Below are 57,330 nucleotides of genomic sequence, written 5' to 3' on the forward strand. Positions count from 1 at the left end.
CGTGCCGATGTTGCAGTGCGGCTTGTTCCGCTCAAATTTCGCCTTCGCCATCGCTCTTTCTGTCCCCGCGGCTTATGCCGACATCCATCCGAAGATCAAAAACACAAGTACCGGAGCCGGCATCCGTCGTCCCTCGGGACAAAGCCCAGGACTGGGCCCAAGGAACCAGGCAGGCAGGAATGGAGCGGGTGAAGGGAATCGAACCCTCGTCACCAGTTTGGAAGACTGGAGCTCTACCATTGAGCTACACCCGCCCGAACCATTTCCTGACGGCGCCATCGACACCGGTCTGCCGATCCAGACCGGCTCATCCGGTCGTGATGGCAGAGATGGTGGAAGGGGCTGGATTCGAACCAGCGTACGCTATCGCGGGCAGATTTACAGTCTGCTGCCTTTAACCACTCGGCCACCCTTCCAACCGTCCCGGTCGCCCGGAACGGAGAAGCGCACTATGGTAATTTCGCTTCCATTGTCAACGCCTAAAGATGATCGAACTCCGCGCTGGCATCGTAATTACAAGTAAGCCAAAGTCCCCTCCATCATGACCAGACACAAGCATCCCCGCTCCGCCCAGCCCGCCACCTCCCCGGCCACGCCCGCCGCGGCGCAGCCCGCGCGCCGGCACAAGCCCGGCCCCTCGCAGTCCAGCGGAAACAAAGCCGGAAAGCCCGGGCTGCTGTTCGGCCTTCACCCGGTCGCGGCGGCGTGGACCAACCCCGACCGGCGCTGTACGCGCCTGCTCGCGACCGAGGGCGCGTTGGCCAGCTTGGCCGACGCCATCGAGCGGGCCAAGGCGGCGGGCCTGGAGCGGCCAAAGCCGACCGTGGTGGAGCGTACGGAGCTGGATCGCCTGCTGCCGCCCGGCGCCGTCCACCAGGGGCTGGTGCTGGACGCCTCCCCCCTGCCGGAGGTCGACCTGGACGACATCGTTCGCCAGGGCTCCCTGAAGGACGAGGACATCATCGTCGTGCTGGATCAGGTGACGGACCCGCACAATGTCGGCGCCATCCTGCGCTCCGCCGCCGCGTTCGGCGCCAGCGCGGTGGTCCTGCCCGACCGCAACGCGCCGGAGATGACCGGCACGCTGGCGAAGAGCGCGTCGGGAGCGGCCGAGGTCGTGCCGCTGGTTCGGATCGTCAACCTCGCCCGCTCCCTGACGGAGCTGCGCGAGGCCGGCTACTGGTGCGTCGGTCTGGACGAATCGGGCGGCAAGACACTGGCCCAGCTTGGCCTCAAGGGCAAGGTCGCCCTCGTGATGGGAGCGGAGGGCAGCGGGCTGCGCCGGCTGACCATGGAGCGGTGCGACGAAATCGCCCGCCTGCCGACCGGTGGCCCGATCGGCAGCCTCAACGTCTCCAACGCCGCCGCGGTGTCTCTCTACGAGCTGGCGCGGTTGCGCTGAACCGGCCTCGGAAGCGGTGGGGGCTCAGTTCGACAGGTCGATCCGATACTTGGCGAAGCCATTGTCGGCGTCACCCAGCGCGCTGATCCTGCCGCCCGCCGGCAAGGCGTCCTTCGCCTTGGGGGAGGACACGAAGGTCACCTCCGCCTTGCCGCCGATGGGGACCAGGGACCAGTTGCCATCGGAGGCCGGATCGATCGTCTTGCGCTCGAAGATGTAGTTGACCAGCGCCGTCCTGTTCTCGTCCGGCGCCTCGACGATGACGTTGGAGCCATCCAGGCCGGGGAACTTGCCGCCGCCACCGGCGCGGTAGTTGTTGGTCACCACCACGAAGCGCCGCTGATCGTCGATCGGCTTGCCCTCTAACGCCAAATCCCGGATCCGGTGCGACTCCGGGGCCACCACCTTGCCGTCGCCGTCGTAACGCGCGGGCTTCGAGACGTCGATCCCGTAGGTCACGCCGTCGATCACGTCGAAGTTATAGCTGGGAAACGCCGTGTTCAGCAGCGGCTGCTCGCCGGCCTTGGTGGGGTCGATCCGGTTGAAGGCGCCGGCGGACATCTCCAGCCATTCCCGCACCTGGGCGCCGGTCATCACGACCGCCCGCAGGGTGTTGGGATAGAGGTACAGGTCCGCGGCGTTCTTGATCGCGATCCGCCCCGCCGGAATGTCGGTGAAGTAATCCGGCCCGCCACGGCCGCCGGCCTTGAACGGCGCTCCGGCGGATAGCACCGGCAAGCCCTCGTACTCCGTGCCCTTCAGCAGGTGCTGGACATACCAAGCCTGGGCGTTGGTCACGATCTGGATGGAGGGATCGTCCTGGACCAGCGCGAAGTAGCTGTTGATCGGTGCCGTCGTCTCGCCGATCGGCTGCCGGACATAGCCCAGCGTCGCCTCGTGGTCGGCCTTCAGGGCCTCGACGATCGCCGGGTCCGAGTCGACCAGCGCCACCTTCTGTTTGTCCTTCGTCTCCCAAATTGGGCGCACGGAGGATGTGGCGTCGGCCACCGACCATCTGCCGCCCTCCTCCTTCAGCGTCAGGTCGATCAGGCCCAGATGGCTGCCCCAGAACCCGGGCATGACCACAGGCACCCCATGGATCGTTCCCTTTCCCATGTCCGCACCGGGCAGACCCGAGAAATCGGGTCCGGGGAAGACCTTGTGCTGATGACCGGACAAAACGGCGTCGATGCCCTCGACCTCGGTCAGGTACGCGGCGGCGTTCTCCTCGCCGCCGACGCGCGGTTCGCCCGACAGCCCGCTGTGGCAGAGCGCCACGACGATGTCGGCGCCCTTGGCTCGCAGTTCGGGGACGTATTTCCGAGCGGCCTCGACGATGTCGATGGTCGAGACCTTGCCGTCCAGCGCCGCCTTGTCCCAGGTGGTGACCTGCGGCGGCACGAAGCCGATGACGCCGATCCTCAGCGCGTGGACCCGCCCGGCCTCGTCGGTCACCTGCCGGGTAAGGATCTCGTAGGGCTTGAAGTAGGGCTGGCCGTCCGAGACCCGCGTCACGTTGGCGGCCACGATCGGAAAGGTGGCGCTGGCCTGGGCGTTGGCCAGAAAGTCCAGGCCATAGTTGAACTCGTGGTTGCCGACCGTGCTGGCATCGTATTTCAGCAGGTTCATCGCCTTGTAAACGGGATGGACTTCGCCCCGCCCCAGCCCCCGCTCCCGAGCCACGAAGTCGCCCAGGGGATTGCCCTGGATCGCGTCGGCGTTGTCGAGCAGCAGGCTGTTCCTCGACTCGGCGCGGGCCTTGGCGATCAAGGTGGCGGTTCGCGCCAGTCCGACGGTGATGTCCTCCTTGTCGGCATAGTAGTTGTACGGCAGCAGGTTGACATGGATGTCGGTGGTGCCGAGCAGCCGAAGCTGGACGGTGGCATCGGCCCTGACTCCCGTACCGGCCAAGCATGTCGTGGCGCCCAGGGCCAGCGCCACCAAGAAGCTTCTGCGGTCCATCTCGTCTCCCGGAAGGGCGGATAAGCGGAGGCCACCCTCCGCCAATACCCCTGGGTTAGCGGCACTGGGGCGGGGGCGTCAACCGGCCTGACCCCGCGGCACCCATCCCAGAGGAAATCTTCACCTCGGACTTGTCCCGGACATCCCGCGGCGCTAGTCTGCCGTCCGTCGAGAGACGCGTCGAACGGTGGGCCGGCTTAGCACAGTGGTAGTGCAGCGGTTTTGTAAACCGAAGGTCGGGGGTTCAAATCCCTCAGCCGGCACCAGTTCGAAGCCCCGACAACCCCTGGCGACATCTTGTTATTGGGTTCGGTGGAGACGCCGCAACCTGAGCCGGACCGTTGCATCCGTGCCGTCTTTCGCGCGCGGCGAACAGGCGGGCCGATGCCGAACGCCATCAAACACCCATTTCGACATCTTCATTTACCGGCTTGGCATCGGTCATGAGGTGATTGACCGCCACGAGGAGATTATTGGCGTTCACCGGCTTGTTGAGGACAGGTGCGCCGGGATGCCGACGTGCGGAGGATCCCCCAGCGTGATAGCCGGTACAGAACAGAAACGGCACGCCCATGTTCTCGAGGGCGGCGGCGACCGGATCGATGGTCGAGCCGAACAGGTTGACATCGAGCACGGCGGCATCGGGAGGGCCGGCCCGGAGAAGCTCGAGCGCGTCCTCGACACGGCCGACCGGCCCAAGGACGGCGAAGCCATGGCGCTCCAGAAGTTGCTGCAGCGCCAGCGCGGTCAGCGCCTCGTCCTCGACAATCATCACCCTCCTCCCCATTCCCACCACCGGCGTACCGCTCCAGTGCCGGCTGACTGGCTCGGGCGCGTCCAAGCCGCTGGCTTGCCAAGTGTCAGCCGGTAAGGTGATCTGGCATGCCAGTCCAGGACTATCTAGGTGGAGTTGCATCTCGCCACCGAGTTGCGACTCGATCACCTGTCGCAACAACTCGGTACCGAAACCCTGGCGTGGCGGCGCTCCATCACCAATTGGGCCGCCACTCTCCTGCCACAGCAGGCAAAGCGCGTCCCCGGCCTCCTGTGCCGACCAGAAAACCTCTATCCGACCCTGGGCGCTGGTCAGCGATCCATGCTTGGCGGCATTGGTGGCGAGTTCGTGCAGGGCCAGGGAAACCGCTTGAGTGGCTTCCGGACGCAGCGACACCGCTGGGCCGGTCAGCGTGATCCTGCCTTCGCCGCCATAGGCCAGCAACTCCTCGAACAGGAGTTGCCGCAAATCCGCCCCTGACCACTGGCCAATCGCCAAGAGGGAGTGCGCCCGCGCCATGGCCTGGATACGACCTTCGACCGCCCTGAAGAACTCGCCCGGATCATCGGACCTGGAGAGTTGCACGATCGACTGGACGACCATCAGGGCGTTCTTGGCCCTGTGGTCCACCTCCCGCATCAGAAGCTTGAGCCTCTCCTCGCCGTCGCGGCGATCCGTGACGTCGATGGCCACGCTGACCACCAGCCTTTGTCCCGACGCCGCGCGGCCGATCGGCGCCGACCTGAAGGCCCAGACCCGCTTGGCTCCGGTCGCCGTGCGAATCACGTACTCGCCCTCGTCGATGGGACGGTCGAGGGCATAGAGGCGATCTATGTCCGCTCGGACGGCGTTTCCCACCCCCATTCCGCCGGACCGGCCATATGCCCGCTCCGTCCAATCCGCGATCGTCGCGAGCTCGCCGCGATCGTATCCGCTGATCTCGAGCCATGCTCGGCTGATATGGAGGATTTTCCCGCTTTCAGCGCGGACCATCATGGGAAATGGAGCTCCCTCGATCACCCGGCGCAGCCGATCGCGCTCCTCCTCCGCCTGCCGCTCCGCCAGTCTCCGGGCCGATATGTCGCGCATGATGCCCGTGAAGAATCGCTGCCCCTCGCTGTCGCGCCACCAGGCGATCGAGAGTTCCAGAGGAAACAACGTGCCATCGCTGCGGCGCCCCTCCACCTGCCGGCCAATGCCGATGATCCGGGCTATCCCGGTCTTGAGATAGCTGTCGATGTAACCTCCGTGCCGTCGCCGATGCTCGTCCCCCATCAACATCGATACGTCGCGGCCCAACAGGTCCGCGACATCATATCCGAAGACGCGCGCGGCCGCGGGGTTGGCCGCCCTCATGGTCCCGCCCTCGTCGATGACGACGAGGGCGTCGACGGCCGTGTCGAACACGGCCCGGTGTCGCTCCTCGCTGGTCTGCAGCGCACGCTGACGACCATCCAGGGTGTCGGCCATGGCGTTGAAGTCGGCGGCCAAGCTGGCGAACTCGACGGCGCTGGGAGAAACGGTGGCGCGCGCGTCGAGCTGGCCGCCCCGCCAGCGTCGGGCGACCGCCGCCAGATGTCCCGCTGGAGTTTGGATATGGCGATGTCCCAGCCAGATGACGAGCACGGTGGCTCCGACGGCGACCACCATCAGGAGCCAAAGCGTTCGTGTTCGACTGTCTCGGATACCGGCCAAGGCTCCAGCCTCGTCAAGACCGATGGACAGGAACAAGTCGTCGCCGCCATGGGGAACCGGCGAGAAGGCGATGAGCCGCTCCACCCCATCGAGATCCGAAAGCAGCATGGCTCCTGGATCCGCGAGAAACGCGAGTTCCATGAAACGGTCGGGCAACGTCGTTCCCGTCATTCCAGCCGTGTGAGGCGATCGATACAGGATCAAGCCGGCACGGTCGGCGACAGTAAGCGTCGAGTTGGGTGGCAGCGGCTTGCCACCAAGTCCGGCGCCCAGCCAGTCGATCTCGATCAGTGCCACCGCGACGCCGATGACGTTCCGGACCACGGGATCGGTCACCGGAACCGCCAACGGCAGGACCGTCCTGCCGGTCAAGCGGGTGGTGATCCTCGCACCCGTGCGGGCGGAACCAGCCAGCGCCACCGCCACATGGTCACGGTCGGAGACATCCAGCCCGATCGCCCGCACCTCGGTGGCGCAACGAATGATGCCGCGCTCGTCGGTCACATGGAAGCTCAAGTGGCTTGGATACTCGGCGCGCAGACGTTCGACAAGGTTTTGACACTGGGGCCAGTCCCCCTCCAGGACGACCCTCGTCTGGCGCAGCATCGACAATAGTTGTCGAACGCCAGAAAGGATCGCGGATTGCTGCGCCTCGATCATTTGCAGCAGACGCATCGCCTCGGCGTGCGTTGATTTGACCTGCTGTTGTTCGAGTTGGAAGGTTGAATGGATCTGCATGGCGCTGATTGGAAGCAGCGCCGCACCCATGACCGCGAGCAGGCGGTGAACAAGCTTCAAGGGCATGACGCTTGTCCCATCGCTCCGGAATGCCGTCGAGAGCGGGAAAATCGTCCCGTCTCGTCAGTGCTCATGATCCGACGGCATCCTACAACCGGAAACGGATGTCCAAGGACGATAAGGGGACGATCCACTATCATGATAGCCTTCACCCCTACCGGATCCTCTCAGCGGTACCGAGATCCATTTCCTGTCGCCAGAGTGATCCACCCGACCGCAAAATTCTCATTATGGAAAATATGTTACAGACGACCCGCAGTATGTGCAACCTATAATAAAAATATTAAATTGATGTGCTTGTTAAAGTTGCTTAGGAAACTGATGACCATTGACGCCCAAGGGGCAGGAAGCGTTGAATACTGTCACTCTTGATTGCATCATAACCAAATAAGTCTGTGCCCATCCTGTCAATCCTCTTTATCCGTGTTGAAAAAACCTACCCATGCATCAACTGATCCAAATACATCGTCCGGTGGACTATCCTCCGATATTTTCAAGACCTACTAGACAATAGGGATTTCATTGACACGGATAAAGAGGATCCACAGGATGGACACAGATATCAAGTCTTTATGAATCCTGGACCAAACATTTATATTTTCAGCGATTGGACTTTCATTGGCTTGCCAAGAATTTGCCCATCACACTCACACGGGCTCGCGCAAGCTTTCATCAAGCGCTCGGATCAGCGGGTATAGGAAATAGGTGATCACACGCCGATCACCGACCAGGATCTCGCCCCGCACGCCCATGCCCGGCAGCAGACGGTTGTGTTCGGGCACGTTGCGCAGTTGGGTCGTGGTGAGTTCGACGCGGGCGCGGTAGTAGTTGGCCGGGCCCTCGCCGCGGGCCTCGTCGGGCCGGCGGACGAAGGCGTCCTCGCTTAGGGTCCGCAGCCGCCCTTGCAGCAAGCCGTGCCGCTGGAACGGGAAGGCGTCGAGCTTGACCCGCACCTTGTCGTCCACCGCGACCGAGCCGACATCCGACGCGTTGATCTCGATCTCGGCTTCCAGCGTCGTGTTCAGCGGCACCAGGGTGATCAGCGTCTCGGCCTCCTGCACGACGGCGCCGGCGGAGCGGTCGGCGACTTCCAGAACGACGGCGTCCTCGGGAGCGCGTAGCAGCACCAGACTGGATTTGCGCTCGGCCTTCTGAATCTGCTCGACGATGTCGCCATGGTCCGTCCGAGCCGCGATCAGTTCCTCGGCCGCCGTTCGGTGCCATTCCTCAAGGAACCCCGCGCGCTGGGCGCGCAATGCCTCGCCCTGGTGCTGAAGCTCGGTAAGCTTGTCCGTCGCGGCCTTCTGGGCGACCTCGACCTCAAGCCGCCGCTGGCGGGTCTCCAGCAGCACCGACCGTGCCACATTGCCATTGGCCGCCAGTTTCTCACGCATCTGCTCCAGATCGCGCGCCAAGGTCAATTGGTTGTTCAGCAACCCGGCGCTGGTTCGCGTGCCGGCGAGCGCCGCGTCGATCTGCGCCAATTGCTGATCGGCCGAGGCCAGCTTCATGTCCAGCTCCCGCCGCCGCTGGGCGAACAAGGCTTGCTGGACCAGATAGTCCGACCCCGCCCCGGCGCCGACCGCGAAATCCGCGTCGATCACCTCCGCGCGGAGACGGGCGATCCGCGCCTCCAGCGACTCCCGCCGCTTCTCCAACTGGGCTTGGTCCGCCTGGACGAAAGTGGGGTCCAACTCGGCCAGCACATCGCCCTTCCTGACGGTCTGCCCCGGCTCCACGTTGATCTTGCGAACGCTGGATATCTCCAGGGGCTGGATCACCAGCTTGGGGATCGGGGTGATCAGCCGGCCGGTCGTCGACACCACCCGGTCCAGCTTGGCGAAACAGGCCCAGCCGATCGCCGTCGCGATCACCAGCACCAGCAGCCAGACCATGCCCCGCGCCACCGGCGGGACCGGCGCGTGCTCGACAGCGCAACTGTCCGACTGGAAGGCAACCGCTTCGGGCGCGATGTCCGGCGGGCGCCGGCTGGGAGCCGGCAGGTAGCGGACATTGGACTGGATTCGCGACTGGGACGAGGGATCGGAAACCCTGTGGGAAGTCGATGAGACGCTCATGCCGCCACCCTGTTCTGCTCTTGCCAGAAGCCGCGATAGATCGGGCAATCGTGGACGAGATCCTGATGAGTTCCGGTGCTGACGATGCTTCCCCGATCCAGGACCAGGATCATGTCGGCGTCCTGCAACAGCGACAGCCGGTGGGAAACGATCACCAGGGTCCGGCCCTCGGCGATGCTGAAGAGGTTGCGCCGGACGATGGCCTCGCTCTCCGGGTCGAGCGCGCTGGTCGCCTCGTCCAGGATCAGCACCTGGGGCTGGCGGACCAAGGCGCGGGCGATGGCCAGACGCTGGCGCTGCCCGCCCGACAGGTTGCTGGCGCCTTCCTCCAGCGGCGTGTCGTAGCCTTGCGGCAGCCGCTCGATGAACTCATGGGCTCCCGCCAGGCGGGCCGCCTCGACGATCTCCTCCGGCGCCGCGTCGCGCCTCGTGATCGACAGGTTCGAGCGGATCGAGGCGCGGAACATGAAGTCGTCCTGAAGCACCACGCCGATGTTCTGACGCAGGTGGGCCAAGTCGAACTCCCGCACGTCGATGCCCGACATGCGGACCGTTCCCTGCTCCGCCGTGTACAACCCCTGCATCAGCCGGGTCAGCGTCGTCTTGCCCGATCCGCTGCGGCCGACCACGCCGACGATCATGCCGGGCTCGATCCGGAAGCTGGCGTCGGTCAGTGTCGGGGCGCCGCCGCCGGCATAGCGGAAGCTGACCCGGTCGAACTCGATGGAGCCGTCCAGCGGCGGGCGCAGGCGCGTCGCCTCGCCCCGGTTCTCGCCCGGCTCGTTCATCACGGTGCCCAGCATACGGACCGACAGCGCCGCCTCTTGATAGTCCTGGACCAGCGAGACCAATTGGACCAGCGGATCGATCACCCGGCCAGCGATCATGTTGAAGGCGATCAGCGCGCCGACCGTCAAACTCCCGGTGAAGACGTCGGACGCGCCGACCGCGACGATCGCGACCATCAGCAGCTTCTGGAAACCCTGGGTGGAGGCGCTGGCGATGGCGGCGATGCGGCCGACGCGGAAATGCATCCGCACGGCGCGGGCCGACTTCTCCTCCCAGTCGCGCTGTTGCTGGGGCTCGATCGCCAGCGACTTGATCGTCCGCATGCCGTGGATCGCCTCGACCAGCATCGACTGGCGCTGGCCCTCGGCGTCGTAGAGCGCCTTCAGCCGCTGGCGATACGGCACCAGCAACCCGGCGATCACCAGGGCGATGAAACCGGCGAATGCCAGCGTGATCAAGGTCAGCTTGGCGCTGTAGAACCACAGCACCGGCAGGAAGACCAGCAGCGCCGTAGCGTCCAGCAAGGTGAAGAATACCCGGCCGGTCAGGAATTGGCGGATCTGCTCCGCCTGCTGCATGTGCTTGGTCAGCAATCCGGCCGGCACCCGCTCGAAAAAGCCGATCGGCAGGCTCGCCAGATGGGCGAAGGTCAGCCGGGCCAACCGGATATCGATCCGATTGGTCGCGTACAACATGAGATAGCTGCGGAGAAATCCGAACGCGCTGTCGAACAGGATCGCCAGCACCACGCCAACCACCAGCACCACCAGGGTGGACATGGTCTCGTGGACCAGCACCCGGTCCACCACCAGCTGGAAGAAGATCGGCACGGTCAGCGCCAGCATGTGCAGCACCATCACCGCGATGGCGATGTCGCGCAGCAAGGATCGCTGGCGCATGATCTCCGGCACGAACCAGCCGATGTTGAACTCTCGGCCGTCCTTGTCGTCGGCGGTGTTGGGCCGCAGCATGATCAAGGTGCGATCCCACGCCTTCTCGAACTCGGCGCGGTCGACGAACAGGAAGCCGGGCCGGTCGGCCATCGGATCGGTGACGACCACCTGGGGTCCAGGCCTGGCTCGGGACCGGCCGCCGCCACCCTCCTTGTCTTCGGGACGGAAGATGCCGTTGACGATCACCGTCCGGCCGTTCCTCAGGCGCGCCAGCACTGGGAACGCCTCGCCCAACCGCTCCAGCTTGCGGAACGAGGCGCGCCAGCGCCGGGCCTTATAGCCAAGGTCGGTGGCGACGCGCAGGATCAGGCTGTCGTCCAGTTCCTCCGGTCCCAGCGCGAAGCGCCGGACCAGTTCGTCCTCCCTGATGATCAGGCCGTGATGCTGGAGCATGGCCGAGAGGCAGCGCAGGCTCGTGCTGAGGCAGGGTTCGCTCATGGCGTTCGCGTCCCGGATTGATGGCTGGGCATGGCTTCCATCTTTTTTTGAAATTGAGGCTGGCGGGGATCAGGGCTGGACGATGTGGGGGAAGTTGGGCGACCGGGGGCTTGGCCGGCGCGGCATCCCATCGTCACCCGCGACGGGTTCGGGCGGCATCATCCCGGACTCGCGCAGCGCCCGGTCGATCGTGTCGAAGACCCGCAGGAAGCCCTCCGCCGACGCGATCAGGCGGACCCCGGCCTCGGCGGGCGCCTCCGCCCGGCCCCGCTTGTCCGACGGCACCATCAGTTCGATCCGGATCATCCCGCGGGTCAACGAGACCTGCCCGACCCCATCGCAGAAGATCTCCGGCGTATCGGTGTTTCCGATCATCGCCCACCTCCGGCACCGGCCAACACTTCGGGCATTTCCGGCACCGTCTCAGGCAGGGCCGGTTCCATCGGGCGCAGGATGCCGCGCGCCACGAACTGCTGGACCAGCCCCCGCATGGCGGCGTGGAGATGGATCAGGGCTTCCGGCGCCATCACCACCCGGAGCCGGGGGGCCACCGATGGGTGGCCCTCCGCGTCTTGGGAGGAGGGAAGCATGACGAAGAATTCCAACCTGGCCGCTCCGCCGGCCACATGCAGTTTCCCGAGACCGTCCACGAAGATATTCTCCGTCACGCTTCCCTCCATTACTTCAGCTAACGTCGTTGTTGGATCAGGCGATGGTCGTCGCCTGCAGCCTGTAGGTGCCGGACCCGTTGTTGCCGAAAGCGCGGGTGTTGGCGAAGAAGGTCTGGGCGCCCGCTCCGGCCACTTGGAAGGTCAGGCTGCTGTCGAAACCAGTGCCGCTGTCATCGTCCGACCTGACGATGGCGCCGCCGGAATTGCGCAGTTCCAGGAATGGATCCGCCAGACTGCCGCCGCCGCTGGCCGAACCGCGCAAGTCGAACCGATAGGTCCGGCCGCCGGTCAGGGTCATGCGGTGGAAGTCTTGGTCGCCATTGGCGTGGAGATCGCCGGTCAGCGAGGTCGAGCCCCCGATGACGGCGCTGACGCCCAGCGTGCTGTAGGTCCCGGTGTTGCCCTGCACCTCGCGGGCGACGACGCTGTAGTTGCCGACGTTCGACCCGAACCCGCCGACATCCAGGTAGTAGTTGCCGCTGGCGGTCGGACGGAACTGGATCTGTGAGTTCAGGCCGACGCCACCATCGTCGTCGAACGCCACCTGCGCGCCGGCGCTATTGCGCAAGGCCAGCGTCGGATCGTTGAGCCCAGTGGCGCCGCCGGCATTGTTGGCCTGGAACTGGTAAAGCTCGCCCGCCCGCAGGAAGACCCGGTGAAAATCCTGGTCCGCCGCCGAGTTGATCCGGCCACTGCCGAACCCAGCGCCATTGGGCACGCCGCTGATCGAGATGTTGCGGTTGGTTCCCGTGGTGCCGAAGATGTCGTCCACCTCGGTCATGCCCAGGGCATAGTTGCCGGTTCCGCTGTCGGCGAAGGCGCCGGCGTCCAGGAAGTAGGTTCCGGTGGCGCCCGCGGTGAAGGTCAGGCGGGAGTTCAGGCCGGGGCCACTGTCGTCGTCGACCGCCACCTGCGTTCCGACCGAGTTCCGCAGACGCAGCACCGGATCACCGAGCGAGTTCGTCCCCGAGCCATTCTGGGTGAAGACATAGGTCGTCCCGGCAGACAGCGTGGTTCGGAACCAGTCGTGATCACCCGACACGCCGACGAAGCCGGTGCGGGTCAGGTCCGTGGCGATCGACGCCGACGTTCCCGTGTTGGCGGCTTGGTCGCCGGGCGTGTGGGCGAGCACCCGATACGAGCCCGTGCGGCTGCCGAAACCGCGAACGTCGAGGAAGTAGGTCGAGCCGCCCGACGGGAGATTGCCCGGTGCCGTGAAGTTGATCAGCGAGTTCAAGCCGGCGCCACTGTCGTCATCGAACGCGACCTGCGCGCCAGCCGAGTTGCGCAGGGTCAGGGTGGTATCGGTGAGCCCGATGCCTTGCGCTTCGAACGTATAGGACTGTCCGGGCCGCAAAGTCATTCGATAGTAATCGGAATCTCCGGAGAAGTTGATGTAACCAACATTCCCCTGGCCGATCCCACCAATCACACGTGCCGCTGATGTCGTTGCACCAGGAACGGTGTCAACATTCGGTAAACTCATTTCACACCTGCTGTTTTTGAGGACTTCGGCAAATTTTTACGCTGCGTTTGCAGCGGGTTTTTGCGATTACCAATCTTACACATGAGGCGCGATACAGAAATCCTTATATTGTTGTACATACCTTAGAGAGAAAGTTTTTCGTTTGCATGAACCTTCCCAAAATCAATAAATTTTTCTCCATTGTTTCGTATATCAAAACGAAACAAGGAGTTTTTTTAGACCATCTCTTTCGTATCAGTGCCAGCCATGACCTTTTTGGCAAACGAACCCTTTGGATCATTTGCCGGATGATGGCATGAAAGCTTGGGAACGCGAGTGAACGGGTTCATACCCGCGGGTGATCAAACGCCGACCCCGGCTGAATCCACCCTTGGGATGGTTGTCATCCTTGGAGCGCTCCAGGGCCGATTCGGGAACCAAGCCTCCGCCCGCTCGTTGATCCACCGGACGCGCGTCACGCACGCGCCTCCCGGAACAACTCCACATCAACCGACGACAGGCGCAGGGAACCTCAATGGCCGACCGCGAAACAGGCTCCGACATGGGTGCCGCGCACAACGCAGCCGTACGCCCCGATCCCTCCAGCACGGCGAGCGCCGATCCAATGGAACGAGGACATCTCCGCGATCAGATCGACAGCGGTAAGTTCCGGGACAAGGTCGCGGCCCCCGATCCGGCGACGGCCCCCTTGGGCACCGACGACGAGGCGGCTGGCGTGCCGACCCCCGCCGCGGCGGTCCAATACCAAAGCCCGTCCACACCGGCGCACGCTCCGGAGGGATCGCACTCCAAGGACACTCCTCCCAGTCACCTCGGGCCGATGATCGCGGCGGGCATCGTCGTGGTCGCCTTCATCATCGGCATCTTCCTGATCATGACGACCGGCTGATCCATCTCGGCCATCAGCGGCTCGCCAATCTCCCCTAGGCGAGCCGTCCTATGCCTTTTGCAGCGCGATAGTCCATGAGTCTAATCGGAACATCGTGACGCCGGTACCTGTTGAGGCTTCGGAAGAAGATCCTGGGGAAAACAATCTTATGTCAAAGACGGTACTCATCACTGGCGGCGCGGGCTTCATAGGCTCGCATCTAGCCGATGAACTCATGGCCTCGGGCCATCGGGTGCGGGTTCTGGACAATCTGTCCGAGCAGGTACACGGCCCCGGTGCTACCCGCCCGGCCTACCTGAACCGTGATATCGAGCTGATCGTCGGCGATGTGCGCGATCCCATCGCGGTCAAGTCGGTGCTGGATGGCGCTGACGCGGTCTACCATTTCGCCGCCATGGTCGGCGTTGGCCAGAGCATGTACCAGATCGACGATTATGTCGGCGTCAACGATCTGGGTACCGCCGTCCTGCTGCAGGCGCTGATCGAGCGCCCGGTGGAACGCCTGGTGGTCGCCAGCAGCATGAGCATCTACGGCGAGGGGCTTTACCGCGACGCCAAGGGCGCGATCGTGACGCCGTCCGAACGCGGTCTCGCCGACCTCAAGGCCGGCCGCTGGGAGCCTATGGGACCCGATGGCGGCGAGATCACCCCGGTTCCGACCACCGAGGACAAGGCTCCGACCCTGTCATCGGTCTACGCGCTCAACAAATACGTCCAGGAACGGATGTGCCTGATGATCGGTCAGGCCTATGACATCCCGACCGTGGCGATGCGGTTCTTCAACGTTTTCGGCACAAGGCAGGCGCTGTCTAATCCCTATACCGGCGTCCTGGCGATCTTCGCGTCCCGCCTGCTCAACGGCAATTCGCCGATGATCTTCGAGGATGGGCTCCAGCGCCGCGACTTCGTGCATGTCTCCGACGTGGCGCGCGCCTGCCATTTGGCGCTGCACGCCGAGGGCGCCGCCGGCGAGACCTTCAACATCGGCAGTGGTGAGAGCATCAGCGTGGTCGAGGTCGCCGAACAGCTGGGCGCCTCGCTCGGAAAGTCGCGGATAGCACCTACCCTCACCAAGAAGTTCCGGATGGGCGATATCCGCCATTGCTTCGCCGACATCGGCAAGGCGCACCGAATCCTGGGCTATCGGCCGGAAATGTCGATGGGTGACGGCATGGTCGAACTGGCGGTCTGGCTGGATGGCCAGATCGCCGTCGATCGCGTCGATCAGGCCAGCCGCGAATTGGTCGCCCGGGGATTGTCCGCATGATCGGCGACCGGGAGCTACCCGGGAACCAAGCCGCCGACCTTCCCGGTTTCACAGTGGATTTCCATCCCGAGGATCGGGATCACGTCGAACGGACCATCGCCACGCTGAAGCGGCTGGGCGTGCGCCGGCTGCGCGTGTCGGTCTCGGATGACGCCGCCACCGGCTGGCTTCTGCCGCGGCTGGCGACCGAGTTCGACGTGCTGCCCTGCCTGAACCTTGATGACGCGCTCGATGACGGCGACGCCGAAGCCCTCCTCGCCGCCGCCGCGCCGATGCTGGAATGGGTCGAGATCGCCGCGACACCGGCCAAAGCCTCGTCCATCGCCGGTGTCGCGGAGGTCCTGCGGCGGGCCGGTCTCAAGGTCGTGTTGAGCGGCCTCGATCCGGCGACGCTCGAACCGCTGGCGGATCGGGGCGCTCTGTCGGCGTTCGACGCCATCGGCATCACCGCGTTCTCCGGCACCGGCGACGCTTCCTGGCACGGCTGGGACACGATCATCGGCGGTTACCGCGAGGCGCTGGCCGGGCTTCGCCGCGACCTGCCGCTGTGGATCACCGCGACCGGCTTCTCCACCTGGAGGCATGACGAGCGCGGCCAGATCCGTGCTTTCCTGGCCACCACCGAGGCTCCCGTCGACCGGGTCTACTGGTCGTCGCTGGCCGACTTGGCGGCGACGGAGGTGGGTCCGACCGGCTTCCACGCCGACGAGCGCGATTACGCGCTGGGGATCCTCCGCGCCGATGGCTCGCCCAAGCTGCTGGGGCGCCTGCTGGAAACCGGCGGCATCGGGCATGTCCGCGCGGTTGATCGTCTGGGTAGGCCGGGATCGCCGCGCCCGGCTTCGCTGGACGGCGCCGGCAAGCCCGTGGTCATCACGGGGGGCGCCGGCTTCATCGGCACAAATCTGGCCGACCGGCTGGTCCGCGAGGGCCACCGCGTCGTCGTCTACGACAACCTGTCGCGCGCCGGCGTCGAACGGAACATCGAGTGGCTGAAAGCGACCCATGGCGGCGCCGTGACGTTCGAGCTGGCCGACATCCGCGATCCGCACGTGCTGGGCGAGGCGGTGGCCCGCGCCGGCAAGATGTTCCACTTCGCGGCCCAAGTGGCGGTGACCACCAGCCTGGTCGACCCGATCACGGATTTCGAGATCAACGCGCGTGGCACCGTCAACCTGCTGGAAGCCATGCGCGCCCAGCCCGAGCCGCCGCCGCTGGTGTTCACCTCGACCAACAAGGTCTATGGCAAGCTCGCCGATGTCGAGTTGCGGCTGGAGGGAGAGCATTACGCGCCAGCCGATCTGGAGATCCGCGCGCATGGCATCGACGAGTCGCGGCCGCTGGACTTCTATAGCCCCTATGGCGCGTCCAAGGGCAGCGCCGACCAATACGTGTTGGACTATTCGCGGACCTACGACCTGCCCACGGCGGTCTTCCGCATGAGCTGCATCTATGGTCCTCACCAGTTCGGCACCGAGGATCAGGGCTGGGTGGCCCATTTCCTGATCCGGGCGCTCCAGGGGGAACCGATCACCCTGTATGGCGATGGCCGGCAAGTCCGCGACATCCTGTTCGTCGACGACTTGGTCGACGCCTTCATGGCGGCCCAGGAGCACATGCCGGCGATCCGCGGCAAGGCCTTCAACATCGGTGGCGGCCCGGCCAACGCCACCAGTCTGATCGAGTTGCTGGAGCGGATCGGCGCCACCACCGGCCGGATGCCCGATATCAGCTTCGGCCCCTGGCGGCCGGGTGACCAGCTCTACTACGTGTCGGACACCGCCGGCTTCGGGACCGCGACCGGATGGCGCCCCAGCGTTGGGGTGGCGGAGGGCATCGATCGCCTCGCGGACTGGCTGACCGAGAACCGCGTCGCCCAGCCGTTGATCGATTCGGCGATCGAGCCCGTGATCGAGCGGAGGGCGGCGTCATGAGGTTCGCGCTGGTCAATCCCAACTGGAACTTCGACGGCAGCATCTATTTCGGCTGCCGCGAGGCGCATCTGCCGCTGGAGTTCGGCTATTCCAAAGCCCTGATCGAGCGCGCCGGCCACGAGGCGTTGATCATCGACGGACAGCTGATGAACCTCGGGCTGGAGGAGATCCGCGACCGCGTCACCGCCTACGCGCCGGACTTCACCGTGGTGACGACCGCTCCCAGCTATCTCTTCTGGCGGTGCGCGCCACCGGAACTGCGGGTGCCGCAGGAGGTGCTGAAGGCCGTGGCCGATATCGGCGGCACCTTGGTCGCCGTTGGCCCGCATGGATCGACCACGCCCCGCGCCGCCTACGCCAAGCTGGGCGTCGATGTCGTCGTGATGGGCGAATGCGAGGAGTTGCTGCCCCGGCTGGCGACCGAGCCCTGGGAAGGCATCCCCTCGCTCTGCTTCGGCCCACGCGATAATCCCAGGGTCAATGGCGGTCCGTTCGCCTCGCGTTTCACCGACCTGCCGGCACTGTCCTGGCCGGACGAGTGGGTCAACCGCCACCATCACCACCATCACCGCTTCGACAACGCCCCGGCCGGACCGGGCGCCGAGATGGAGACGTCGCGCGGCTGCCCTTATCGCTGCTCGTTCTGCGCCAAGGAGAACTTCCGCGACAAGTACCGGAAGCGCCCGCTGCCGGTGATCCTGGAGGAGCTTGACCGCCTGATCGCGCAGGGCGTCGAGTATATCTACTTCATCGACGAGATATTCCTGCCCAACGCCGAGCTGCTGGAGGCGCTTGCCGAACGGACGATCAGATTCGGCGTCCAGACCCGCATCGACCTGTGGAAGGAGCCGATGCTGGAACTGCTGGGCCGCGCCGGCTGCGTCTCGATCGAGGCCGGGGTGGAGAGCCTGACGCCCGAAGGACGGCAGGCGCTGGACAAGAACTGCCGCATGTCGACCGACGAGTTGACCGACCGGCTGATCTTCGCCAAGCGGCACGTGTCCTTCGTCCAGGCCAACCTGATCGCGGCCGGCGACGACGACGACGCAACGGTCGAGGCGTGGCGGAAGCGATTGCTCGAACACGGTGTCTGGGCCAACGAACCGGTGCCCCTGTTCCCCTATCCCGGCTCGCCCGATTACCGCAAGCTGTGGGGTCTCCCGGACGATCAGGCGTGGGAACGGGCGCTCGATTATTATCTGAACCACCATGTCGATTTCAGCGACATCCAGGACCAGCGGCCCTTGCCGTTGCGGGAGCTGGAGTTGGATCTGGCCGGTTCGGGCACGCGCTGACCATGGCCTTCCCGTATCCCCTCCCATCCACCCCAATGGGCAATCCCCGCCGGATCCTGATGACGGCCGACGCGGTCGGCGGTGTCTGGGACTACGCGTTGGAACTGGCGCGCGGCTTGGCGCTCCGGGGCATCCGGGTCACGCTGGCGGTGATGGGGCCGGCTCCCTCGCCGACCCAGCGCGCCCAGGCGACCTCGGTCCAGGGGCTCGACCTGCGCCACGGCGATTTCAAATTGGAATGGATGGAGGGGGCCGAGTCCGACATGGCGCCGGCCGGCGACTGGCTGCTCGACTTGGCCGACCACGTCAAGCCCGACGTCATCCACCTCAACGGCTACGCCCACGCGGCCCTGCCCTGGAACAAGCCCGTGCTGGTGGTCGGCCATTCCTGCGTGCTGTCATGGTGGCGGGCGGTTCACGACGCCGAGGCGCCCACCAACTGGCGGCCCTATGCCGACCGGGTCTCGGCGGGGCTGGTCGCGGCGGGCGCGGTGGTGGCGCCGACCCAGGCGATGCTCGACGCGCTGGAGACCCATTATGGGCCGATCGTGAACGGCAAGGTGATCTGGAACGGCCGGAACTCCGCCAACTGGCAGGCGCGGGTCGAGAAGGAGCCGTCGATCATCAGCGTGGGCCGTATCTGGGACGAGGCCAAGAACATCCGTGTCCTCGACGGCGTCGCGGCGGAGCTGGACTGGCCGGTCGAGGTCGCCGGATCGTGGCGGAGCCCCAACGGTGGCTCGACCGAGGACGCTCCCACCGCCAACCTGCGGCGGCTGGGCCAACTCGGTCCCGAAGAACTGGCGGACCGCTATGGCAGGGCGTCGATCTTCGCGCTGCCCGCCCGCTACGAACCGTTTGGCCTGTCGATCCTGGAAGCCGCGATGTCGGGGTGCGCCCTGGTGCTGGGCGATCTGCCGAGCCTGCGGGAGTTGTGGACCGGCGCCGCCGTCTTCGTCCCACCTGACGAGCCCGCCACGCTCAGCCGCGAGTTGCGCCGCCTGATCGCCGAGCCCGACCGCCTGCGCGGATTGGCCACGGCGGCGCGCCAGCGCGCCCGCGGCTATGGCACGGAACGCATGGTCGCGCGTTACCTCGACGTCTACGCCGACCTGGTGGACGCACCGCGACCTGTCACGCCTCACCGCGAAATCGCCGCCGTTCCGCTGGGCCGCTGATCCTCAAACCACGCGGGGACCCATGCGCTTCGTCTATTTCACCCACTCGCTGGTGTCCGACTGGAATCACGGCAACGCCCATTTCCTGCGCGGCGTCATCCGCGAACTGACCTCCCGGGGCCATCAGGTCCAAGTGTTCGAGCCGCGCCAGAGCTGGAGCCTGCAAAACCTGATCGCCGACCAGGGCGTCGAGGCCGTCACCCGCTTCGCCACGGTCTTCCCCGGCATGGGCTCGACCAGCTACGATCTGGCGACGCTCGATCTCGACCGCGCGCTGGACGGCGCCGACGTGGTGATCGTGCATGAATGGAACGACCATGATCTGGTCGCCCGGATTGGCCGCAAGCGCGCCGCCGGCGCCCGCTTCCACCTGCTGTTCCACGACACCCATCACCGCTCCGTCACCGACCCCAAGGCGATGGCGGCCTATGACCTCACCGCCTACGACGGTGTCCTCGCCTATGGCGAGGTGATCCGCGAGATCTACCTGAGCATGGGCTGGGGCAAGCGCGCTTGGACGTGGCACGAGGCGGCCGACACCGCCCTGTTCCGCCCGCTGCCCGGCCGCCCGCGCGAGGGCGATCTGGTCTGGATCGGAAATTGGGGCGACGGCGAGCGCTCGGTCGAGTTGGGCGAGTTCCTTTTGCTGCCGATCCGCCAACTCCGGATCAAGGCGCGCATCCATGGTGTCCGCTATCCCGGAGACGCGAAGGCGGCGATAGCACTGGCCGGCGCCGAATACGCCGGATACCTGCCCAACCACGAGGCGCCCGACGCCTTCGCCCGCTTCCCCGTGACGGTCCACATCCCGCGCCGCCCCTATGTGGAGCAGTTGCGCGGCATTCCGACGATCCGCCCGTTCGAGGCGCTGGCCTGCGGCATCCCGCTGGTCTGCTCGCCCTGGGACGACGCCGAGGGATTGTTCCGCCCCGGCAACGACTACCTGATAGCCCGTGACGGTGCCGAAATGACCAAGCATCTGCGTGATGTCCTGAATGATCTCGACCTGTCCGCCTCGCTCGCGCGGAGCGGCTACGAGACCATCCAATCCCGCCACACCTGTGGCCACCGCGCCGAGGAGCTGCTGGAGATCTGCCGCGGCCTCAATCAGCGGAACCCCCTGCTGGTGGAGGCGCGCTGATGGCCGGGCTCGACATCTCGTTCTACGGGTCCAGCTTGGTCTCCGCCTATTGGAACGGCGCCGCGACCTATTATAGGGGCATCATCCGGGCGCTGGCCGAGCGCGGCCACCGCGTCACCTTCTACGAGCCGGACGCCTACGAACGCCAAAGCCACCGCGACATCCCCGACCCCGCCTGGGCGAAGGTCGTGGTCTACGCCAACGACGAGGCGAGCGCTAGGCGCGCGCTGGATCAAGGCCGAAACGCCGACGTCATCGTCAAGGCCAGCGGCGTCGGCGTTTTCGACGCCTTGCTGGAGGCGGGCGTGCTGGAGGTCCGCCGCCCGGACGCCCGCGTGATCTTCTGGGACGTCGACGCGCCCGCCACGCTGGCGTCGATGCGCGGGGACCCGTCCGATACCCTGCGCCCGCTGATCCCCGAATACGACATGGTGCTGACCTATGGCGGCGGCGATCCCGTGATCCAGGCCTATCGCGCGATCGGCGCGCGCGACTGCATTCCGATCTACAACGCGCTCGATCCCGAGACGCACCACCCCGTTCCGCCCGATCCGCGCTTCGCCGCCGATCTCAGCTTCATGGCGAACCGCCTGCCCGACCGCGAGGCCCGCGTCGAGGAGTTCTTCCTCAAGGCCGCCGCCCGCTCGCTGGAACGCCGGTTCCTGCTCGGCGGCAGCGGCTGGGGCGACAAGCCGATGCCGGCCAACGTCAACTATATCGGCCACGTCTATACCGCCGACCACAACGCGGTGAACCGCTCGGCGCTGGCCGTTCTCAACGTCGCCCGCGACAGCATGGCCGCCGTCGGGTTCTCACCGGCCACCCGCGTGTTCGAGGCGGCCGGCGCCGGCGCCTGCGTCATCACCGACGCCTGGGAAGGTGTCGAACTTTTCCTCACGCCGGGCGAGGAGATCCTGGTCGCCCGCGACGGCGCCGAGGTCGCGGCCCTGGTCGCGGATCTGACGCCCGAGCGCTCCCGCGCCATCGGCGAGGCGGCCCGCCGCCGGATGCTGTCGGCCCACACCTACGCCCACCGGGCCGGCGAGGTCGAATCGCTGCTCACGAACGGCGCTCCCGCCAAGCCGGTATTCGCATGACGGCGGCACTGGGCGATACCCCCCGCGAGACCCCCCGCGAGACGCTGTCGATCGTCATCCTGGGCCTCAGCATCACCTCGTCCTGGGGCAACGGACACGCGACGACATACAGGGCGCTGGTCAAGGCCCTGACCGGCCGGGGCCATGAGGTGCTGTTCCTGGAGGCCGACCGCCCCTGGTACGCGGCGCAGCGCGACCTGCCCGAGCCGCCATTCTGCCGGACCGCGCTCTATCAGGACCTCGACGAACTGCGCGACCGTTTCGCCACCGAGGTCGCGGCCGCCGACCTGGTGATCGTCGGCTCGTTCGTGCCGGACGGGGTCGAGGTCGGGCGTTGGGCGATCGACACGGCGCGCGGCGTCACCGCCTTCTACGACATCGACACCCCGGTGACCCTGGCGAAGCTGGAACGCGGCGACATGGAATACCTCAGCCCCGACCTGATCCCCCGCTATGACATATACCTGTCGTTCACCGGCGGGCCGACGCTCCAGCGGCTGGAACGGCGGTATGGCTCCCCGATGGCGCGGGCGCTGTACTGCTCGGTCGATCCCGAGCACTACTTTCCGGAGCCCAGCGAGGCACGCTGGGACCTGGGATATCTCGGGACCCACAGCGACGATCGTCAGCCGACGGTGGATGGCCTGCTGGTCCAGCCGGCGCGGCACTGGAAGGATGGCCGCTTCGTGGTCGCCGGGCCGCGATACCCCGACACGATCGAATGGCCGCCAAATGTCGAGCGGATCGAACACCTGCCGCCCGACCTTCACCGTGGCTTCTACAATGCCCAGCGGTTCACGCTCAACGTCACGCGCGCCGACATGATCGCGGCCGGCTGGGCACCCAGCGTGCGCCTGTTCGAGGCGGCCGCCTGCGGCACCCCGATCATCAGCGATTGGTGGCCGGGTCTGGACAGCCTGTTCGAACCCGGCCTGGAGATCATCATCGCGATCGACCGGGCCAGCGTGCTCGAAGTCCTGCGGGGCATGACGGATCATCATCGCCGCACCTTGGGCGCGCGCGCCCGCGACCGCATCCTGGCCAGCCACACTGCGGCCCACCGCGCCGCCGAACTGGAGGCGCTGGTGAGCGAGGCGCGCGCCGCCGTTTCCACCACCTGATCCACCGGAGTGCGCTTGGACCGCGGACATGTTGTCGCGGTCCACCGCCATTTTCACAAGGGATACGGGAATTTCGGCGGCAAAGCGCCGTCAAAGGGGCAGCTTGGCGCCGGGCGCCTCCACCATCGCAAGGGAATTTCGTTTCTACGCCTGGAGCATTTTAGGTAAAGTGGAAATACCCTTCGAACAATAAAACTTCGAGATAGATGATGGAAACCAAGGTCGAACACGACGGCACCCGTCTCCGCAGTTATCGTGTGATGAAGAACATCACCCTCACCCGGGCGGCCGGCATGTGCGGCGTCTCCAAGAGCGAACTGTCGAAGCTGGAATCCGGGGCGCGTCCGATCAGGCCCGATCATGTCATCAAGCTGGCCGGCGTCTACGGAATCACCCCGCTCGACCTGCTGACACCCGACAGCAAGCTCCGCGCCTTCATCGAGCACGCGGCCGAAACTCCGGTGGCGCAGCGCGAGATCCCGCTGTTCGAGGGACGGGCACTTTCGCTCCGCCACAAGGACGCCAAGCCGACCGGGAAGGTCCCCTGCCCCGTCCAGCTCATCGATGTGCCCGGCGCCTACGCCGTCGGCATCTGCGACATGGCCAACGCGCCGGCCCTGCTCCCCGGAGTGATCCTCCATGTGCACCCGGCGAGGCCGGTCCTGATCAACGACCTCGTCATCAACCGGGTGACATGGTCTCCCCTGGTCTTCTTCCTGCGCCAGACGGACGACGGTGACCTCTATGGCCTGACGCTCTCCAAAAAGCGCGTCGACCTCGACCGCGACGCCATCGATCTGCTCCACAAGGTGGCCGGCGTCTGGATGCTCAACGGCTCGAGCGACTGATCGGACACGCGCGAGTCGGTACCCCTTGGCCGGACGCAACCCCACGGCGCCCCCGCCGCCCTGCTTTTCGGTCCATGTCTCATCCACCCAATGCGTATAAATTGCCGCACGTTTGACATATTATTTCGGATTTCCATTCGGATTCCGCACAGCGCCCGCCCTCACCTCCGAGCCATTTCATTCGTTAATGCATTATATGGTTACTTCCAATCCTTGGTGGCGGCGGATCGGAACGGAGTCCGACAGCATCCGATAGCATTGTTAACTAATGATTTTTTACTATAGCTGGGCCCAAAAATAAAAAAGTACAGCATAATTTCTTTTTGTTATGACTGCGTGGGAAGCAGTTGGGAGTTGGCAATGAAGATGGTCATGGATGGGGCGGATGGTCATCGTCAGTCGGTGCTTGCCCTGATCAGGACCAAGAGCACCCTGAAAGCGGCCAGTATCGCCTGCGGTAGAAATCACGGCTACTTTCATCAGTATTTATTCCAGAGCAAGCCACGTTTTCTCCCGGAAGACGTGCGAATTAAGCTGGCACAATACCTTGGGGTAGGCGAAAGCCGGCTGCGGGAGCCAGAGTTACTTGTATCTCCCGAGACGCCGGTCGCCAATGGCACAGACACGCGTCCGCGCCTGATGGTTTACGGCAAGGCGTCCGATGTGGAAATCGACATGACAGCCGCCGTGGCGGAAACGGAACGACCGGCGTCCCTCAGTCATGTCATCGACGCATTCGCGGCCTATGTCCACGACGCGGCGCTCAGTCCCAGCCTGCCCGTCGGCAGCCTGATCTACGTCGACCCCAGCAAGCCCCTCCGCCCTGGCGACTTCGTTCTGGTCAAGCAGGGTGCCTCCGGCCGGATCGCGGTATTCCGGGGCCGCACATCGGACACCGTCACCCTGGACTATGGCGGTGGACACGAGGAAACGGCGAACGTCGTGGCGCTCTCCGGCATCTGCAAGATCGTCAGCGTGGATTACCCTTGATCATGGCTCCCCACATAGCCCGATTCCTATCGGGAGCGGGCTCTTCGAGGGCGGCATCGCGCTGCGGTGTGTAGACCCGAGGGGCCGGACGCCAGCATCATGCGGCCACCGGGCACAGCGGCAGCACCACGCCGATGCGCGTTCCGACGCCTAGTTCGCTCTTGATTTCCAGGCGTCCGCCATGGAGTTCCGTCAAGGATCGCGTCAGCGCCAGGCCCAAGCCCGTTCCCGCGTGCTTGCGCGTGTGGCTGTTGTCGATCTGCTCGAACGGCGTGCCGACCCGCTCCATGTCCTCGGCCGCGATGCCGATGCCGGTGTCGCTCACCATCAGACGCAGCTCCGATCCGACGAGTTCCGCCGAGATGGTCACCCTGCCTCCCCGGTTGGTGAACTTGATCGCGTTGGACAACAGGTTGAGCAGGATCTGGTTGAGCGCCCGCTCATCGGCCCACAACATGGGCAGTGCGGCGGGAACCTCCTCGATCAGGTCGATCGCCGCCTCGTCGGCCCGCAGCCGGACCATCCGCACGCAATGGCGGATCGCCCGCCCGGGCTCGACCTCGGTTCGGTGCAGCACGTATTTGCCGGCCTCGACCTTCGACATGTCGAGGATGTCGTTGATCAGCTCCAACAGGTGGCGGCCGCTGGTGTGGACATCCCGGGCGTATTCCACATAGCGGGTCACCCCGACGGGACCGAGCGCCTGGGTCTCGATCATTTCCGAAAAGCCGATGATGGCATTCAGAGGCGTCCGCAGTTCGTGACTCATCATCGCCAGGAACTGCGACTTGATCCGGCTGGCCTCCTCCGCGTTGTCGCGGGCCGTCAGATAGCGCGACGCCAGCTGCGACAAGGCCGCGGTCTGCGCCTCCAGCCGGCCGCGCGCCTCTTCCAATTCGGCGACATGGACGCGCAGGCTCTCCTCATTGGCCTTCAGCCTCAGCTCCTGCCGCTTCAGAAGCGTGATGTCGGTCTTGATCCCGACGACGCCCCCTTCCGACGTGCGGCGATAGCTGCCCAGCAGCCAGCGCCCGTCCGGCAGCTCCTCCTCGTGACCACCATCCAATCCGCCATCCAGCCCGAAAAACTCGCCACCCGGAACCGGAACGGGGGGCACCAGCGCCGGGGCGGGGTGCTGCCCGCCCTCCGCCGACAAGGCGCGGTACCGGCTGTTGCACAACACCAGTTTCTGGTCGGCGTCCCACAGGACGAAACCTTCATTGACGCTTTCTATGGCGTCCATCAAGCGCTGCTCGACCCGCTTGATCTCCGTGACGTCGATCCAGGCGGCGACCAGATGGCCGCTCGACGTCTGATGTTCGCTCACTCGGAAACGCCTGCCATCGGCCAGGGTCAGCGTCTGGTCGCCATCCCAAGCCTTGCCCCGCCGCCAGTCCAGCCGGGCGCGCATCCACTCCTCCGGGTCGCCGTCGATCCGGTAGACGCCCGCCTGGACATTGGCCCGCAACAGCCGCTCGAATCGCGCGCCCGGCCTGATCAGATGGGCCGTGGCCGCGAAAAGCTCCGTGAAGGGTCGATTGTGCAGCAGGAGCCGGTCCTCGGCGTCCCACAGCGTGATGGCCTGCGAGACCGAGTCGATCGCTTCCTGCAGGCGCCGGTTGGAGTCCCGCAGGATCTCCACCTCCTGGCGGCGTTCCGTGATGTCCCGCTGGATCACCAGGAACAGGTGGCGGCCGCCGGGCATTCCGCCGATCGGCCCATCGATCGGCCCGTCGATTGGAGAGATGCTGAGTTCGGCCCAATAGCCGCAGCCGTCCCGGGCGAACCCCTGGATCTCCGCGCGCGCCGACCGGCCATAGGCGATGGCACGGCGAATCCGCGCCAGTTCACGCCGGTCGGAACCGGTGCCATCGAGGATCTCGGCGGGCCGGCTGGCGATGTCGCCCAGCTTGTATCCCGTCAGTTCGGTGAAGGCCGGATTGACATAGACGGTCCTGGCGGACGAGGCGTTGGGGGCTCCGTCGGGACCGGTGCAATCGATCACCGTGACGCAGTCGCGCGATCGCCGGAACAGGGCCTCGTAGGTGGCATCCGGGCGCGTGCCGGCCAGGTTCTCCTGGATCGGTCTTCTGACCGTTTCGCTTTCCATGATCGCAACGATACCCAAGCCGTCCGGGCCTGATCGCCATCGGTTATCGAACCTTACCGATCGGCGAATGAATGTTTCGTAAATGTCCTGGAGATTCGTCGGGCGGAAATGGGATGGGCAAAGAAAAAGTCCCCCACTTGTCGGGTGGGGGGACTTCGACCGAGCCTTCCCCACTTGGGGGAAAGCGATGGCGGCGGAGATCAGCCCAGCAGGGCCAGCGCCAAGCCGCCGAAACCGACCAGCGCGCCGGTGCCCCGGACCGCCATCTGGCCAGCGGCCGACTTGAACCCGGCGCGGATCGCCATGATCGCGCCGATGCCCACAGCGTGCAGCAGCGCGGTCGCCACCACGAAGCCCAGGCCATAGGCCAGGGGCGAGGCCGCCGCCGGCATCTCGGCACCGTGGGCGTAACCGTGGAAGACCGCGAGCAGCGCCGTGATGGTGGCCGACGCCACCAGCGGCAGGCGCGCCTGGAACGCCACCAATCCGCCCAGGACCAGAACCGATCCCAGAATGCCGATCTCAACCGACGGCAGGGACAGTCCGGCCATTCCAGCCAATCCGCCCAGCACCATCGCGCCGACGAAGGACAATGGCAGCGCCCAAAGCGCCCGCCCACCCAACTGCGCCGCCCAGAGGCCGACCGCGACAATGGCGAGCAGATGATCCAGGCCGCCGAAGGGATGCCCGAGTCCCTGTGGGAAGCCGGCCAGCTCCATGTGCCCCGGGTGCGCCATCGCGGCCACCGGCATGACCGTCAACGCGGCGGCCGCGAGCCCTAGTCCGAGACCTGTTCGCCTCATGTGATCGTCTCCTGAAGAAAGATAGTGAAAACACCCCTGCGCAACCTGTACTGAGCCGGCAACTTTGGGAGGGTTATTTTAACAAAAATTGCCCACGCGCGGTTGATCCAGATCAATGTGAGCCTATGACCCACGACGGATTGTCTATGACCTTGCTGGAACCACGCTTGGTACGGACTGGCAAGGGAACGACCGTTCCAAGGAATCGCCGGGACCGAGCCGAAAAGCAAGGGTCGCGTTCGGGGATCGCCGGGGAATCGGGTGTGGCGGCAGCGCGAAACATCAATACCGCCGTATGTGGCCAGCCGGGCGACAACCGGCCCCGATGGCGGCGGATCGGGCATAAGCGAAAGGAACGGGGCCGATGGCCAGGGTGGAGACCTTCTACGATGTGATCCGACGGCAGGGGATCAGCCGCCGCAGCTTCCTCAAGTTCTGTTCCCTGACGGCGGCCTCGCTGGGTCTGGCGCCCGCCTTCGGTCCGCGCATCGCCCACGCGATGGAGACCAAGCCGCGCATCCCGGTGCTCTGGCTCCATGGCCTGGAATGCACCTGCTGCTCGGAGAGCTTCATCCGTTCCGCCCATCCGCTGGTCAAGGACGTCGTCCTGTCGATGATCAGCCTGGACTACGACGACACCATCATGGCCGCCGCCGGCCATCAGGCGGAGGCGATCCTCGACGAGATCCGGCACGAGTACAAGGGCCGCTACATCGCCGCGGTGGAGGGCAATCCCCCTCTCAACGAGGACGGCATGTACTGTATCGTCGGCGGCCGCCCCTTCGTGGAGCAACTGCGCGAGGTCTGCTCCGACGCCATGGCGGTGATCTCCTGGGGCTCCTGCGCCTCGTGGGGCTGCGTTCAGGCGGCGCATCCCAACCCGACGCGGGCGACACCGGTCCACGAGGTCATCACCGACAAGCCGATCATCAAGGTGCCCGGCTGCCCGCCGATCGCCGAGGTCATGACGGGCGTGGTCAGCTACATCCTGACCTTCGACAAGATCCCGGAACTGGACCGCCAGGGCCGGCCCAAGATGTTCTACAGCCAGCGCATCCACGACAAGTGCTACCGCCGGCCCCATTTCGACGCCGGCCAGTTCGTCGAGCAGTGGGACGACGAGCAGGCCCAGAAGGGCCATTGCCTCTACAAGATGGGCTGCAAGGGCCCGACCACCTACAATGCGTGCTCGACCACCCGCTGGAACGGCGGCGTGTCCTTCCCGATCCAGTCCGGACACGGCTGCATCGGCTGCTCCGAGGACGGCTTCTGGGACAACGGCTCGTTCTATGACCGCCTGACCAATGTCAAGCAGTTCGGCATCGAGGCCAACGCCGACCAGATCGGCGGCACGGTCGCGGGGGTCATCGGCACCGGCATCGCCGCCCACGCCGCCGTCAGCGCCGTCAAGCGCGCCCGGATGAAGTCCGGCGAAACCCAGGCTCCACCCCATCCGAACGCCCCATCGCACGACTGACCACCGGTCCGCTCCCGGAATGATAGCCGGGAAGACGCATGCGACGACACTTGGACTAGAGGAACAGCGCGATGGCAACCGTTTCGACGCCGAATGGATTTTCCCTGGACAACGCCGGCCGCCGGGTGGTGGTCGATCCCGTGACGCGGATCGAAGGACACATGCGGGTCGAGGTCAATCTCGACAGCGACAACGTGATCCGCAACGCGGTCTCGACCGGCACCATGTGGCGCGGGCTCGAAGTGATCCTCAAGGGCCGCGACCCGCGCGACGCCTGGGCCTTCACCGAGCGGATCTGCGGCGTCTGCACCGGCACCCACGCCTTGACCTCGGTCCGCGCGGTCGAGAACGCGCTGGACATCAAGATCCCGGAAAACGCCAACACGATCCGCAACATCATGCAGCTGACCCTGCAGGTGCATGACCATCTGGTCCACTTCTACCATCTGCACGCGCTGGATTGGGTCGACGTGGTCTCGGGTCTCAAGGCGGACCCCAAGGCCACGTCGGAGCTGGCCCAGAGCATCAGCCCGTGGCCCAAGTCGTCGCCGGGATATTTCCGCGACATCCAGGCCCGGCTGCGGAAGTTCGTCGAGAGCGGCCAGCTCGGTCCGTTCAAGAACGCCTATTGGGGTCACCCGGCCTACAAGCTGCCGCCCGAAGCCAACCTGATGGCGACCGCGCACTATCTCGAGGCGCTCGATTTCCAGAAGGAGATCGTCAAGATCCACACCGTCTACGGCGGCAAGAACCCCCACCCCAACTGGCTGGTCGGTGGCGTGCCCTGCCCGATCAACATCGACGGGACCGGCGGCGTCGGCGCCATCAACATGGAACGCCTCAACCTCGTGTCGTCGATCATCGACCAATCGATCGAGTTCGTTAACCAGGTCTACATCCCCGACCTGATCGCCATCGCCGGCTTCTACAAGGACTGGCTGTATGGTGGCGGGTTGTCGAGCACGTCGCTGATGTCATATGGTGACATTCCCGAACGCGCGAACGACTACGGCGACAAGAGCCTGCTGCTGCCGCGCGGCGTGATCCTCAACGGCAAGTTGGACGAGATCCACGAGATCGATCTGGGCGCCCCGGATCAGGTCCAGGAATTCGTCAATCACTCCTGGTACAAATACGCCGACGAGTCCAAGGGCCTGCACCCGTGGGACGGCGTCACCGAGCCCAACTACGTGCTCGGCCCCAACGCCAAGGGCACCAAGACCCGGATCGAGGCGCTGGACGAGGGCGCCAAGTATTCCTGGATCAAGTCGCCGCGCTGGAAGGGCCACGCGGTCGAGGTCGGCCCGCTCGCCCGCTACGTCATCGGCTACGCCCAGAACAAGCCGGAGTTCAAGGAGCCGGTCGACCAACTGCTGAAGGCGCTGGACGTTCCGGTCGCGGCGCTGTTCTCCACCTTGGGCCGCACGGCGGCGCGCGGATTGGAATGCGCCTGGGCGGCGGAGAAGCTGCGGTATTTCCAGGACAAGCTGGTCAAGACCATCAAGGCCGGCGACCAGAGCACCGCCAACACCGCCAAATGGGACCCGTCGTCGTGGCCCAAGTCGGCCAAGGGTGTCGGCTTCACCGAGGCGCCGCGCGGCGCGCTGGGCCATTGGATCCGGATCGAGAACACCAAGATCGCGAACTATCAGGCGGTCGTCCCCACCACCTGGAACGGCAGCCCTCGCGACACCAAGGGCAATATCGGCGCCTTCGAGGCCTCGCTGCTCGACACGCCGATGGCCGATCCCGAGCAGCCGCTGGAGATCCTGCGCACGCTGCACAGCTTCGATCCGTGCCTCGCCTGTTCGACCCACGTGATGGCGCCGGACGGACAGGAAGTCACCAAAGTCACCGTGCGCTGAGCGGAGGATCGCGATCATGACCGCTCACGCCAATCAATCGCCCCTGGGCAAACCCGCGGACGACGACGAGATCGCCGATCTGGCGACGGCCCGCAACCATCTCCAGGTCCGGCAGACCGCCATCTACGTCTACGAATGGCCGGTCAGGCTGTGGCACTGGATCAACGCGGCGGCCATCGTGGTGCTGGCAGCCACCGGCTACCTGATCGCGTCGCCGTTGCCGTCGCTGCCGGGCGAGGCGAGCCAGCACTTCCTGATGGGCTATATCCGCTTCGCCCATTTCACCGCCGGCTTCGTCATGGCCATCGGCATGGTGGGACGGATCTACTGGGCCTTCGTCGGCAATGTCCACGCCCGCCAGATGTTCATCCTGCCGTTCTGGTCGGGCAAGTTCTGGCGCGAGGTGCTGGTCGAGGCGCAGTGGTACGCCTTCCTCCGCGACTATCCCAAGAAGTACATCGGCCACAACCCGCTGGCCCAACTCGCCATGGTGACGATCTACAGCGGCGGCAGCCTCTTCATGATCGTCACCGGCTTCGCGCTCTATTCCGAGGGCGCCGGTCAGGGAACCTGGTTCGACACGCTGTTCGGCTGGGTGATCCCGCTGGCCGGCAACTCGCAGAACCTGCACACCATCCATCATATCGGCATGTGGGTGATCATCTGCTTCGTGATCATCCACGTCTACGCCGCGGTGCGCGAGGACATCATGAGCCGGCAGAGCATGATCAGCACGATGGTCAGCGGCTGGCGGATGTTCAAGGACGACGGCAAGTGAGCATCGAGACCGGGCGTCCCGTCCTCGTCCTGGGCATCGGCAACATCCTGTACGCCGACGAGGGTTTCGGCGTCCGGTGCGTCGAGGAACTGCACCGCCGCTGGAGCTTTTCCGACGACGTGCTGGTGATGGATGGCGGGACGCAGGGGCTCTATCTGGTCCATTTCGTCAAGGCGGCCCGGCGCGTCATCGTGTTCGACGCGATCGACTATGGCGAGCCGCCGGGCACGCTCAAGCTGGTGCGCGGCGCCGACGTGCCGAAATTCACCGGCGCCAAGAAGATGAGCCTGCACCAGACCGGCTTCCAGGACGTGCTGAGCGCCGCCGAACTGCTGGGCGGCGAGTTGGACGACATCCTGCTGATAGGGGTCCAGGCGGTCGAGCTGGAGGATTACGGCGGCAGCCTGACCGCTCCGGTCCGCGCCCGGATCGAACCGGCGCTGACCATGGCACTCGACCAGCTGGCGGAGTGGGGCCATCCCGCCACCGCCCGCTCGACCCCGGCCGAGCGGCTGATGCATGAAGGCATCGGCTTGGCCGAGTACGAGACCGGGCGCCCCTCCGCCGAGGACGCCTGCCGCGTCGGCGACCGCCGCTTCTTCAACTGACGGGACAAGGGACGCGATGTGCATCGGCCTTCCCATGCGGGTCCTGACGGAAGATGGACCGACCGCTCTGTGCGCCGGCCGCGGCGAGGAGCGCCACGTCAGCTTGGCGTTGGTCGGGGAGCTACCCGCCGGCTCCTGGGTGATGGTGCATGTCAACACCGCCATCCGAACGCTTGACCCCGCCGAGGTGCCGCTGATCAACGACGCGTTGGACGCCCTGGAGGCGGCCCAGCGCGGCGATCCGTTCGAGCACCTGTTCGCGGATCTGATCGATCGCGAACCCCAGCTTCCGGAACACCTCCGCCAAGCCGTCCCGGTAAATACAGTCCCTGTAAATCCAGCCCCCGTAAATCCAAAAGGACAAGCCTGATGGCCGTATCGGTGATCGACCGCCTGATCGAGATCGAGCACTGCCCGTTGATCACCGCCGACACGGTCGATCTTTTCCTGGACGGCAGCGGCATGGCGGTCCTGTTCTTCACCGGCGATCCCAAGCAGCGGCCGGAGAGCAACGATGTGGCGGTCGTGCTGCGCGAACTCGCCAGCGTCTTTCCCGGCGAACTGCGGATCGGCATCGTCGATCAGGCCCACGAGGCGGCCCTCAAGGCCCGTTTCGGCGTCCTGGTCGTGCCGACCCTCGTCTATCTGCGCGAGGGCAGGTTCGTCGGCCTGATCCCCCGTATCCAGGATTGGCTGGCCTATGTCGAGAAGACCCGGGCGTTCCTCGCGGCTCCCGCCCCCGCCTGACATCCGACACCTGACGCCGCGCCCGCCCTCAACGCCTCACAGGGATCGACTACGATGCGCCACCCGATGAAATGGGAAGACGAAGAACAGCCAACCGGCGTGTTCCTGGGCGCCCCGGAGACGGAAAGCCTCGATATCCAGCGGATGCCGCCCGCCGTGCGGCGGCTCGATCGGCTGACATTGCCGGACGGCGCCCCGGGCCTGGAGGAGGTCGGGGCCCTGCTGATGGAGATCCGCGACGCCCTGATGTCGTTCGAGGCGGGCAAGCCTCCCCTGCCGTTCGCGCTGGCAGGGCTGGACGACGCGGCGCTGTCCTTGCTCGACGAGACCTTGGGCGAGGGCGAGGTCGGCATGGTGGTGACCGGCGGCAGCGAATACCAGATACAGGAATCGGTGCTGCCCGGCGTCTGGCGGGTCAAGACCTTCAGCCTGGACGGCGAGCCGATCGCCGACCATGTCGAGGTCGCCGATGTTCCGGGCGTGGTCCGGGCCGCCGCCGCCCGGGGCACGCTGGAGCGGCTGGAGATCGGTCCCGCTCCCGCCGGATGCATGAACGTCATGCCGGTGCTGGCCGAGCTTCGGTCGCGCACGGCTTCCCACCAGCCAGGCGATCGCAACCACGTCATCAGCTTCACGCTGCTGCCGATGAACGAGATCGACATGGCGTTCCTCAAGGGCACGCTGGGGCTGGGTCCCGTCCAGGCCGTGTCGCGCGGCTACGGCACCTGCCGGGTCGCCTTGACCGGCCAGCGACATATCTGGAGCGTCCAATACCTCAACGCCATGGACACCATCATCCTGGACACCCTGGAAGTGGGCGATGTCCCGGTGGCGCTGATCGCGGCGGAGGAGGATTTCCAGGACAGCGCCGAGCGGCTGGGCGAAATCCTCGGAGCCTACTTCCAATGACCGCCTCACCGGGTCATCCGAACGGTTCGGCCAGCCGCTCGGCCAGCGGATTGTTCGAGGGCTCCTTCCTGGGCGACCTCTCCCGCATTCCGCCCGGCGCCCGCCTGGAGTGCGGCATCTGCTGGACGCGCTACGATCCGGCCGAGGGCGACCCCGTCTCGCAGGTCGCCGCCGGCACCGCCTTCGCCGACCTGCCCGCCGATTGGCGCTGCCCGACCTGCGACGCCGAGCGGCATAAGTTCATGGTGCTGGACGCTCCGCCCGGACAAGCGGCGGCGATGCTCGCCACCTCGGCGGCGGCCCCCGTTCCAGCCGAGACACCCGCCGCGGCGCTGGTCGCAGCGTATCACCACATCGCGGTGTCAAAGATGGCGGACCTCCCCGTCTTCAACGCCCGTCTGGCGGTCGAGGCGATCGGGTTCCACCGTCACGGTGACGCTTGGCTCGGCATCATGGTGACGCCCTGGTTCATGAACGCCGTCTTGGCGCCCGCCATCCCCGGGGCTTGGGACACCATCCGCGACGGCGTCAAATCGACCCACGCGCTACCCTCCGGCGCCTATGAGTTCGTGGCGGGGCACATCGACGGCGTCGGGACGATCCTCACCTGCTCGCTCTTCTCCCCCATGTTCGAATTCGAGGAACAGGGCGTCGTCCGCCAGACGGCCGAAGCGGCGCTGGCCGCCCTGCTGGCGCCCGAGGACGCTCCCGAGGAGGTGGTGACGCCCCCCGCGGAACCGCCGGCACCCGTGCCCGCCGCCACGGCCGCCGAACTCAGCCGGCGCAGGCTGCTGCGCGGCGGTTTCGGAGCCTGAGGCGATGAACGCGCGGGCAAGTGTCGAAGGCACCCTTTCCATCCAGATCGTGGTGATCGACGCCACCGTCGCCGACGTGCGCCTGCGATCCACCCGCGCCACCGGCATGGAGCGGATGCTGACGGGCCGCCCGATGGACGAGGTGCTGGCGCTGGTGCCGATGCTGTTCAGCCTGTGCGGCATGGCCCAAGGCATCGCGGCCGTCCGAGCCTGCGAGTCGGCGCTCGGAATGTTTCCGTCACCCCGCCAGCGGGCGGCGCGCGAGTTGCTGATCCTAGCGGAGATGACGGCCAGCCACGCTTGGCAAGTGACCATGGACTGGCCCCGCCTGCTGGGAGGGCAACCGGACCCCGCGGCGCTGCTGGTGGCCCGCCGAGCCGTCGCGGAGATTCCGCCCGCCCTCTATCCGGCGCGTGACTGGAACCGCCCCGGCGGGGGAATGCTGAAGCCCAATGCCCCGGCGTTGGACGACGCGCTGGACCGCCTCTCGGGAACGGTCGAGACGCTGGCCGGGACCGGCATGATGACATTCGATGACATCGGCGAACTTTCCAGGTGGGCCCGATCATCCCGGACCACGGCGGCACGCATGCTGGCCCGCGTCATGACCGATGACATGGCGGGTTTCGGGCGCAGCGGCGTGCCGGCCTTGCCCGACCTCCCGGATCATTGGTTCGCCGAGCGTCTGGCGGCCGATCCCGGCTTCTCCGCCGCCCCCTCCGTGGATGGCCGGCCGGCCGAGACCGGCGCCCTTGGAAGGACAGCCGGCACCCGCCTCATGACGAGCCTGACCAGCCTCTTCGGCAATGGGCTGCTGCCCCGCCTCACCGCCCGCGTCACCGATCTGGCGGCCCTGCCCCAGCGCATGCGCGAGGCGGCGGGCCGGATCGCGGCGGAGGCATCCGACACGCCATCACCCGCCTCCACCAGTTCCGACGCCACCGGCAGCGGCGTCGGCACGGCGGACACGGCGCGCGGCCGGCTGGCCCATTGGGTGGCGCTCCGCCATGGCATCGTCACGGGCTACCGGACCGTCGCCCCCAACGAATGGAACTTCCATCCCAGGGGCGCCCTGGCGCGCGGCCTGATCGGGCTGCCGGCCGACGACGATCTGCCGGCGCGGGTCGGTCTCCTGATCGCGGCCCTCGACCCCTGCGTTCCTTGCCACGTCAGCGTGGAGGAGCACGCCGGTGCATGAGATGGCGCTGTGCCAAGGCATCCTCGACATCATCCGGGAGCGCGCGGCGGCGGACGGCTTCAGCCGGGTCGCCGTGGTCAGGCTGAGCGTCGGCGCGCTGTCGCATGTCGACCCCCACGCCTTGGAATTCGGCTTCGACGTGGTGACGCGGGGCGGCCTGGCCGAGGGGGCGGCGCTTCTGATCGACCGGCCGCGGGGCCAAGCCTTCTGCATGGCGTGCTCGACCACGGTGACGATCCCCGCCCGCGGCGAGCCCTGCCCCGATTGCGGCGGCCATCAATTGATGGTGGTCGCCGGTGACGAGATGCGTGTCGTTGAACTGGAGGTTTCGTGATGTGTGCGGTCTGCGGCTGCGGCCCCGGTGAAACCCGGATCGACGGCGTCGCCCCGACGCGGGGACATGGTCATGACCATGGACACTCCCATGACCACGGGCACGACCATGATCATGGTCATTCCCATGGGCACTCCCATGACCACGACCATCCGACGCGCCTGATTCGGGTCGAACAGGACATCCTGGCCAAGAACGACCGCTTCGCCGCCGTCAACCGTCAGCTTCTGGCGGCGTCCCGCACCTTCGCCGTCAACCTGATGTCCAGCCCCGGTTCGGGCAAGACCACCTTGCTGGTCCGCACCTTGACCGACCTGTCCAACCGGGTGGCCGCGCCGGTACCCCTGGCCGTCATCGAGGGCGACCAGCAAACCAGCTTCGACGCCGACCGCATCCGCGCGACCGGGGTCCCCGCCATCCAGGTCAACACCGGCAAAGGCTGCCACCTGGACGCCCAGATGGTCACCCAGGCGCTGGGCGCCCAGCCGGCTCCCGCCGATGGCGTGCTCTTCATCGAGAATGTCGGAAACCTCGTTTGTCCCTCCGGCTTCGATCTCGGCGAAAGCCGCCGTGTCGTCGTCGTCTCGGTGACGGAGGGGGAGGACAAGCCGCTCAAGTATCCTGACATGTTCGCGACCGCCGACCTTCTGGTGGTCAACAAGATCGACCTGCTGCCCCACTTGGTCTTCGACGTGGATCTGCTGATCGCCAACGCCCGGCGGGTCAAGCCTGGGCTGAACGTCCTCCAGGTCTCCGCGACCACGGGCGCCGGTCTCGAACCCTGGTACGCCTGGCTCGCCAGCCATGGCGAGGGGCTCGCCAGCCATGGCGAGGGGCTCTGAGGCATGACTTCCGCGCACATCCCAATCAGCCCGATCAGCCGATCCCGTGTGCGCGTCAGGGGCCTCGTCCAGGGCGTGGGGTTCCGTCCCTTCGTCCATGATCTGGCGGACAGCTTGGGACTGACCGGCTGGGTGCTCAACGACGCCGAAGGCGTGCTGCTGGAGGTGCAGGGCGGCGACCGCGCCGGCTTCATCGACGCCCTGGCGCGGCGGGCACCCCCGCTGGCCGACGTCGCGGCGATCGAGGTCGAGGATCTGGCCCCGGAACCGGCGGAGAGCGGCTTCCGCATCCGCGCCAGCGCCGCCGGGGTCTCCGGGGCCGCTGGGGCCGCCGCCACGATGATCGGTCCCGACGCCGCCGTCTGCCCGGATTGCCTAACCGAACTGTTCGACCCCGTCGACCGCCGCTGGCGTTATCCGTTCCTCAACTGCACCCATTGCGGCCCTCGGCACACGATCACCCGCGCCCTGCCCTATGACCGGCCGCGGACCTCCATGGCGGGTTTCACCCTCTGCCCGGACTGCGCGCGGGAATACGCCGACCCGCGCGACCGCCGGTTCCACGCCCAGCCGATCGCCTGCCCGGCCTGCGGACCGGCACTGGACACGCCGGTCGAGGAGATCACCGCCCGCCTCCGCGCCGGGGAGATCGTCGCGATCAAGGGCCTCGGCGGCTTCCATCTCGCCTGCGACGCCTACGACGCCGCGGCGGTTGCCCGTCTCCGCGCGCGGAAGCAACGGAACGGCAAGCCCTTCGCGGTGATGGTGGCGAACCTCGCCAGCGCGAGCGCGCTGGCCGACATCTCCCCGGTGGAAGCGGCGTTGCTGACCGGGCCGGAGCGGCCGGTCGTGCTGGTCCGCGCCCGTTCCGGCTCCCTGCCCGACGCCGTGGCGCCCGACCTCGCCTGGGTTGGCCTGATGCTGCCGCACACTCCCTTGCAGTATCTGCTGTTCCACGAGGCGGCCGGACGTCCCGCCGGCACCGCCTGGCTCGACCAGCCGCAAGACTTGGCCTTGGTGATGACCAGCGCCAATCCCGGCGGCGAACCTTTGGTGACCGACAACGCGGAGGCCCACGACCGCCTCGCCGGCATCGCCGACCACATCGCCGGCCATGACCGCAACATCGTGATCCGCAGCGACGACAGCGTCGCGCGCGCCGTCGGTGGAGCCCCGACCATGATTCGCCGGTCGCGCGGTCACGCGCCCCGGGGCATCCCGCTGGGCCGCCAAGCCCCTCCCATCCTGGCGCTCGGTGGTCATCTCAAGAACACCATTTGCGTGACCCGCGGCGACCAAGCCTTCTTGTCGCAGCATGTCGGCGACCTCGACAACGGCGCCACGCTGCGGTTCCTCGAGGAAACCGTCGCCCACCTTCTCGGCATCCTGGAGGTCGAGCCGGTCGCCGTCGCCCACGATCTCCACCCCGACTTCCTATCGACCCGTCACGCCCAATCCCTCGACCTGCCCCGTTTCGCCATCCAGCACCACCACGCCCACATCGCGGCGGTGGCGGCCGAGCACGGCTTGGAGGGGCCGCTGGTCGGGCTGGCGCTGGATGGCTTCGGCTTAGGCGAGGCGGGAGACAGCCGGGGCGGCGAGCTGCTTCGGCTGGACGGCGCCACCTGCGACCGCCTCGGCCACTTCGCCGAACTGGCCCAGCCGGGCGGCGACAAGGCGGCGCGGCAACCCTGGCGTATGGCCGCCGCGGCGCTGCACCGCATGGGCCGGGCCGACGAGATCACCCGCCGTTTCGCCGACCACGGCAACACGGCGGCCCTCGTCCAGATGCTCGACCGCGGCATCAACTGTCCGCCGACCACCTCGTGCGGCCGGTGGTTCGACGCCGCCTGCGGCTTGCTGGGTGTCCGGGCAGTCTCAGGCTTCGAGGGCGAGGCCGCCATGGTCCTGGAATCGCTGGTCACCCGGCCGACCGTGCTGCCCGGCGGCTGGACCATCACCGATGGCGTCCTCGACCTGACCGCCCTGCTCGACGCCGTCAGCGGGTTGAGCCCCGGCGCCGGCGCCGACCTGTTCCACGGCACCCTGACCGCCGCCCTGATCGACTGGGCGCTTCCGGCCATCGAGGGCGGCAGGATCGCCCTGGCGGGGGGCTGCGTGATGAACGCGGTCCTGACCGAGGGCCTGATCGACGGCTTCTGCCATCACGGCATCACGGCCGTGATTCCGCGCAAGGTTCCAGCCAATGACGGCGGTCTCAGCCTGGGTCAGGCCTGGGTCGCCGCACACCTCATCACCGCCTAGGGAAACCGCCCATGTGCCTCGCCATTCCCGCCCGGGTCGTCGAGATCCACGCCGATGACACCGCCACGGTGTCCCTTGGCGGCGTCCGCAAGCAGGTCTCCATGGCCTTGATCGAGGACCCAGCCGTGGGGGAATACGTCATCGTCCATGTCGGTTACGCGCTCTCCAAGCTCGATCCGGCCGAGGCCGAACGCACCCTGGCGCTGCTGGCCTCGTTGGACCCAACCGAGGCAGCCGCATGAAATACGTCGATGAATACCGGGATGGCGCTTTGGCGGAACGGGTCGCCGCCGCCATCGCCGCCGAGGTCGATCCCGGCAGGATCTATTCCATCATGGAATTCTGCGGCGGCCACACCCACGCGATCTGCCGTCATGGGATCGAGGACATGCTGCCCGCCACCGTCAGGCTGGTCCATGGTCCCGGCTGCCCGGTCTGCGTCCTGCCGATCGGGCGGTTGGACATGGCGATCGAGCTGGCGCGGCGGCCGGAGGTGACGCTCTGCACCTATGGCGACATGATGCGGGTGCCCGGCCGCGACCGCGGCAGCCTGATGAAGGCCAAGGCCGAGGGCGCCGACATCCGCATGGTCTATGGCAGCGGCGACGCGCTTCGGGTTGCGAGGGAGAACCCCGGCCGCGAGGTCGTCTTCTTCGCGATCGGGTTCGAGACGACGACGCCGACGACGGCGGTGGCGCTCGTCCAAGCCAAGGCCTTGGGCCTCCGCAACTTCAGCGTCTTCGCCAACCACGTCCTGACCCCCTCGGCGATCCAGGCGATCCTGGACAGCCCGGAGGTGACGACGACCGGCAGCGTCCGCGTCGATGGCTTCATCGGGCCTGGCCATGTCAGCACGATCATCGGCTCCGCCCCCTATGACCGGTTCGCCCGAGACTACCGGCGGCCCATCGTCGTGTCGGGATTCGAGCCGCTCGACATCATGCAGTCCGTCCTGATGCTGGTGCGCCAGCTCAACGAAGGACGCCATGGGGTCGAGAACCAGTTCAGCCGTGCCGTCTCGCACGGCGGCAACGCCAAGGCCCAAGCGCTGGTCGATCAGGTCTTCGAACTCCGCGACAGCTTCGAGTGGCGCGGACTCGGCACGATCCCGGACAGCGCGCTCCAGATCCGCGAGGGTTTCGCCGACTGGGACGCCGAGCGCCGCTGGCAGCTCCGCTACGTGCCGGTCGCCGACAACAAGGCCTGCTCCTGCGCCGAGATCCTGCGCGGCGTCAAGAAGCCGGCGGACTGCACCATCTTCGGCACCGTCTGCACGCCGGAGAACCCGATGGGCTCGTGCATGGTCTCGCCGGAGGGCTCCTGCGCCGCCTATCACCTCTATGGCCGCTGGCGCGATATGGAGAAACGGGCATGACCAAGATCGGTCCTACGGATCGCAGCGCCTTCCCCCGCAAGCTCGATCTGCGGCACGGCCGTGTCGACCTGAGCCACGGTGGCGGCGGCAAGGCCATGGCGCAGCTGGTCGAGGAGATGTTCGGCGCCGCCTTCGACAACCCCCTGCTCGCCCAGCGCAACGATCAAGCCGTCTTCGACGCGCCGGTCGGTCGCTTGGCGGTGACGACCGACAGCTACGTCATCTCGCCGCTGTTCTTCCCCGGTGGCGACATCGGCTCGCTGGCTGTGCACGGCACCGTCAACGACCTCGCCATGGCCGGCGCGGTGCCGCTCTATCTGACGGCGGGCTTCATCATCGAGGAGGGCTTTCCGCTGGGCGACCTCGGCAGGATCGTCGCCTCCATGGCCGCCGCCGCGCGCGAGGCCGGCGTGTCGATCATCACCGGCGACACCAAGGTGGTGGAGCGCGGCAAGGGTGACGGCGTCTTCATCAACACGACCGGCATCGGAGTCACGCGGCCGGGTGTCGCGCCCTCGGGTGACCGGGCGCGGCCGGGCGACGCCGTGCTGGTCAGCGGCTTCGTCGGCGACCACGGCGTCGCCATCATGTCCACGCGGGAAAACCTCAGCTTCGAGACGGCCATCGCATCGGACAGCGCGGCGCTCCACGGCCTCGTCGCCGCCATGGTCGAAGCCGTTCCCGACATCCACACGCTACGCGACCCGACGCGCGGCGGCGTCGCCACCACGCTTAACGAGATCGCCCGGCAATCCGGCGTGGGCATGGTGCTGGACGAACGGGCGATCCCAATCCGGGAGGAGGTCGCCGCCGCCTGCGAGTTGCTGGGCCTCGATCCGCTCCACGTCGCCAACGAGGGCAAGCTGATCGCGATCTGCGCCGCCGGGGACGCAGTCCGCCTGCTCGACGCGATGCGCGGCCATCCCCTGGGCGCCGACGCCGCCGTGATCGGCGAGGTGATCGATGACGATCACCGCTTCGTCCAGCTGCGCACCGCGTTCGGCGGCAAACGCATCGTCGATTGGCTGGCGGGCGAACAGCTGCCGCGGATTTGCTGATGACGCATCCGGTGGGCAGGAGGGTGGCGTGAAGGACGGCGAGATCGGCGAAGCGTGGAAGGGCCCCACTCAATGCCGGAACTGCGGCATCCGCGACCTCGTGCTCTTCTCCGATTTAAGGCTGATGGATTTCAGCCTGATACATCTTCCAATTGATGAACTTCGCTTCAAACCAGGTGAGTCGCTCTATCACGCCGGCGACCAGAAGCCTTACCTGTTCACCATCCGCGAAGGCACGGTCAAGCTGGTCCAGTACCTGCCGGATGGATCGCACCGGATCGTGCGGCTGCTCCGCCAGGGGGCCGTCGCCGGGATGGAGGCGCTGCTGTCGGAGCCCTACGCCCACACCGCCACCGCCCTGCAACCCGTGCTGGTCTGCCGGATCCCCCGCGCCGTCATCGACAGGCTGAGCGGCGAGACGCCGCGGCTCCATACCCAGTTGATGAGGCGCTGGCACCAGTCCGTGCGACAGGCCGACGATTGGCTGACCGAGCTTTCGACCGGCAGCGCCCGCCTCCGACTGGCGCGCCTGCTGCTCCAGATGACCGAGGCGACCGACAGCGATGTCTGCCATCTGCCGATCCGCGAGGATGTCGGCGCCATGCTGGCGATCACCATGGAGACGGCCAGCCGCACCGTCGCCGAGTTCCGCCGCGCCGGCCTGCTCACCGATGTCGGCGACCATTTGGTGCGCTGCGACCGCGAGGCTCTGGAGGCCGTCGTTGCCGAGGGTTGAAACCTCCGCTAGCGGAAGACCACCGTCTTCGCGCCGTTCAACAGGACGCGGTGCTCGGTGTGGTACTTGACCGCGCGGGCCAGCACCACGCTCTCCACGTCGCGCCCAACCTCGACCAGATCGTCGGGCGTCAGGGTATGGTCGACCCGCTCGACCACCTGCTCGATGATCGGGCCCTCGTCCAGGTTGGAGGTGACGTAATGCGCCGTGGCGCCGATCAGCTTCACCCCGCGCGCGAAGGCCTGATGGTAGGGCTTGGCGCCCTTGAAGCTGGGCAGGAACGAGTGGTGGATGTTGATCGCGCGGCCGGCCAGCCGGTCGCACAGCTCCGGCGACAGGACCTGCATGTAGCGGGCGAGCACGACCAGGTCGATCCGCTCCTGCTCGACGATCTCCCACAGCCGGGCTTCCTGTTCCGCCTTGTTGTCCGGCTTGACCGGCAGGTAGTGGAACGGGACGTTGTGCCACGCCGCCAGCTGGTAGAAGTCGCGGTGGTTCGACACGATCGCCGGGATCTCGACGTTCAGGCCGCCGACGCGGTAGCGATAGAGCAGGTCGTTCAGGCAATGGCCGAATTTGGACACCAGGATCAGCAGGCGCTGGCGCCGTTCCGCGTCGTGCAGGTGCCAGGTCATGCCGAAGCGCTTGGCGATGGCGCCGAATTCCGCCGCCAGCCCGGCATGGTCCGGCCCTCCGTCGGGAGCGGCCAGGAATATGCGCAGGAAGAACAGCCCGCTGGTCCGGTCGCCGAACTGGGCGCTGTCGATGATGTTGCAGCCCCGCTCCGCCAGGAACCCCGACACGGCCGCGACGATACCCACGGTATCGGGGCACGAGATGGTCAAGATATAGCGGGCGGTCATGATGCTGGCTTTCCGGAAAGACTGGATCGGGATGGAGCGCGGAAGGTAACCGACCTCAGTCCAGCATGGGAAGGCCGCTTTCGATCCGCACCAGCGCCGCCAGCAGCGGCACGCCGATATCACGCCGGACGAAGGCGCTGCTTCGATCTGCGGCGGCGATGGCCTGCGACAGGGTCGATCGCCAGCGCTCGTCGCCGTAGATCAGTTTCTCGGCCTTGGCGCGTTGGGCCAGGACGGTGGGCCGCTTGTTCGCCGGCGTATCGGCGATCTGGACCAGCCGCTGCATCCACAGCTGGGCGGCGGCCGGGTCGCTCCGCCGCAGCGACGCCGCGACGAATTCCGACAGGATCTCCGACTGCGTGTCGGGATCCTTGACCTGCTCCAGATAGGCCGAGGTCAGCGAAACCTCGCCATGCTGCGCCAATCTCCCGAGCACCGACGGCACGGTCCAGGGACTGTCCTCCTGCACGGTCTTCAGGAGACCCAAGGCGAGGTTGGTCTCTCCCAAGTCGGCGGCGGCGACCGCCAGCTCGGCCGGGCAGCACTCCTGCTTGGTCTCGCGGAAGCGGGAGAACTGCTGCTCGACCGTGTTGAGGAACAATGTGCGGGCCTCCGCCTCGCGGCCGACCCTCATCAGGGCCTGCACGACCAGCCCCAGCTCCCACGCGCAGGCGTTGGCTTGGGAATACTTCTGCGCCTCGGTCGTCAGCGACGAGGCCAGATCCTTGTCGCCGCGCCACGAGGCGATCTCGGCTATGTCGGTCAGGTTGTAGATGCGCGTCGAGCAATCGGCGATGCCGCGCGTGATCTGAAGGGCGATGTCGGTCTGTCCAGTCAACGCCAGGGCACGCGCGACGAACAGGTCCTGCTCCTGGCTGTCGGAGCCGGTGGCCGTCCCGCGCCTCAGGGCGCCGACGAAGGGGGCGATGATCTCCCGCGCCCTGTCGGTGGCGCCGTTCAAGTGGTGGGCCACCGCCAGCGACAGCCAGTCCCAGCGGGGGGTCGTTATCGGGTATTCGACCGGCGGCAGCAGGTTCTCGATCTTGTACAGGAAACAGGCGGTCGCCTGGGTGTCGTTGCAGATCAACGCGCGCACCCGGTTGCGGAACTCGAAGACGTCGAAATCGCCGATGAACTGGTTGGTGATGAGCTGGACCGCGACGGCGCTGTCAGGATAGCGCTGGACGATCTCGGTCAGCATCCGGTCCGCCTCCCGCAAGAGGCGCGCCTCCTCCACCGGATCGAAGGTCGCGTTGGCCTGCTGGATCATCTGCATGGCCTGGACGAACTGCCGGTTGGCGCCGCCCTCCTGCGCCCGGGCGTCGGACGGCGAGCCGGTCACCAACCCGAACAGCAATGCCACCGCCAGCGCGAGGATCAGCGGCAGCGCGCCGGCGCCCTCCGATCCTGACACTCGGAAGGCGGGAAATGGTCCGTCAGCGGACATAGCTCACGACGCGCTTCACATAGGGTATCGACCGGGCATGGCCGGTCACCCGCTCCAACTCCGCCGGATCGCGCGCGTTGCCCATCAGGTAGACGACGCCATTGACCGTCTCGATCGAATAGTTGATCGAGGAGACGCTCCGGTCGAACAACAGCTTGCCGCGCATCTGGGCGCTGATCCAGGAATCGCGGGCGCTGTCGGTCAACGTGGATTGGTCGTCGACCACGATCTCGTTGATCACCTCGCGCACACCCTCGGCCTGCCACGCCAGCCGAACGGCGTCGAGCCGCTCCTCCGGATCCTTGGCGCGGCCGGTCAGCAGCACCGTGCCCTGGTTGACGTTGGTGCTCAGCCGGGCGTGCATCTCGACGCTGTGCTGGATCCAATAATGGTTGATCTGGGCCTTGATCTCGGTGTCGGTGATGGCGCCGCCAAGCCCGCGCTCCTGCGAGGCCGCGACGACCGCCGTCGTGGCGGCTCCCCCCACGACCAGAGGCGCGCAGCCGGACGCGAGGGCGGCCAGGGCCGTCAGGGCGACTACGGAAAAACGTGCGCGAGACCTCAAAACTTCCTCCGTTCACCGGCAGCGAACCACGTGCGGGCGGCGCGAAGAAGTCACGCCCACCACATGATTGCAACACATATTTGAATCACTCGAAACTAGCGGCACAGCTTTTTCCCCCAACGTGTCCCGATTGTCGCGAACCGGCGCCGCACCCCGGCGGCGATGCGGCCGAACCCGGTCACGCGAAGGGCGCGTTGGTCATCACCTCGGCCAGTTCGCGCGACAGGACCTCGGCGATGCGGCGGCGCTGGGCGCCGTCGCGCAGCAACTCCTCGTCGCGGTCGTTGGACAGGAAGCCGGTTTCGATCAGGACGGACGGCACGTCCGGCGCCTTGAGCACGGCGAAGTTGGCGGACCGCTTCGGGTTGTCCAGCAACCTGAGCGAGCGACCAGCCCCTTCGACCACACTGCCCTTGGCCATCAGCGCGGCGGTAACCGTATGGCGGGCGACAAGGTCGGACAGGATCGCCGCGACCTGTGGCCGCGTGTGGCGCAGATCGATGCCGCTGGCGCCATCGGCCAGGTTCTCCTGCTTCGCCAGCGCGAAGGCGAAATCGTCCGAAGCCCTGTCAGACAGGGTATAGGCGGACAGGCCGCGGGCATCGCGGTTGGGCGCGCTGTCCGCGTGGATCGAGACGAACAGGTCGGCCCCGGCGTCGCGGGCGATGGCTACGCGCTCCGCCAGCGGCAGGAAGATATCGCTCTCGCGCGTCAGCTTGACCGCCACACCACGCGTGGCCCGCAACCGCCGCGCGATCTCCCGCGAGATGTCGAGCGTGATCTCCTTCTCCAGCGTTCCCTTGATCCCGATGGCGCCGGGATCATGACCACCATGGCCGGGATCGATCACGATCAACCGGCGGTTCGCGGTGCCCGCGGGGGGCTCGGGTTTCCGTTGGGGTGGATTGCGGGTCGCGGCGGACACCGGGCCGGCAGCCAGGAGCGACGCCACCCCGGAGGTGCCGAATCCCAGCAACGGCGCGCTCAACGCCAACTGAATCAGAAGCCTGCGCTTCATCCGATGAGACTGTCCATTGATCCGGTGACTGACTGGCGGCTGGTGGGTGATTGGTCCGAGGCCGGCGACGAGGGAGCTGGCCTCCAGTCTAGGGACTGTTGGTTAACTGTTAATTACCCCACCCCGGACTTGTCGAGTCCGGAGAGGTTCATCGGCCGGAATTTCCGACAAGCGACAGTAATGGAAGCGACGTATCCGCAACCTGTCGGGTTGCATGAAAATTTCAATGGCATTTTCGATATATGGTATCTTGTTCTTTTGGCCGAGTCGGTTCAGACTGCGTATACGACGATATGACTCGACGATGTGGGAGACGATCATGAAGGAAGCCTTGATCGGCATCATCCGTCAGGAGCGAGTGGCCCTGGAAGCCCAAATCGCCGCCGAGATGCGGCAAAGGGACCCGGATGACATGAGGATCGAAGCGCTGCGGGAGGAGGCATCCGACCTGCGGCGCCAGTTGGAACGCTACGAGCAATAAACGCTCCACCCTACCCCCTCTGAGAGCCCGTACGGCCTTGCAACGGAGGCCGGTACGGGCTTTTGTTCGACAGGACATCCGGAACCAGGACGTTCAGAACAGGGAAATCGGGGGAACCATGCCCAAATTCGCCGCCAATCTATCGATGATGTTCCAGGAACACGCTTTCCTGGATCGTTTCGCCGCCGCCGCGAAAGCCGGATTTCGAGGCGTCGAATACCTCTTCCCCTACGAATGGCAGGCCTCCGACATCAAGAAGGCGCTAACCGACGCCAAGCTGGAACAGGTGCTCTTCAACCTGCCGCCGGGCGACTGGGCGGGCGGCGAGCGCGGCATGGCCGCCATCCCCGGACGGGAAGCCGAGTTCGCCCAGACGGTGGAATTGGCGATCGAGTACGCCCGCGAATTGGGTTGCGTCAGGCTGCACGCGATGGCCGGCATCATCCACGCCGGCATCGACCGCGAGGAGGCCGAGGCGGTCTATGTCTCCAACCTGCGCCATGCCGCCGACGCGACCGCGCGCCATGGCATCACCCTGTTGGCCGAACCGATCAACACGCGGGACATGCCGGGTTATTTCCTGAACACGTCGACGGCGGGCCGCAAGGTCATCGCCGCCGTCTCCCGGCCCAACCTCAAGCTTCAATTCGACATCTACCACACCCAGATCATGGAAGGCGATCTGGCGGAGCGGCTGCGCCAGAACCTGGAAGCCATCGGGCACATCCAGATCGCGGGCACGCCCGGCCGGCATGAGCCGGATGTCGGGGAGATCAACTACCCATACCTGTTCAAGCTGATCGACGAGATCGGCTACACCGGCTGGATCGGCTGCGAATACCGGCCGCGCGCCAGCACGTTGGCCGGCCTGGGCTGGGCCAGGGAGTTCGGCATCACCTCGGAGTGAAACGCCATCCGCCAGCCCGCCGGCTCGGCCATGGCGAAAGGGCAAATCACTGATGACCCTTCTGGCGGGCCATGCTAGTCATGGCCCGCCGCGACCTCGCGCGGGGTCCATAGCGATTGGGAAAGCATCACTTGTCTGGGATCACCGAAGATCCGCCGTTCGGCGCCCACGCGCCATCCGGTTTCCAGCGCGCCATCATCGGGCTAACCCGGACCCTGCCAGAGACGTGGCTGGGCAAGCGGATCGCCTTCGCCGCAAGGCGCTTGGTCATGACGGGCCTGGTATCCCCGCTCGACGTGGACGTCTTCGGACGCAAGGTTCGCGTCCATCCCGCGGACAACGTCTGCGAGAAGCGAGTGCTCTTCACGCCGCAATTCTTCGATCCGGTGGAACTGCGCGTGCTGGCGTCCAAGGTCCATGACGGATTCACCTTCGTGGATTTGGGCGCCAATGTCGGGATCTACTCGCTGTTCGTAGCCGGGCTGGCGGGGCGGAACGCGAGGGTACTGGCGGTGGAGCCCCAGCCGGAGATCTACCGCCGGCTCCGTTTCAATGTGGCGGCCAACGGCCTCGATACGATCAGGACGCTCCAATACGCCGTGGCGGACACGGCGGGCACACTGGACCTGTTCATCAATCGTGGCAACCGCGGACAGAGCAGCATCGCGATGAGGACCGACGAGAAGGTTTCGGTGCCGTGCCGAACGCTCGACGGTATCCTGACCGAAGCCGGTTTCGATCGCGTCGACGCGCTGAAGATCGATATCGAGGGCGCCGAGGATACCGTGTTGGTTCCATTCTTCGCCTCCGCCCCGGAGCGCCGGTGGCCGGCCATGATCCTGCTCGAGATGTCCTCCGACCGCTGGAAGACAGATTGCGTGGCGCTGTGTCTGGCTCATGGCTACCACATCAGTCACAGGACACGCCTGAACGTGATCCTGGAGCGGGCCAGCGACCAAGCCTCGACCGCCATCTGAGCGGATTCGGACCAGCGGAACTCCCGGAGTCGGCGTCTTGCACAGCTGGTGTGCAGTGCAACATGACGAGTCCGGTCCAGCCACCGTTAACCTTTCGAGGCTCGCGGTTTTCGAATAAACCTTTCGAGAACAAAGCGATGGCGGCGCTTCGATAGGTCTACAAACGTTTCCACGTTATCCGGATATGGTCGGCAATATCCGTGACATTCTGTCACGCAAACAGTTAAAAAATGCTCCATTTTCAGCTTTTATGCTTGGAAAATAGGCATATACCGCCTTCGATACCGGCGTTGCCTCAAAAATGCGCAGAATCCTCCATTGAGCCGCCACACCACCGTCTTGTGACGATTGTGTTGCTGTGTACTATCAGCGGGTCGCGCAAAAAAAGATGCTTGGCATAACGATTGCGATAGGGAGTTGGAGAGATGAAGTTCTGATCAGCCGCTTGTCAACGGAGAGCCTTGATGACCGACGCGACTGCTGAGACCGTCCATACAGCACGGAGTACCGTGCCAACCGTTCTACACACACGGTCTTCCAGCTATGCTGCCGATTTTGCCCGCAACCCTCAAAAATACCTTTTGGTTCTGAGATTTATCTTAGTCAATACAGTTGGGTTGGCACTCCTCGCAGCCGCATGGTTCCAGGGATGGGTCAAGCCGGTCCTGGACACCGACAGCACCGGATTATGCCAGCTGATCTTCGGCGTTTTCCTGGTGGGAACGGCGGTCTGCGGCAGCAAGATCTGGCGCACCAGCTGCGAACTGAACGCGTGCAAGGACTTCAGCCCCCACAACAACTCCCGCGCGTCGCGCCACCTCATCGAAGTGGCCGGCCGTGACAGCGGCAGCCGGGCCACCTTGGCCGGCAACCTCCGGCTCAAGCTGTCGTCAAGAATCGCCATCGTCCGCCACCTGGCCAGCAGTCTGGTGTTGCTGGGCCTGATCGGCACTGTTGTCGGGTTCATCATCTCGCTGGGCGGCGTCGATCCGGACAAGGCGGGTGACGTGGCGGCGATCGCCCCGATGGTGACCAAGCTGATCGATGGCATGTCGGTGGCGCTCTACACCACCCTCGTCGGCGGCATCCTGAACATCTGGCTGAGCATCAACTACAACATGCTGGTCACCGGCACCGTCAACCTGATCACCGAAATCACGGCGCTGGGTGAACGCCATGCAGGGGCTTGACCAGTTCGACGAGGAAGACGTCAACGGCACCGTCTTTCGCGACGTCATCACGCTTGCCCTGTGCGGCTTCGTGGCGGTCGTTATCCTCCTGCTGCCGCACCTCAACCCCAAGCAGGAGGCACAGGCCGCGACGAGCACGGTACCCGGCAACATCATGGTCGAGGCCCGCTGGGCTGACGAGTTGGATAGCGATATCGACCTATGGGTGCAGGCGCCGGGCGATGTGCCGGTTGGGTACTCCAACAAATCCGGCGTGATATTCAACCTGCTCCGCGACGACCTGGGCCGCAACGCCGACCCGACGCAGCTGAACTACGAGGTCAGCTACAGCCGCGGCATTCCACCGGGTGAATACGCGATCAACCTCCACATGTACCGCAACAAGTCACGCGTCTCGCCGGTCAAGGTCACCGTGGTGACCAGCGTCAAAAAGCCCAATTCGGAATCGGCCAAACAAATCCTGACGAGCAGCGTCGACCTGATGGCCGAGAACCAGGAACTGACGGTCTATCGGTTCAAGTTGACCGAGGCCGGCGACCTCGTTCCCAGCAGTGTCAACAGCTTGCCCAAGAGCCTGCGAAAGTGGAGGCAGTGATGCAGATCATGATGAACCTCTTCGGTGTGGCCGTGGTGCTGGCCGCCGGTCTCGCGACCATCGGCATCTGGTCGCCGCGCAAGCTGTGGGTCAAGGTCGGGGCCGTGGCGCTGGCGGCCGCCTTCATGCCGCTGTCCTACGCCAGCTTCGCGGACCTGCTGAGCAAGCCCAAGCCGGTGGCGCTGGAGTGGTTCCACCGGAGCATGAGCGAGGCCACCGTGCTGAGCGCCCGCATGCAGGAGGGTGAGGCGATCTACCTATGGCTCCAAATCGCGGACACATCCGAGCCGCGCTACTACAAGATCGGCTGGAGCGAGGACGTCGCCAAGCAGCTCCAGCAGGCGATGCGGGAGGCGGAGAAGAACCAGGGCGGCCTGAGGATGGAGTTGCCGTTCGAAAACACCTGGGACAAGGACAAGCCGATGTTCTACGCCCTGCCCCAGCCCAAACTGCCGGAGAAGAACGGCGAGACCGGCCCCAACGCGCCGATGGTCTATCAGCATCCCGGCACCTCCGCCTGAGCGGATCGGCTGCCGGCCTCCCCACGCGGCGGCGGCGATCAGGCATCTCTCCCGAACTCCGCCACCGGTTCCACCGGTGGCGGAGTTCGGTCACAGCACCTGTTTCGGCACACTCAGCAATTCCCGGCGGATGCGCTTGAGACTCGGTCGGTTGGTCTCGTCATAGGCGAGCGGACGGCACAGGTGCATGGCGGTCAAACCGACGCGGGCGGTCAGCAATCCATTGATCACGCCCTGCCCGACCCGGGACGACAGCGAGGCCGCCAGCGTGCTGCCCAGCGCCTCGACCACCATGTCGTTGCCGCCCTCGGCGACGCCGGCCACCGCGATGTTGGCGAGCATCCGGCGCAGCAGTTTCAGCCCTCCGACATAGCCCGGACGGGCGCCGTAGAGTGTCGCGACCTCGCGGACCAGCTTGAGGTTCCGCCACAGCACGATCATCACGTCGAGCAGCGCGGCCGGGCTTAGCGCCGTGGCGATGGCGGTGTCGCGCGACGCGCGCAGCACCAGCTGATAGGCCCGCCGGTCGATGTCCTGGAGAAGCTGGAGATCGACCATGCGGACGACCTCGCGGTCGTCATGCGCGTCGTTGAGGTTGTCCTTGAGCGTCGCGACCTGCTCCGCCAGATCGCGGCGGTCGCCATAGAGCGAGGCCACGGCGCCGGCGTAACGCTCCGCCTCGCCATGGCCACCGGCGGTGCGCAGGTGCTCCGCGTCCTCCCGCAGCCCGTCGATCCGGCGCAAGCGCCGCAGGCTGCGCAACTCTCCCGCCAGCAGGCCGAAGCCGCCCAGTACGGCGCCGCCGGCCAGCGCCACGGCTCCGCCACCCAGCATGACGCTGGTCTCGAACGCGCGGCGCACGAGGTCGACGGTGTCGTACCCGACCACCAGGGCGAAAAGCGCCGCGGCGGAACCGACCAGCAGCCGAACCGCCCAGCGGCGCGGCGCCGGGACCGGATCCGGCGTCTCGGCGGCGAGCGACGTCCCGGCCGTTACGGCGCCGTTGGTCCGCTCCTCCGGCACCACCACGACGGTTCCGTTGGGGTCCAGTTCGATCGGCTGGACATAATCGGTTTGGCGGGTCCGGCCGGTCATGTCAGGAAGTCTCCGATCAGGAACTCGAGCGCCTGATCCAATCGGATGTTCGGCAATCCCCTACCCTGCCGCGCCGTCAGCGCCGGGGGCCGGAAATTGAGGAAGTTCAGCCGGCGGGCGCCGTCCTGGTCGAGCAGACGGTGATCGTCCGGGATCTCGCCGGGATAGAGGACCGTCGGTTCCGTCCTGCCCAGGGGAATGCCGCGGACGCAGGCCAATTGCCGGCCTTGATGCTCCGCCATCACCGTTTCGGTGCATTTGAGTGCGGCGATCGCCATGGTTTCGACCCGAGCGCCTTCGAAGCGGATCGCGTTGCGCCGCTCCTCGACCAAGCCATCCAGCAACCGGCGCAGGTTGGCGTGCTGGTTGGACGGGATGTGGTCGGCCTTGGTGGCGGCGAACAGCACCCGGTCGATCCGCCCGCCGAGCAGCCGGTCCAGCCAACTGGAGCGGCCATGGCTGAAGGATTCCAAGGTCGCCGACAGGGAGGTCCGCATGTCGGCCAGCGCCGCCGGACCGGCGTTCAACGCGCCCAGCACGTCGACCAGCACGATCTGCCGATCCAGCCGGGCGAAATGCTCAGAGAAGAAGCGCCGGACCACATTGGTCTTATAGGCTTCGAACCGTTCCTCCATCATCGCCCATAAGGTGTGGCGGCCCGCCCGCGCCGGGGGTTCCAGCAAGGGGCAGAAGGCCAGCACGGGGGCGCCGACTAACTCGCCGGGTTCCACGAAGCGGCCGGGCTGGATCAGGCTCAGCAGCTGATCCGACGCCCGACACGCCAGCAGATAGGTGGTGTAGAGCTCGGCCGCGCGGCGCGCCACCGCCTCCTCCGCCGGTCCCGCCGGATCGCGGTTCGAGAGATAGGCCAGCCATTCCGCCGCCAGCCGGTCGCGTGGCGGCCGGCGCGAGAGTTCCAGCGTCTCGCGCGACCACTCGGCGTAGGTGCGGTCGAGCAAGGGCAGGTCGAGCAGCCATTCGCCGGGATAATCGACGATGTCCAGGGTCAGCCGCGAGGCGCCACGCAATCGGCGCCTGAGCAGCGTTCCCGGCATGTAGCGGAGCGCCACGCGGGCTTGGCTGGTCACCTTGGTATTGTTCGGCCATCGCGGATCCGGGGCCGTCAGCCGCTCCATCTGGCTCTCGAAGTCGAACCGGGGCACGGCTTGGTCGGGCTGGGGTTCCATCCGCGCCGCGATGAAGCGGCCGGTCGCGACGACATCCAGGAAGGGAAGCCGGTCGGCATGCAGCAGATTGTCGATAAGCGCCGTCGTCAGGACCGTCTTGCCGGAGCGGCGCAGCCCGGTGACGCCGATGCGCAGGTTGCCATCGAGCATGCGGTCGGTCAACTCGCCGACGCGGTCCAGGGCCCGACCGCCCAGGTTGGTCAGGTCACGGAAGGGAGATGCGGGCAATGTTCGTCTCGACTGTGGACAGGGATGGCTGGGAGCGGGGAAGCTGGATCATGGAAATCGCGAGGTGGCGCTTGTTCTAGCGCGCCTCGGAGCGGAGCACATCCGACTTGTGCGTCTGGACCCACCGCGCGAGGGCGCCACCCTGGAGCGCCGCCGTGCCGATTCCGGGGCCTGGCTCCACTTGATTATTCTCCAGCCGGTTGTCGTGATTGTCCATCGGCGCGTGGCCGCGGTTGCTGACCCGCTGCGAGACGCAGCCCAACCGGCCGGCGCACAGGTTGTTGGCCACCAGATTGCCGGTGGCTCCATAGATCAGCAGTCCAGCCTTGCCGGCCTCGACATCGTTGCCGACGACGGTGTTGTATTTGGCCTCGGAATCGGTGCCGGGCCGCATCCAATGGCCGGTGGTCAGGCCGCCAACCGAAATGCCGTCGCGCTCGCAGCCCTTCATGATGTTGCCGGCGACCAGATTGCCCTGGCTGCCACCCTTCATCATCAGGCAGGTATGGCCCGAGGTGCCATCGACGAAGTTTCCGATCAGCCGGGAATTGTTGACGGCCACCAGATCGATGCCGCCATCGCCGTTGTCGTTGTGATCCGCCCCGCTGTCGCGGACGACGTTCCGCAACAGGTGCACGTTGTCGGCCTGGCTGAGCTTGATGCCATCCTCCCCCGCCCGCTCGACCAGATTGTCGGCGATCACGAGGTTGCGGGCATAGCGCGACATGTCGCTGGTGTCGCGGCCCGACAGGCCGAACTGGATGCCGTTGCCCTTGGCCCCGGCGATGACGTGGAAGCCGAACACCCCGACGTTCCGCGTCCCGAAGCCGTAGATGCCCGTCTTGTCCGACACGATCCGAGCCTGCCGCAGGCCATCCGCCGAGATCAGCCGGATCGGCGCGTCCTCGGTCCCGCTCTTGTTGATATGGACCGCGCCGAAATAGGTCCCGGCGCGGACCATGATGTCGGTGCCGGGGACGGCGCGCGCCAAGGCGGTGTTGATGTCGGTGACAGGACCGGATGGTGACACCCAGATCTGGTACTTTTGCGCGCCCGTGCCGTCGAACGGCGGCGCCATCTGGGCCGCCGCCCTTGCCCGGACCCCGGCCCCCGTTTCGGCGAGCGCCGGAGCGCCGCCGCCAAGAAAGCAAGCCAGCAGGAGGGCGGGAAGAATTTGACGACGGTTCATCGGCGAGGGCTCCACACGATCACGCTTGTCTTGAAATCGAACGGACGAGTGACCGTAGCGCCCCCGGTCAGGCGCGGAGCCGTTCCGGTGCGCTTCCGGCCGCCGCCCGATCATCGGGCTGGTCGCCGATCCTATCCTTCAACCGCTGGATCGGCCGTTCCATCAAGTGCCAGGACAGCGCCGGCAGGATGAAGGACAGGGGAATGACGATCATGCCCATCTCAAGCCGCGACAGCGGCCCGGTCAGGGCCACCACCTCCGGCTTCTCCAGGATATGGGGTAGAAAGTTATGGATCACATAGATTCCATAGCTGATCCGCCCGATATAGCGGAGAGGTCCAAAAGAGGCGATTGTCCCCAGCCATCCGGGCAACCCGTTGGCGGCCAGGATCACCAACCAGCCGTAGAACACGCTGGTCGTAGGATGAAGCGTCAGATAACGCACCGTTCCGCCCCCGTGGATCAACCACAGCGTGATGGCGGTCGCCATGCCGCCAAGACCTAGGATGGCGAAGCCAATCGCCGTCCGACGTTGATTGAACCACGAGAAATCGTTGCTCTGGCCGTTGAAGCTCAGGACGGCGAGCAGCCCGCCCATGCCAAGCAGATCGAGGTTCGAGATCAGCAGCGTGTAACCGTAAGGGTTGCGCCAATCCAGCACCAGCCACGCGATCTTGAAAAGGCTGGTCAGGACGATAGCGCCCAGGCACAGGAGCGCCAGCCGGCGGAATGGCGTGATCATGATCAACAGCGGCCAGACCAGATAGAACTGCTCCTCCACCGCCAGCGTCCAGAAGACCGAAAGTTGGCCGCCCCAATAAGCGTACATGTTGCTGAGATAGGCCACGTGCCATGGCCAGCTTTCGTCGATCCCGCCGATGCCGAACACCGCCAGGAAAAACAACGTCACGTAATAGACCGGCAATAGCCGCAGACACCGCCGAAGATAGAAGTGCTTGAGTTTGGTCGATAGGGGACCGGGACGGTTACCGTGGAAAGCATCCAGGAGCTGTCCGGTGATCAGAAAGCCGCTGAGGACAAAGAACAGATGGACCCCAAGGGAACCGGCTCCGATTGGTATCAGGGCGTTCAACCCCTGCCCACCAAAATGCTCGACCAGCACCAGGAGTATCGCGGCTCCCCGCAACGCATCCAGATGCGGCATGTACCTCATGTTCGTGACGTTTCGCATTTCACCGGCGCGATTATTGGACAGTTGGGCATTGTAGTGCAGCCAGTCCATGAATCGCGCAACCCTTTAAGGCGTCTTGCCTTAATTAGTCCCAAAGATATCGATCTTCCGCCTCATTCACTTCGATTGGGGACCCAGTTCGAACATCATCAGCAGGGTTCGTTGGAGACCCCAGAAGTTGTCGTCGGAGACGACATAGAGCATGGTCCGACCGTCCGGTGTCCGGATGGCGGAAATGCCTTCGAAGTTGTCGGTGGAGATCGGCGCCTCCAGCACCGCCAACTCGGTCCCGGAAAGTTCGGCGCCGGCTTCGATGCTGGTTGCGGGGACACGGACGATCCGGGCGCCGAAGCCAGACAGGATCGAGGCGCGCCGCTCCAGAACCACCACGTCGCCATCGGGCAGCAGGGCGGCGTCGGTCGGTCGGTAGGGCGCCTTGCCCCGATATGTCAGGCTTTGCCAGCCATCCGGCCCGCCAATCCAGCCCCGATGGAGGCCCGCGTTCTCCTCCCGCCCCTCCTCCAGCAGCAGCATGCGGCCACCCGGCAGACCCGCGACCGCCTCAGGGCCGCTGTTGCCCTCAGCGCTCTGTATGCCCGGCGGGCGGGGCAGCTTGGGCAGCGGCTTGGTGACGGGGCCGACTGGGTTGGACGCGTAGAGCTCGACCCGGTGCCAGCGCTCGAAACTGACGGCCCAGCGGCCGTCCGGAAGCCGTGTCAGCCCTTCCGAGTCGCCCCGGTTGAACTTGGCCTGCTTGCCATCGATGTCGAGCAACGGTTCGACCGTGATGTCGCGGGCTCCGGTAAGGTCGCCGACGTCGTCATAATCGAGAGTACCCGTGACAACCGCCGAGCGGTCGGAGACGGCGACGAACCGGCGGCCACCGGGATCGACCACGATGCCGGACAGGCCGCCGAAGCCGGCATCGGCGTCGCTGAGCGCCAGCCCTCCCCGGAATGTCAGGCTTCCGACGACCCGCCTATCCGGCTGGCTGTCGTCCAGTCGCACCTGATAGGAGTTCGGCCGCGGGCCATTGGCGATGAGGGGAGAACAGCCGACAGCCGCCAGGGCGGCGAGCGACACGGGAAGGAGCGCCCGCCGGGCGAAGTCGTTGAGGAATGCCATGACCCCCTAGATGGCATTTCCCA

At 66.1% G+C, this 57,330-nt stretch carries 51 protein-coding genes and 3 tRNA genes; 34 read left to right on the plus strand and 20 right to left on the minus strand.

Annotated features, from left to right (window positions below; genetic code table 11):
• Positions 1–180: 180 nt before the first annotated feature.
• Positions 181–254: transfer RNA gene (locus N825_RS23165), tRNA-Gly, on the minus strand.
• 76 nt (positions 255–330) lie between these two features.
• Positions 331–416 (minus strand) — tRNA-Tyr (locus tag N825_RS23170).
• Between the two features lie 125 nt (positions 417–541).
• On the opposite strand from N825_RS23170, the gene rlmB reads away from it, so the two are divergent.
• Complete coding sequence (gene rlmB / locus N825_RS23175) at positions 542–1,402, plus strand: 23S rRNA (guanosine(2251)-2'-O)-methyltransferase RlmB (RefSeq protein WP_037457568.1); 861 nt, start codon at positions 542–544, stop codon at positions 1,400–1,402.
• Positions 1,403–1,426: 24 nt separating this feature from the next.
• Here rlmB and N825_RS23180 read toward each other — a convergent pair whose 3' ends face one another.
• Positions 1,427–3,364, minus strand: coding sequence for a bifunctional 2',3'-cyclic-nucleotide 2'-phosphodiesterase/3'-nucleotidase (locus N825_RS23180; RefSeq protein ID WP_037457569.1), 1,938 nt, complete (start codon positions 3,362–3,364; stop codon positions 1,427–1,429).
• Positions 3,365–3,555: 191 nt separating this feature from the next.
• On the opposite strand from N825_RS23180, the gene N825_RS23185 reads away from it, so the two are divergent.
• A tRNA-Thr gene (locus N825_RS23185) sits at positions 3,556–3,630 on the plus strand.
• Positions 3,631–3,761: 131 nt separating this feature from the next.
• Here the strand turns inward: N825_RS23185 and N825_RS36815 are convergent.
• The 6 genes from N825_RS36815 to N825_RS23215 all read right to left on the minus strand — a co-directional run bounded on the left by N825_RS36815 (position 3,762) and on the right by N825_RS23215 (position 12,924).
• Positions 3,762–6,638, minus strand: coding sequence for a PAS domain S-box protein (locus N825_RS36815; protein WP_051512809.1), 2,877 nt, complete (start codon positions 6,636–6,638; stop codon positions 3,762–3,764).
• 641 nt (positions 6,639–7,279) lie between these two features.
• Positions 7,280–8,710 carry an HlyD family type I secretion periplasmic adaptor subunit gene (locus N825_RS23195; RefSeq protein WP_051512810.1) on the minus strand — a complete coding sequence of 477 codons (1,431 nt, stop codon included), beginning with the start codon at positions 8,708–8,710 and terminating at the stop codon, positions 7,280–7,282.
• Entirely contained in the window at positions 8,707–10,890 is a 2,184-nt protein-coding gene (locus tag N825_RS23200; RefSeq protein WP_037457571.1) for a peptidase domain-containing ABC transporter, read from the minus strand. Before N825_RS23200 ends, N825_RS23195 begins: the two co-directional genes overlap by 4 nt.
• Positions 10,891–10,959: 69 nt before the next feature.
• Positions 10,960–11,265 carry a hypothetical protein gene (locus N825_RS23205; protein ID WP_037457572.1) on the minus strand — a complete coding sequence of 102 codons (306 nt, stop codon included), beginning with the start codon at positions 11,263–11,265 and terminating at the stop codon, positions 10,960–10,962.
• Positions 11,262–11,558 (minus strand): hypothetical protein, encoded by a 297-nt coding sequence (locus N825_RS23210; RefSeq protein ID WP_157619495.1) that lies wholly within the window; start codon positions 11,556–11,558, stop codon positions 11,262–11,264. Before N825_RS23210 ends, N825_RS23205 begins: the two co-directional genes overlap by 4 nt.
• A 37-nt stretch (positions 11,559–11,595) precedes the next feature.
• Positions 11,596–12,924: a pre-peptidase C-terminal domain-containing protein gene (locus N825_RS23215; protein WP_037457575.1), complete on the minus strand. Its 1,329-nt coding sequence runs from the start codon at positions 12,922–12,924 to the stop codon at positions 11,596–11,598.
• Positions 12,925–13,561: 637 nt separating this feature from the next.
• On the opposite strand from N825_RS23215, the gene N825_RS23220 reads away from it, so the two are divergent.
• From N825_RS23220 to N825_RS39085, 10 genes are all read left to right on the plus strand, one after another.
• Entirely contained in the window at positions 13,562–13,936 is a 375-nt protein-coding gene (locus N825_RS23220; RefSeq protein ID WP_037457576.1) for a hypothetical protein, read from the plus strand.
• 148 nt (positions 13,937–14,084) lie between these two features.
• Positions 14,085–15,203, plus strand: coding sequence for an SDR family NAD(P)-dependent oxidoreductase (locus N825_RS23225; protein WP_037457579.1), 1,119 nt, complete (start codon positions 14,085–14,087; stop codon positions 15,201–15,203).
• Positions 15,200–17,137, plus strand: coding sequence for an SDR family NAD(P)-dependent oxidoreductase (locus N825_RS23230; RefSeq protein ID WP_051512811.1), 1,938 nt, complete (start codon positions 15,200–15,202; stop codon positions 17,135–17,137). Before N825_RS23225 ends, N825_RS23230 begins: the two co-directional genes overlap by 4 nt.
• Entirely contained in the window at positions 17,134–18,432 is a 1,299-nt protein-coding gene (locus N825_RS23235; RefSeq protein ID WP_037457581.1) for a TIGR04295 family B12-binding domain-containing radical SAM protein, read from the plus strand. The genes N825_RS23230 and N825_RS23235 overlap by 4 nt, the downstream gene beginning before the upstream one ends.
• Positions 18,433–18,491: 59 nt before the next feature.
• Positions 18,492–19,610 (plus strand): glycosyltransferase family 4 protein, encoded by a 1,119-nt coding sequence (locus tag N825_RS23240; RefSeq protein WP_084165012.1) that lies wholly within the window; start codon positions 18,492–18,494, stop codon positions 19,608–19,610.
• 22 nt (positions 19,611–19,632) lie between these two features.
• Complete coding sequence (locus N825_RS23245; RefSeq protein ID WP_037457582.1) at positions 19,633–20,751, plus strand: CgeB family protein; 1,119 nt, start codon at positions 19,633–19,635, stop codon at positions 20,749–20,751.
• Positions 20,751–21,848 carry a CgeB family protein gene (locus N825_RS23250; protein ID WP_037457584.1) on the plus strand — a complete coding sequence of 366 codons (1,098 nt, stop codon included), beginning with the start codon at positions 20,751–20,753 and terminating at the stop codon, positions 21,846–21,848. The genes N825_RS23245 and N825_RS23250 overlap by 1 nt, the downstream gene beginning before the upstream one ends.
• On the plus strand, positions 21,845–22,969 hold the full coding sequence (locus N825_RS23255; RefSeq protein ID WP_084164996.1) for a CgeB family protein: 1,125 nt from the start codon (positions 21,845–21,847) through the stop codon (positions 22,967–22,969). Before N825_RS23250 ends, N825_RS23255 begins: the two co-directional genes overlap by 4 nt.
• Positions 22,970–23,175: 206 nt before the next feature.
• Positions 23,176–23,817, plus strand: a complete 642-nt coding sequence (locus tag N825_RS23260; RefSeq protein WP_037457585.1) for a helix-turn-helix domain-containing protein — start codon at positions 23,176–23,178, stop codon at positions 23,815–23,817.
• A 360-nt stretch (positions 23,818–24,177) separates the two neighbouring features.
• Complete coding sequence (locus tag N825_RS39085; RefSeq protein WP_157619497.1) at positions 24,178–24,807, plus strand: S24/S26 family peptidase; 630 nt, start codon at positions 24,178–24,180, stop codon at positions 24,805–24,807.
• Between the two features lie 97 nt (positions 24,808–24,904).
• Here the strand turns inward: N825_RS39085 and N825_RS36820 are convergent, their stop codons facing one another.
• Positions 24,905–26,917: a PAS domain-containing sensor histidine kinase gene (locus tag N825_RS36820; RefSeq protein WP_051512813.1), complete on the minus strand. Its 2,013-nt coding sequence runs from the start codon at positions 26,915–26,917 to the stop codon at positions 24,905–24,907.
• A 200-nt stretch (positions 26,918–27,117) separates the two neighbouring features.
• On the minus strand, positions 27,118–27,720 hold the full coding sequence (locus N825_RS23275; protein ID WP_037457587.1) for a HupE/UreJ family protein: 603 nt from the start codon (positions 27,718–27,720) through the stop codon (positions 27,118–27,120).
• Positions 27,721–28,084: 364 nt separating this feature from the next.
• Between N825_RS23275 and N825_RS23280 the strand changes: the two genes are divergently transcribed.
• The 16 genes from N825_RS23280 to N825_RS23355 all read left to right on the plus strand — a co-directional run bounded on the left by N825_RS23280 (position 28,085) and on the right by N825_RS23355 (position 42,727).
• Positions 28,085–29,197, plus strand: a complete 1,113-nt coding sequence (locus N825_RS23280) for a hydrogenase small subunit (protein ID WP_037457588.1) — start codon at positions 28,085–28,087, stop codon at positions 29,195–29,197.
• Positions 29,198–29,268: 71 nt separating this feature from the next.
• Positions 29,269–31,062, plus strand: coding sequence for a nickel-dependent hydrogenase large subunit (locus N825_RS23285; protein ID WP_037457589.1), 1,794 nt, complete (start codon positions 29,269–29,271; stop codon positions 31,060–31,062).
• 16 nt (positions 31,063–31,078) lie between these two features.
• A complete protein-coding gene (gene cybH / locus N825_RS39090; RefSeq protein WP_157619498.1) occupies positions 31,079–31,840 on the plus strand; it encodes a Ni/Fe-hydrogenase, b-type cytochrome subunit in 762 nt (253 codons plus the stop codon).
• Positions 31,837–32,448, plus strand: coding sequence for a HyaD/HybD family hydrogenase maturation endopeptidase (locus N825_RS39095; protein ID WP_198038864.1), 612 nt, complete (start codon positions 31,837–31,839; stop codon positions 32,446–32,448). The genes cybH and N825_RS39095 overlap by 4 nt, the downstream gene beginning before the upstream one ends.
• Positions 32,449–32,464: 16 nt before the next feature.
• Positions 32,465–32,818 (plus strand): HypC/HybG/HupF family hydrogenase formation chaperone, encoded by a 354-nt coding sequence (locus N825_RS23300; protein WP_051512814.1) that lies wholly within the window; start codon positions 32,465–32,467, stop codon positions 32,816–32,818.
• Positions 32,818–33,195, plus strand: a complete 378-nt coding sequence (locus tag N825_RS23305) for a thioredoxin domain-containing protein (protein WP_037457590.1) — start codon at positions 32,818–32,820, stop codon at positions 33,193–33,195. Before N825_RS23300 ends, N825_RS23305 begins: the two co-directional genes overlap by 1 nt.
• A gap of 66 nt (positions 33,196–33,261) precedes the next feature.
• Positions 33,262–34,104 carry a hydrogenase expression/formation protein gene (locus N825_RS23310; RefSeq protein WP_051512815.1) on the plus strand — a complete coding sequence of 281 codons (843 nt, stop codon included), beginning with the start codon at positions 33,262–33,264 and terminating at the stop codon, positions 34,102–34,104.
• On the plus strand, positions 34,101–34,919 hold the full coding sequence (hybE, locus tag N825_RS23315; RefSeq protein ID WP_051512816.1) for a [NiFe]-hydrogenase assembly chaperone HybE: 819 nt from the start codon (positions 34,101–34,103) through the stop codon (positions 34,917–34,919). The genes N825_RS23310 and hybE overlap by 4 nt, the downstream gene beginning before the upstream one ends.
• Positions 34,920–34,923: 4 nt before the next feature.
• Entirely contained in the window at positions 34,924–36,117 is a 1,194-nt protein-coding gene (locus tag N825_RS23320; RefSeq protein WP_037457593.1) for a nickel-dependent hydrogenase large subunit, read from the plus strand.
• Position 36,118: 1 nt separating this feature from the next.
• Complete coding sequence (locus N825_RS23325) at positions 36,119–36,451, plus strand: hydrogenase maturation nickel metallochaperone HypA/HybF (RefSeq protein ID WP_037457595.1); 333 nt, start codon at positions 36,119–36,121, stop codon at positions 36,449–36,451.
• Positions 36,451–37,293 (plus strand): hydrogenase nickel incorporation protein HypB, encoded by an 843-nt coding sequence (gene hypB, locus N825_RS23330; RefSeq protein WP_051512818.1) that lies wholly within the window; start codon positions 36,451–36,453, stop codon positions 37,291–37,293. Before N825_RS23325 ends, hypB begins: the two co-directional genes overlap by 1 nt.
• 3 nt (positions 37,294–37,296) lie before the next feature.
• The gene (gene hypF, locus N825_RS23335; protein ID WP_037457596.1) at positions 37,297–39,558 is read left to right on the plus strand and encodes a carbamoyltransferase HypF; all 2,262 of its coding nucleotides are present in this window, start codon (positions 37,297–37,299) and stop codon (positions 39,556–39,558) included.
• An 11-nt stretch (positions 39,559–39,569) separates the two neighbouring features.
• A complete protein-coding gene (locus N825_RS23340; protein WP_037457598.1) occupies positions 39,570–39,800 on the plus strand; it encodes a HypC/HybG/HupF family hydrogenase formation chaperone in 231 nt (76 codons plus the stop codon).
• Complete coding sequence (hypD, locus tag N825_RS23345) at positions 39,797–40,933, plus strand: hydrogenase formation protein HypD (protein WP_037457599.1); 1,137 nt, start codon at positions 39,797–39,799, stop codon at positions 40,931–40,933. Before N825_RS23340 ends, hypD begins: the two co-directional genes overlap by 4 nt.
• Positions 40,930–41,991 carry a hydrogenase expression/formation protein HypE gene (gene hypE / locus N825_RS23350; RefSeq protein ID WP_037457601.1) on the plus strand — a complete coding sequence of 354 codons (1,062 nt, stop codon included), beginning with the start codon at positions 40,930–40,932 and terminating at the stop codon, positions 41,989–41,991. Before hypD ends, hypE begins: the two co-directional genes overlap by 4 nt.
• A 28-nt stretch (positions 41,992–42,019) precedes the next feature.
• Complete coding sequence (locus N825_RS23355; RefSeq protein ID WP_037457602.1) at positions 42,020–42,727, plus strand: Crp/Fnr family transcriptional regulator; 708 nt, start codon at positions 42,020–42,022, stop codon at positions 42,725–42,727.
• Positions 42,728–42,735: 8 nt separating this feature from the next.
• On the opposite strand, the gene purU is transcribed toward N825_RS23355, so the two are convergent.
• The 4 genes from purU to N825_RS23375 all read right to left on the minus strand — a co-directional run bounded on the left by purU (position 42,736) and on the right by N825_RS23375 (position 46,620).
• Positions 42,736–43,590 carry a formyltetrahydrofolate deformylase gene (gene purU / locus N825_RS23360; RefSeq protein WP_037457605.1) on the minus strand — a complete coding sequence of 285 codons (855 nt, stop codon included), beginning with the start codon at positions 43,588–43,590 and terminating at the stop codon, positions 42,736–42,738.
• Between the two features lie 55 nt (positions 43,591–43,645).
• Positions 43,646–45,004, minus strand: coding sequence for a tetratricopeptide repeat protein (locus tag N825_RS23365; protein WP_245613208.1), 1,359 nt, complete (start codon positions 45,002–45,004; stop codon positions 43,646–43,648).
• Between the two features lie 22 nt (positions 45,005–45,026).
• Positions 45,027–45,602: a BON domain-containing protein gene (locus N825_RS23370; protein ID WP_037457606.1), complete on the minus strand. Its 576-nt coding sequence runs from the start codon at positions 45,600–45,602 to the stop codon at positions 45,027–45,029.
• A gap of 178 nt (positions 45,603–45,780) precedes the next feature.
• Positions 45,781–46,620 carry an N-acetylmuramoyl-L-alanine amidase family protein gene (locus tag N825_RS23375; RefSeq protein WP_037457608.1) on the minus strand — a complete coding sequence of 280 codons (840 nt, stop codon included), beginning with the start codon at positions 46,618–46,620 and terminating at the stop codon, positions 45,781–45,783.
• Between the two features lie 319 nt (positions 46,621–46,939).
• On the opposite strand from N825_RS23375, the gene N825_RS39100 reads away from it, so the two are divergent.
• The 6 genes from N825_RS39100 (at position 46,940) to N825_RS23405 (ending at position 51,291) form a co-directional block, all read left to right on the plus strand.
• Complete coding sequence (locus N825_RS39100; RefSeq protein WP_157619499.1) at positions 46,940–47,101, plus strand: hypothetical protein; 162 nt, start codon at positions 46,940–46,942, stop codon at positions 47,099–47,101.
• A 118-nt stretch (positions 47,102–47,219) separates the two neighbouring features.
• A complete protein-coding gene (gene otnI / locus N825_RS23385) occupies positions 47,220–48,008 on the plus strand; it encodes a 2-oxo-tetronate isomerase (RefSeq protein ID WP_037457611.1) in 789 nt (262 codons plus the stop codon).
• 131 nt (positions 48,009–48,139) lie between these two features.
• Entirely contained in the window at positions 48,140–48,985 is an 846-nt protein-coding gene (locus tag N825_RS23390; protein ID WP_051512821.1) for an FkbM family methyltransferase, read from the plus strand.
• Positions 48,986–49,602: 617 nt separating this feature from the next.
• Entirely contained in the window at positions 49,603–50,175 is a 573-nt protein-coding gene (locus N825_RS23395) for a MotA/TolQ/ExbB proton channel family protein (RefSeq protein WP_037457614.1), read from the plus strand.
• A complete protein-coding gene (locus N825_RS23400) occupies positions 50,162–50,770 on the plus strand; it encodes a hypothetical protein (protein ID WP_037457616.1) in 609 nt (202 codons plus the stop codon). Before N825_RS23395 ends, N825_RS23400 begins: the two co-directional genes overlap by 14 nt.
• Positions 50,770–51,291, plus strand: a complete 522-nt coding sequence (locus N825_RS23405; protein ID WP_037457617.1) for a hypothetical protein — start codon at positions 50,770–50,772, stop codon at positions 51,289–51,291. Before N825_RS23400 ends, N825_RS23405 begins: the two co-directional genes overlap by 1 nt.
• Before the next feature lie 90 nt (positions 51,292–51,381).
• Here the strand turns inward: N825_RS23405 and N825_RS23410 are convergent, their stop codons facing one another.
• The 5 genes from N825_RS23410 to N825_RS23430 all read right to left on the minus strand — a co-directional run bounded on the left by N825_RS23410 (position 51,382) and on the right by N825_RS23430 (position 57,307).
• Positions 51,382–52,386 carry a TIGR01620 family protein gene (locus N825_RS23410; protein ID WP_037457619.1) on the minus strand — a complete coding sequence of 335 codons (1,005 nt, stop codon included), beginning with the start codon at positions 52,384–52,386 and terminating at the stop codon, positions 51,382–51,384.
• Positions 52,383–53,801 (minus strand): YcjX family GTP-binding protein, encoded by a 1,419-nt coding sequence (locus N825_RS23415; protein ID WP_051512822.1) that lies wholly within the window; start codon positions 53,799–53,801, stop codon positions 52,383–52,385. The genes N825_RS23410 and N825_RS23415 overlap by 4 nt, the downstream gene beginning before the upstream one ends.
• A 76-nt stretch (positions 53,802–53,877) precedes the next feature.
• Complete coding sequence (locus tag N825_RS23420) at positions 53,878–54,990, minus strand: right-handed parallel beta-helix repeat-containing protein (RefSeq protein WP_037457621.1); 1,113 nt, start codon at positions 54,988–54,990, stop codon at positions 53,878–53,880.
• Positions 54,991–55,057: 67 nt separating this feature from the next.
• Positions 55,058–56,155, minus strand: a complete 1,098-nt coding sequence (locus N825_RS23425) for an acyltransferase family protein (RefSeq protein WP_198038865.1) — start codon at positions 56,153–56,155, stop codon at positions 55,058–55,060.
• Between the two features lie 144 nt (positions 56,156–56,299).
• Entirely contained in the window at positions 56,300–57,307 is a 1,008-nt protein-coding gene (locus tag N825_RS23430; RefSeq protein ID WP_051512824.1) for an esterase-like activity of phytase family protein, read from the minus strand.
• Between the last annotated feature and the right edge of the window lie 23 nt (positions 57,308–57,330).

The organism is Skermanella stibiiresistens SB22, from assembly GCF_000576635.1.
In the GTDB taxonomy this organism is placed as follows: domain Bacteria; phylum Pseudomonadota; class Alphaproteobacteria; order Azospirillales; family Azospirillaceae; genus Skermanella; species Skermanella stibiiresistens.

Excerpts from the sequence above, each read along its gene's own strand:
- rlmB (WP_037457568.1), top strand. The coding sequence starts at position 542 with ATGACCAGACACAAGCATCCCCGCTCCGCCCAGCCCGCCACCTCCCCG.
- N825_RS23180 (WP_037457569.1), bottom strand. The coding sequence starts at position 3,364 with ATGGACCGCAGAAGCTTCTTGGTGGCGCTGGCCCTGGGCGCCACGACA.
- N825_RS36815 (WP_051512809.1), bottom strand. The coding sequence starts at position 6,638 with ATGCCCTTGAAGCTTGTTCACCGCCTGCTCGCGGTCATGGGTGCGGCG.
- N825_RS23195 (WP_051512810.1), bottom strand. The coding sequence starts at position 8,710 with ATGAGCGTCTCATCGACTTCCCACAGGGTTTCCGATCCCTCGTCCCAG.
- N825_RS23200 (WP_037457571.1), bottom strand. The coding sequence starts at position 10,890 with ATGAGCGAACCCTGCCTCAGCACGAGCCTGCGCTGCCTCTCGGCCATG.
- N825_RS23205 (WP_037457572.1), bottom strand. The coding sequence starts at position 11,265 with ATGATCGGAAACACCGATACGCCGGAGATCTTCTGCGATGGGGTCGGG.
- N825_RS23215 (WP_037457575.1), bottom strand. The coding sequence starts at position 12,924 with ATGACTTTGCGGCCCGGACAGTCCTATACGTTCGAAGCGCAAGGCATC.
- N825_RS23220 (WP_037457576.1), top strand. The coding sequence starts at position 13,562 with ATGGCCGACCGCGAAACAGGCTCCGACATGGGTGCCGCGCACAACGCA.
- N825_RS23225 (WP_037457579.1), top strand. The coding sequence starts at position 14,085 with ATGTCAAAGACGGTACTCATCACTGGCGGCGCGGGCTTCATAGGCTCG.
- N825_RS23230 (WP_051512811.1), top strand. The coding sequence starts at position 15,200 with ATGATCGGCGACCGGGAGCTACCCGGGAACCAAGCCGCCGACCTTCCC.
- N825_RS23235 (WP_037457581.1), top strand. The coding sequence starts at position 17,134 with ATGAGGTTCGCGCTGGTCAATCCCAACTGGAACTTCGACGGCAGCATC.
- N825_RS23240 (WP_084165012.1), top strand. The coding sequence starts at position 18,492 with ATGACGGCCGACGCGGTCGGCGGTGTCTGGGACTACGCGTTGGAACTG.
- N825_RS23245 (WP_037457582.1), top strand. The coding sequence starts at position 19,633 with ATGCGCTTCGTCTATTTCACCCACTCGCTGGTGTCCGACTGGAATCAC.
- N825_RS23250 (WP_037457584.1), top strand. The coding sequence starts at position 20,751 with ATGGCCGGGCTCGACATCTCGTTCTACGGGTCCAGCTTGGTCTCCGCC.
- N825_RS23255 (WP_084164996.1), top strand. The coding sequence starts at position 21,845 with ATGACGGCGGCACTGGGCGATACCCCCCGCGAGACCCCCCGCGAGACG.
- N825_RS23260 (WP_037457585.1), top strand. The coding sequence starts at position 23,176 with ATGATGGAAACCAAGGTCGAACACGACGGCACCCGTCTCCGCAGTTAT.
- N825_RS39085 (WP_157619497.1), top strand. The coding sequence starts at position 24,178 with ATGAAGATGGTCATGGATGGGGCGGATGGTCATCGTCAGTCGGTGCTT.
- N825_RS36820 (WP_051512813.1), bottom strand. The coding sequence starts at position 26,917 with ATGGAAAGCGAAACGGTCAGAAGACCGATCCAGGAGAACCTGGCCGGC.
- N825_RS23275 (WP_037457587.1), bottom strand. The coding sequence starts at position 27,720 with ATGAGGCGAACAGGTCTCGGACTAGGGCTCGCGGCCGCCGCGTTGACG.
- N825_RS23280 (WP_037457588.1), top strand. The coding sequence starts at position 28,085 with ATGGCCAGGGTGGAGACCTTCTACGATGTGATCCGACGGCAGGGGATC.
- N825_RS23285 (WP_037457589.1), top strand. The coding sequence starts at position 29,269 with ATGGCAACCGTTTCGACGCCGAATGGATTTTCCCTGGACAACGCCGGC.
- cybH (WP_157619498.1), top strand. The coding sequence starts at position 31,079 with ATGACCGCTCACGCCAATCAATCGCCCCTGGGCAAACCCGCGGACGAC.
- N825_RS23300 (WP_051512814.1), top strand. The coding sequence starts at position 32,465 with ATGTGCATCGGCCTTCCCATGCGGGTCCTGACGGAAGATGGACCGACC.
- N825_RS23305 (WP_037457590.1), top strand. The coding sequence starts at position 32,818 with ATGGCCGTATCGGTGATCGACCGCCTGATCGAGATCGAGCACTGCCCG.
- N825_RS23310 (WP_051512815.1), top strand. The coding sequence starts at position 33,262 with ATGAAATGGGAAGACGAAGAACAGCCAACCGGCGTGTTCCTGGGCGCC.
- hybE (WP_051512816.1), top strand. The coding sequence starts at position 34,101 with ATGACCGCCTCACCGGGTCATCCGAACGGTTCGGCCAGCCGCTCGGCC.
- N825_RS23320 (WP_037457593.1), top strand. The coding sequence starts at position 34,924 with ATGAACGCGCGGGCAAGTGTCGAAGGCACCCTTTCCATCCAGATCGTG.
- N825_RS23325 (WP_037457595.1), top strand. The coding sequence starts at position 36,119 with ATGGCGCTGTGCCAAGGCATCCTCGACATCATCCGGGAGCGCGCGGCG.
- hypB (WP_051512818.1), top strand. The coding sequence starts at position 36,451 with ATGTGTGCGGTCTGCGGCTGCGGCCCCGGTGAAACCCGGATCGACGGC.
- hypF (WP_037457596.1), top strand. The coding sequence starts at position 37,297 with ATGACTTCCGCGCACATCCCAATCAGCCCGATCAGCCGATCCCGTGTG.
- N825_RS23340 (WP_037457598.1), top strand. The coding sequence starts at position 39,570 with ATGTGCCTCGCCATTCCCGCCCGGGTCGTCGAGATCCACGCCGATGAC.
- hypD (WP_037457599.1), top strand. The coding sequence starts at position 39,797 with ATGAAATACGTCGATGAATACCGGGATGGCGCTTTGGCGGAACGGGTC.
- hypE (WP_037457601.1), top strand. The coding sequence starts at position 40,930 with ATGACCAAGATCGGTCCTACGGATCGCAGCGCCTTCCCCCGCAAGCTC.
- purU (WP_037457605.1), bottom strand. The coding sequence starts at position 43,590 with ATGACCGCCCGCTATATCTTGACCATCTCGTGCCCCGATACCGTGGGT.
- N825_RS23375 (WP_037457608.1), bottom strand. The coding sequence starts at position 46,620 with ATGAAGCGCAGGCTTCTGATTCAGTTGGCGTTGAGCGCGCCGTTGCTG.
- N825_RS39100 (WP_157619499.1), top strand. The coding sequence starts at position 46,940 with ATGAAGGAAGCCTTGATCGGCATCATCCGTCAGGAGCGAGTGGCCCTG.
- otnI (WP_037457611.1), top strand. The coding sequence starts at position 47,220 with ATGCCCAAATTCGCCGCCAATCTATCGATGATGTTCCAGGAACACGCT.
- N825_RS23400 (WP_037457616.1), top strand. The coding sequence starts at position 50,162 with ATGCAGGGGCTTGACCAGTTCGACGAGGAAGACGTCAACGGCACCGTC.
- N825_RS23405 (WP_037457617.1), top strand. The coding sequence starts at position 50,770 with ATGCAGATCATGATGAACCTCTTCGGTGTGGCCGTGGTGCTGGCCGCC.
- N825_RS23410 (WP_037457619.1), bottom strand. The coding sequence starts at position 52,386 with ATGACCGGCCGGACCCGCCAAACCGATTATGTCCAGCCGATCGAACTG.
- N825_RS23420 (WP_037457621.1), bottom strand. The coding sequence starts at position 54,990 with ATGAACCGTCGTCAAATTCTTCCCGCCCTCCTGCTGGCTTGCTTTCTT.
- N825_RS23425 (WP_198038865.1), bottom strand. The coding sequence starts at position 56,155 with ATGCCGCATCTGGATGCGTTGCGGGGAGCCGCGATACTCCTGGTGCTG.
- N825_RS23430 (WP_051512824.1), bottom strand. The coding sequence starts at position 57,307 with ATGGCATTCCTCAACGACTTCGCCCGGCGGGCGCTCCTTCCCGTGTCG.